Annotated in this window: 57 protein-coding genes (2 of these 57 cut by a window edge); 6 read left to right on the forward strand and 51 right to left on the reverse strand. The window is 35.2% G+C overall.

The features are described from left to right. The 6 genes from AMET_RS12975 to surE all read right to left on the reverse strand — a co-directional run. Window positions 1-555, reverse strand: partial view of a MurR/RpiR family transcriptional regulator gene (locus AMET_RS12975; RefSeq protein ID WP_012063757.1) — the 5' portion only. The gene continues 312 nt to the left of window position 1, outside the view; only the first 555 of its 867 coding nucleotides appear in the window; it begins with the start codon at window positions 553-555; the stop codon falls past the left edge of the window. Between the two features lie 19 nt (window positions 556-574). Next, window positions 575-1,114 (reverse strand): 2-oxoacid:acceptor oxidoreductase family protein, encoded by a 540-nt coding sequence (locus AMET_RS12980; RefSeq protein WP_012063758.1) that lies wholly within the window; start codon window positions 1,112-1,114, stop codon window positions 575-577. A gap of 1 nt (window position 1,115) precedes the next feature. Continuing rightward, the gene (locus AMET_RS12985; protein ID WP_012063759.1) at window positions 1,116-1,937 is read right to left on the reverse strand and encodes a 2-oxoacid:ferredoxin oxidoreductase subunit beta; all 822 of its coding nucleotides are present in this window, start codon (window positions 1,935-1,937) and stop codon (window positions 1,116-1,118) included. Continuing rightward, window positions 1,937-3,073, reverse strand: a complete 1,137-nt coding sequence (locus AMET_RS12990; protein ID WP_012063760.1) for a 2-oxoacid:acceptor oxidoreductase subunit alpha — start codon at window positions 3,071-3,073, stop codon at window positions 1,937-1,939. Before AMET_RS12990 ends, AMET_RS12985 begins: the two co-directional genes overlap by 1 nt. A 4-nt stretch (window positions 3,074-3,077) precedes the next feature. Continuing rightward, on the reverse strand, window positions 3,078-3,284 hold the full coding sequence (locus AMET_RS12995) for a 4Fe-4S binding protein (RefSeq protein WP_012063761.1): 207 nt from the start codon (window positions 3,282-3,284) through the stop codon (window positions 3,078-3,080). Window positions 3,285-3,459: 175 nt separating this feature from the next. Further along, complete coding sequence (surE, locus tag AMET_RS13000; protein ID WP_012063762.1) at window positions 3,460-4,224, reverse strand: 5'/3'-nucleotidase SurE; 765 nt, start codon at window positions 4,222-4,224, stop codon at window positions 3,460-3,462. A gap of 117 nt (window positions 4,225-4,341) precedes the next feature. Between surE and AMET_RS13005 the strand changes: the two genes are divergently transcribed. Next, window positions 4,342-4,983, forward strand: coding sequence for a hypothetical protein (locus AMET_RS13005; RefSeq protein ID WP_041720789.1), 642 nt, complete (start codon window positions 4,342-4,344; stop codon window positions 4,981-4,983). An 87-nt stretch (window positions 4,984-5,070) separates the two neighbouring features. Here the strand turns inward: AMET_RS13005 and AMET_RS13010 are convergent, their stop codons facing one another. From AMET_RS13010 to AMET_RS13050, 9 genes are all read right to left on the reverse strand, one after another. After that, complete coding sequence (locus AMET_RS13010) at window positions 5,071-6,468, reverse strand: oxaloacetate decarboxylase subunit alpha (protein WP_012063764.1); 1,398 nt, start codon at window positions 6,466-6,468, stop codon at window positions 5,071-5,073. A gap of 181 nt (window positions 6,469-6,649) precedes the next feature. Beyond that, the gene (locus tag AMET_RS13015) at window positions 6,650-7,123 is read right to left on the reverse strand and encodes a GNAT family N-acetyltransferase (RefSeq protein WP_012063765.1); all 474 of its coding nucleotides are present in this window, start codon (window positions 7,121-7,123) and stop codon (window positions 6,650-6,652) included. An 84-nt stretch (window positions 7,124-7,207) separates the two neighbouring features. After that, window positions 7,208-7,912 carry a pseudouridine synthase gene (locus tag AMET_RS13020; protein WP_012063766.1) on the reverse strand — a complete coding sequence of 235 codons (705 nt, stop codon included), beginning with the start codon at window positions 7,910-7,912 and terminating at the stop codon, window positions 7,208-7,210. 40 nt (window positions 7,913-7,952) lie between these two features. Next, on the reverse strand, window positions 7,953-9,233 hold the full coding sequence (locus tag AMET_RS13025; protein WP_012063767.1) for an FAD-dependent oxidoreductase: 1,281 nt from the start codon (window positions 9,231-9,233) through the stop codon (window positions 7,953-7,955). Window positions 9,234-9,250: 17 nt separating this feature from the next. Beyond that, window positions 9,251-10,180: a sulfide/dihydroorotate dehydrogenase-like FAD/NAD-binding protein gene (locus AMET_RS13030; RefSeq protein WP_012063768.1), complete on the reverse strand. Its 930-nt coding sequence runs from the start codon at window positions 10,178-10,180 to the stop codon at window positions 9,251-9,253. Between the two features lie 260 nt (window positions 10,181-10,440). Next, window positions 10,441-11,574, reverse strand: a complete 1,134-nt coding sequence (locus AMET_RS13035; protein WP_012063769.1) for a D-alanyl-D-alanine carboxypeptidase family protein — start codon at window positions 11,572-11,574, stop codon at window positions 10,441-10,443. 266 nt (window positions 11,575-11,840) lie between these two features. Further along, on the reverse strand, window positions 11,841-12,242 hold the full coding sequence (locus tag AMET_RS13040) for a hypothetical protein (RefSeq protein WP_041720791.1): 402 nt from the start codon (window positions 12,240-12,242) through the stop codon (window positions 11,841-11,843). Window positions 12,243-12,351: 109 nt separating this feature from the next. Then, entirely contained in the window at window positions 12,352-12,801 is a 450-nt protein-coding gene (ytfJ, locus tag AMET_RS13045) for a GerW family sporulation protein (RefSeq protein WP_012063771.1), read from the reverse strand. Next, window positions 12,794-13,429 (reverse strand): DUF2953 domain-containing protein, encoded by a 636-nt coding sequence (locus AMET_RS13050; RefSeq protein WP_012063772.1) that lies wholly within the window; start codon window positions 13,427-13,429, stop codon window positions 12,794-12,796. The genes ytfJ and AMET_RS13050 overlap by 8 nt, the downstream gene beginning before the upstream one ends. Before the next feature lie 280 nt (window positions 13,430-13,709). Here AMET_RS13050 and AMET_RS13055 point away from each other — a divergent pair, with 280 nt between their 5' ends. The 5 genes from AMET_RS13055 to AMET_RS13075 all read left to right on the forward strand — a co-directional run bounded on the left by AMET_RS13055 (window position 13,710) and on the right by AMET_RS13075 (window position 18,792). Continuing rightward, window positions 13,710-14,249 (forward strand): helix-turn-helix domain-containing protein, encoded by a 540-nt coding sequence (locus tag AMET_RS13055; protein ID WP_012063773.1) that lies wholly within the window; start codon window positions 13,710-13,712, stop codon window positions 14,247-14,249. 17 nt (window positions 14,250-14,266) lie between these two features. After that, on the forward strand, window positions 14,267-14,680 hold the full coding sequence (gene speD, locus AMET_RS13060) for an adenosylmethionine decarboxylase (RefSeq protein WP_012063774.1): 414 nt from the start codon (window positions 14,267-14,269) through the stop codon (window positions 14,678-14,680). Between the two features lie 224 nt (window positions 14,681-14,904). After that, window positions 14,905-15,759 carry a polyamine aminopropyltransferase gene (gene speE, locus AMET_RS13065; RefSeq protein WP_012063775.1) on the forward strand — a complete coding sequence of 285 codons (855 nt, stop codon included), beginning with the start codon at window positions 14,905-14,907 and terminating at the stop codon, window positions 15,757-15,759. Next, window positions 15,746-16,594, forward strand: a complete 849-nt coding sequence (gene speB, locus AMET_RS13070) for an agmatinase (RefSeq protein WP_012063776.1) — start codon at window positions 15,746-15,748, stop codon at window positions 16,592-16,594. The genes speE and speB overlap by 14 nt, the downstream gene beginning before the upstream one ends. 338 nt (window positions 16,595-16,932) lie before the next feature. Further along, a complete protein-coding gene (locus AMET_RS13075) occupies window positions 16,933-18,792 on the forward strand; it encodes an IS1634 family transposase (RefSeq protein WP_041720441.1) in 1,860 nt (619 codons plus the stop codon). Between the two features lie 89 nt (window positions 18,793-18,881). Here the strand turns inward: AMET_RS13075 and purB are convergent, their stop codons facing one another. The 36 genes from purB to pyrH form a co-directional block, all read right to left on the reverse strand. Further along, window positions 18,882-20,315, reverse strand: coding sequence for an adenylosuccinate lyase (gene purB / locus AMET_RS13080; protein ID WP_012063777.1), 1,434 nt, complete (start codon window positions 20,313-20,315; stop codon window positions 18,882-18,884). Window positions 20,316-20,400: 85 nt separating this feature from the next. Beyond that, the gene (locus AMET_RS13085) at window positions 20,401-21,594 is read right to left on the reverse strand and encodes a pyridoxal phosphate-dependent aminotransferase (RefSeq protein WP_012063778.1); all 1,194 of its coding nucleotides are present in this window, start codon (window positions 21,592-21,594) and stop codon (window positions 20,401-20,403) included. 141 nt (window positions 21,595-21,735) lie between these two features. Continuing rightward, the gene (locus AMET_RS13090) at window positions 21,736-22,113 is read right to left on the reverse strand and encodes a PadR family transcriptional regulator (protein ID WP_012063779.1); all 378 of its coding nucleotides are present in this window, start codon (window positions 22,111-22,113) and stop codon (window positions 21,736-21,738) included. Between the two features lie 6 nt (window positions 22,114-22,119). Further along, window positions 22,120-22,950, reverse strand: coding sequence for a PHP domain-containing protein (locus tag AMET_RS13095; protein WP_012063780.1), 831 nt, complete (start codon window positions 22,948-22,950; stop codon window positions 22,120-22,122). Between the two features lie 220 nt (window positions 22,951-23,170). After that, on the reverse strand, window positions 23,171-23,431 hold the full coding sequence (locus AMET_RS13100; protein ID WP_012063781.1) for a stage V sporulation protein S: 261 nt from the start codon (window positions 23,429-23,431) through the stop codon (window positions 23,171-23,173). A gap of 232 nt (window positions 23,432-23,663) precedes the next feature. After that, a complete protein-coding gene (rny, locus tag AMET_RS13105) occupies window positions 23,664-25,202 on the reverse strand; it encodes a ribonuclease Y (protein ID WP_041720793.1) in 1,539 nt (512 codons plus the stop codon). 194 nt (window positions 25,203-25,396) lie between these two features. Continuing rightward, window positions 25,397-26,440 carry a recombinase RecA gene (gene recA / locus AMET_RS13110; protein ID WP_012063783.1) on the reverse strand — a complete coding sequence of 348 codons (1,044 nt, stop codon included), beginning with the start codon at window positions 26,438-26,440 and terminating at the stop codon, window positions 25,397-25,399. 200 nt (window positions 26,441-26,640) lie between these two features. After that, entirely contained in the window at window positions 26,641-27,177 is a 537-nt protein-coding gene (gene pgsA, locus AMET_RS13115) for a CDP-diacylglycerol--glycerol-3-phosphate 3-phosphatidyltransferase (RefSeq protein ID WP_012063784.1), read from the reverse strand. Then, entirely contained in the window at window positions 27,161-28,501 is a 1,341-nt protein-coding gene (rimO, locus tag AMET_RS13120; RefSeq protein ID WP_012063785.1) for a 30S ribosomal protein S12 methylthiotransferase RimO, read from the reverse strand. The genes pgsA and rimO overlap by 17 nt, the downstream gene beginning before the upstream one ends. A gap of 2 nt (window positions 28,502-28,503) precedes the next feature. Next, window positions 28,504-29,592, reverse strand: a complete 1,089-nt coding sequence (mnmH, locus tag AMET_RS13125; protein WP_012063786.1) for a tRNA 2-selenouridine(34) synthase MnmH — start codon at window positions 29,590-29,592, stop codon at window positions 28,504-28,506. A gap of 9 nt (window positions 29,593-29,601) precedes the next feature. Then, window positions 29,602-31,932, reverse strand: coding sequence for an FtsK/SpoIIIE family DNA translocase (locus tag AMET_RS13130; protein ID WP_012063787.1), 2,331 nt, complete (start codon window positions 31,930-31,932; stop codon window positions 29,602-29,604). Window positions 31,933-32,221: 289 nt separating this feature from the next. Continuing rightward, window positions 32,222-32,986 (reverse strand): ClpP family protease, encoded by a 765-nt coding sequence (locus AMET_RS13135; RefSeq protein ID WP_012063788.1) that lies wholly within the window; start codon window positions 32,984-32,986, stop codon window positions 32,222-32,224. A gap of 253 nt (window positions 32,987-33,239) precedes the next feature. Continuing rightward, complete coding sequence (locus tag AMET_RS13140) at window positions 33,240-33,500, reverse strand: YlmC/YmxH family sporulation protein (protein WP_012063789.1); 261 nt, start codon at window positions 33,498-33,500, stop codon at window positions 33,240-33,242. A gap of 220 nt (window positions 33,501-33,720) precedes the next feature. Further along, a complete protein-coding gene (locus tag AMET_RS13145; RefSeq protein ID WP_012063790.1) occupies window positions 33,721-34,941 on the reverse strand; it encodes a M16 family metallopeptidase in 1,221 nt (406 codons plus the stop codon). Between the two features lie 62 nt (window positions 34,942-35,003). Next, the gene (locus AMET_RS13150) at window positions 35,004-35,738 is read right to left on the reverse strand and encodes a polysaccharide deacetylase family protein (RefSeq protein ID WP_012063791.1); all 735 of its coding nucleotides are present in this window, start codon (window positions 35,736-35,738) and stop codon (window positions 35,004-35,006) included. Window positions 35,739-35,846: 108 nt separating this feature from the next. Beyond that, a complete protein-coding gene (locus AMET_RS13155) occupies window positions 35,847-37,961 on the reverse strand; it encodes a polyribonucleotide nucleotidyltransferase (RefSeq protein ID WP_012063792.1) in 2,115 nt (704 codons plus the stop codon). A 232-nt stretch (window positions 37,962-38,193) separates the two neighbouring features. Beyond that, window positions 38,194-38,457 carry a 30S ribosomal protein S15 gene (gene rpsO / locus AMET_RS13160; protein ID WP_012063793.1) on the reverse strand — a complete coding sequence of 88 codons (264 nt, stop codon included), beginning with the start codon at window positions 38,455-38,457 and terminating at the stop codon, window positions 38,194-38,196. A 104-nt stretch (window positions 38,458-38,561) separates the two neighbouring features. After that, the gene (locus AMET_RS13165; RefSeq protein WP_012063794.1) at window positions 38,562-39,485 is read right to left on the reverse strand and encodes a bifunctional riboflavin kinase/FAD synthetase; all 924 of its coding nucleotides are present in this window, start codon (window positions 39,483-39,485) and stop codon (window positions 38,562-38,564) included. A gap of 13 nt (window positions 39,486-39,498) precedes the next feature. Continuing rightward, on the reverse strand, window positions 39,499-40,389 hold the full coding sequence (gene truB, locus AMET_RS13170; RefSeq protein WP_012063795.1) for a tRNA pseudouridine(55) synthase TruB: 891 nt from the start codon (window positions 40,387-40,389) through the stop codon (window positions 39,499-39,501). A 4-nt stretch (window positions 40,390-40,393) separates the two neighbouring features. After that, window positions 40,394-41,401: a DHH family phosphoesterase gene (locus AMET_RS13175; RefSeq protein ID WP_083760995.1), complete on the reverse strand. Its 1,008-nt coding sequence runs from the start codon at window positions 41,399-41,401 to the stop codon at window positions 40,394-40,396. Next, window positions 41,346-41,762, reverse strand: coding sequence for a 30S ribosome-binding factor RbfA (gene rbfA, locus AMET_RS13180; protein WP_012063797.1), 417 nt, complete (start codon window positions 41,760-41,762; stop codon window positions 41,346-41,348). The genes AMET_RS13175 and rbfA overlap by 56 nt, the downstream gene beginning before the upstream one ends. Window positions 41,763-41,772: 10 nt before the next feature. Continuing rightward, complete coding sequence (gene infB, locus AMET_RS13185) at window positions 41,773-43,893, reverse strand: translation initiation factor IF-2 (protein ID WP_012063798.1); 2,121 nt, start codon at window positions 43,891-43,893, stop codon at window positions 41,773-41,775. A gap of 38 nt (window positions 43,894-43,931) precedes the next feature. Further along, complete coding sequence (locus AMET_RS13190; RefSeq protein WP_012063799.1) at window positions 43,932-44,243, reverse strand: L7Ae/L30e/S12e/Gadd45 family ribosomal protein; 312 nt, start codon at window positions 44,241-44,243, stop codon at window positions 43,932-43,934. Then, on the reverse strand, window positions 44,227-44,505 hold the full coding sequence (rnpM, locus tag AMET_RS13195; RefSeq protein ID WP_012063800.1) for an RNase P modulator RnpM: 279 nt from the start codon (window positions 44,503-44,505) through the stop codon (window positions 44,227-44,229). The genes AMET_RS13190 and rnpM overlap by 17 nt, the downstream gene beginning before the upstream one ends. A 10-nt stretch (window positions 44,506-44,515) precedes the next feature. Further along, window positions 44,516-45,556, reverse strand: coding sequence for a transcription termination factor NusA (gene nusA, locus AMET_RS13200; protein WP_012063801.1), 1,041 nt, complete (start codon window positions 45,554-45,556; stop codon window positions 44,516-44,518). A 16-nt stretch (window positions 45,557-45,572) separates the two neighbouring features. Beyond that, window positions 45,573-46,031 (reverse strand): ribosome maturation factor RimP, encoded by a 459-nt coding sequence (gene rimP / locus AMET_RS13205; protein ID WP_012063802.1) that lies wholly within the window; start codon window positions 46,029-46,031, stop codon window positions 45,573-45,575. Window positions 46,032-46,219: 188 nt separating this feature from the next. Then, window positions 46,220-50,518 (reverse strand): PolC-type DNA polymerase III, encoded by a 4,299-nt coding sequence (locus AMET_RS13210; protein ID WP_012063803.1) that lies wholly within the window; start codon window positions 50,516-50,518, stop codon window positions 46,220-46,222. Window positions 50,519-50,530: 12 nt separating this feature from the next. Continuing rightward, window positions 50,531-51,157 carry a glycosyltransferase family 2 protein gene (locus AMET_RS13215; protein ID WP_012063804.1) on the reverse strand — a complete coding sequence of 209 codons (627 nt, stop codon included), beginning with the start codon at window positions 51,155-51,157 and terminating at the stop codon, window positions 50,531-50,533. Window positions 51,158-51,174: 17 nt separating this feature from the next. Beyond that, on the reverse strand, window positions 51,175-52,227 hold the full coding sequence (ispG, locus tag AMET_RS13220) for a flavodoxin-dependent (E)-4-hydroxy-3-methylbut-2-enyl-diphosphate synthase (protein ID WP_041720800.1): 1,053 nt from the start codon (window positions 52,225-52,227) through the stop codon (window positions 51,175-51,177). Between the two features lie 139 nt (window positions 52,228-52,366). Next, window positions 52,367-53,371, reverse strand: a complete 1,005-nt coding sequence (gene rseP / locus AMET_RS13225; protein WP_041720802.1) for an RIP metalloprotease RseP — start codon at window positions 53,369-53,371, stop codon at window positions 52,367-52,369. Window positions 53,372-53,385: 14 nt separating this feature from the next. After that, window positions 53,386-54,534: a 1-deoxy-D-xylulose-5-phosphate reductoisomerase gene (locus AMET_RS13230; protein WP_012063807.1), complete on the reverse strand. Its 1,149-nt coding sequence runs from the start codon at window positions 54,532-54,534 to the stop codon at window positions 53,386-53,388. Window positions 54,535-54,692: 158 nt separating this feature from the next. Further along, window positions 54,693-55,475 carry a phosphatidate cytidylyltransferase gene (locus AMET_RS13235; RefSeq protein ID WP_012063808.1) on the reverse strand — a complete coding sequence of 261 codons (783 nt, stop codon included), beginning with the start codon at window positions 55,473-55,475 and terminating at the stop codon, window positions 54,693-54,695. 12 nt (window positions 55,476-55,487) lie between these two features. Beyond that, a complete protein-coding gene (locus AMET_RS13240) occupies window positions 55,488-56,234 on the reverse strand; it encodes an isoprenyl transferase (protein ID WP_012063809.1) in 747 nt (248 codons plus the stop codon). 53 nt (window positions 56,235-56,287) lie between these two features. Beyond that, window positions 56,288-56,476, reverse strand: coding sequence for a hypothetical protein (locus tag AMET_RS13245; RefSeq protein ID WP_012063810.1), 189 nt, complete (start codon window positions 56,474-56,476; stop codon window positions 56,288-56,290). A gap of 2 nt (window positions 56,477-56,478) precedes the next feature. Continuing rightward, window positions 56,479-57,036, reverse strand: a complete 558-nt coding sequence (gene frr, locus AMET_RS13250; RefSeq protein WP_012063811.1) for a ribosome recycling factor — start codon at window positions 57,034-57,036, stop codon at window positions 56,479-56,481. 150 nt (window positions 57,037-57,186) lie between these two features. Next, window positions 57,187-57,671 carry the 3' portion of a UMP kinase gene (gene pyrH, locus AMET_RS13255; protein ID WP_012063812.1) on the reverse strand. The gene runs 226 nt beyond the window's last position, so the window shows 485 of its 711 coding nt (coding positions 227-711); its start codon lies beyond the right edge, outside the window; its stop codon occupies window positions 57,187-57,189.

Below are 57,671 nucleotides of genomic sequence, written 5' to 3' on the forward strand. Positions count from 1 at the left end.
GTCTTTGTCAGACACCCTTAGCATTTGTTCAAAGAGATCACTGATCCCATAGCTAATAATTTTCACATTATCTAAAACTAGATTCAAATAAAAGCCTAAGTATTCAGCCAGTGCAGTTGAACTTCTCAATCCGATTATGTAAATTTTATCGGCTTTAAAGATAAGATCAATTACTTCTAGAAATACTTCATGGTCAATGCTGTCTAATGTTGAACGGATGTTATCCATATCAGATTTCAAAACTTTTTTAAGGGCTTCTATCTCATCAGGGTACTCTCGAGCCATTTCTACTCTTTGTACCGTTGTTAATTTGGTCTTAATGATCTCCTGTAAACCCCTTTGCAATTGCGGATATCCCTCGAAATCCATTGCATTGGCAAATCTGACCACAGTAGACTCACTGACACCAACTTTGTCCCCTAATTTTGAGGCAGTCATGAAAGCTGCCTTGTCATAATTGTCAATTATATATTGAGCTATCAGTTTTTGCCCTTTACTTAATTTCGAAAACCGCTTTTGTATTTCCATAATAAGATTTCGGTTGTCTTCAACCATGTGTCATCATCCTAATTAATTATTTGTTTTTTACTAATTCATATCCTTCTAGTAGTGCTTTTTTATTTAACTCCTCAGTTCCTCTAGGAACACGATGTAGTACTGCCTTCTCTAAAGAATCTTTCGTGACGATATCTGTTAACTGCTGAATGACACCGAGGGCTACGATGTTTCCCACCATGGGTTTGTTTATTTTTATATTAGCTGTATCCAATATAGGTACACGAACGACATTAGTAGGAAGTACTAAATCGTCTGTACATATGGTACTATCAATAATGAGCATACCATCAGGATGAAGACCACCTATGTACTTTTTGCAAGCCTGCTTAGTAAGTACAAGTAGTAAATCTGCTTGTTCAACCTTTGGATAATCAATTTCATCTTCACTGATAATTACTTCTGCTTTGCTTGCACCACCTCTAGCTTCTGGACCATATGACTGAGACTGAATCGCATTTTTATTATCCATAATAGCGGCTTCAGCCAAAATAATGCCAGCTAGTATTAATCCTTGACCCCCTGCACCACCAAGACGTATTTCAAATCTGCTATCCATATTATCTCCCCTTTTGAAGTTTCTCGATAATTTTTAAATATTCAGCAGCATACTCTGGTTCTGTTGTGTTTTTCAGTATACCTGTCAATATCTTATCTTTTTTCTTTTCAGGAGGTACTTTATCCACGACCTTCACATCAATAGTCGCATCCTTTAAAGCATTCAACATTTCAAAAGCTGAACCCTTATTATTTTTTCGTCCATAATAGGTGGGACAGGTACTAATGGCATCAACCAGTGAAAATCCAGTATGGTCAATGGCCTGCTCAATAAGCTTACTTAGCTGGATTGCATGATAAGCAGTCCCTCTTCCTACGAAAGTAGCGCCAGCTGCATCTACAAGTTTGCATATATCAAAGGGCTGGTCGATATTACCAAAGGGGGCAGTTGTACCAAATTCATTTGTTGGTGTTGTAGGGGAATACTGACCACCTGTCATCCCATAAATATTATTATTAAAAACAATCGTTGTAATGTCAATATTTCTTCTACTTGCATGAATGAGGTGATTTCCCCCAATAGCTGTACAATCACCGTCTCCTGTTATTACAATTACCTTTAGGTCTGGATTAGCTAGTTTGACTCCTGTGGCAAAGGCTAAGGCCCTGCCATGTAGCGTATGTAGTGTATTATAGTCCATATAGCCAGGAGCACGAGATGAGCAGCCGATACCAGAAACAAGACAGATTTTATCCTTATCCAATTTAAGATTATCAATGGCTTGAGCTAAGGCTCTCATAATAATACCATGACCACAACCAGGACACCATATATGAGGTAATCGCTGTAGTCTAAAATGACTATTAACTAACTGACTTCCCATTATAGTACCTCCTTAATTTTTGTCAAAATTTCATCGGGAGTGATGGCTTCACCATTTACTTTTCCAAGACTAAATACCTGACTTTGTCCAGCTATAACTCTTTCAACCGCTAAAACATATTGACCTAAGTTGAGTTCTGGAACGATAAACTTAATGTTACGTTTTGCTAATTGACGAATTTGCTTTTCTGGGAATGGCCAAATCGTCAGTGCTTTAAATAAACCTACTTTCAAACCTAATTTTCTAGCCTCTTTCATGGCACTGCGGGCAGAGCGAGCAGTTGCACCATAGGCCAAAAGCACAATTTCAGCATCTTCTATCTGCTCTTCTTCATACAGTACAATGTCATCTATGTTATTGGTGATTTTATTCATAATTCGTCTCAGTAGTTTATCAGAAATGTCAGGATCACTGGTGGGGAATCCAAAATCATCATGCATTAAACCAGTTACATGAAAGTGGAACCCATCTCCAAATGCTGCCATTTTAGGTACAAGTTCCGAACCCTCTATTTGGTAAGGCTTGTAATTTGGGTCATCTTTGTGGGGTTTAGTGCGATCAATGATTTCAATTTGATCTAAATCTGGGATTTCAATCTTTTCTCTCATATGGCCAACAATTTCATCTAACATTAAAAAAACTGGAGTCCTATATTTTTCTGCAAAATTAAATGCCTTGATTGTTAGATCATAGGTTTCTCTAACGGAGGACGGAGACAATGCAATCACAGGATGATCACCATGGGTTCCCCACTTTGCCTGCATGATATCTCCCTGTGAAGGAGCAGTAGGCAATCCAGTACTAGGACCATATCTTTGTACATTGACAACAACACATGGGATTTCTGCCAGTGCTGCGTAACCTATACTTTCCTGCTTTAATGAAAAACCAGGACCACTGGTGGCAGTCATTGACTTCAAACCAGCTAATGAACCTCCAATTGTAGCTGCCATACCAGCAATTTCATCTTCCATCTGAATAAACTTTCCTCCCACTTGAGGGAGCTTTTGTGAACAAAGCTCAGCAATCTCTGTTGATGGTGTAATCGGATACCCAGCATAAAACTTTAAGCCTGCTACCAATGCACCTTCAACACAGGCTTCATTTCCCTGCATCAATTTCACTCTCTTATACATATAATTAACCCTCCAAGTAAATGGCATAGTCTGGACATCTTAGTTCGCATTGTCCGCATTTTATACATAAATCTTTGTTTTTGATACTCACTTTGTCATGTTCTAATTCCAAGACATTTTTAGGGCAGAATCCAACACATATATTACAACCTTTACACCATTCTGGAATAATGTGTAACTCTTTATCATTCTTCTGGTTACTCACCGTCATAGCCACCCCCCTTTTATCATCGATTGATAAAAATATAGCTAAGTAAATCATATCAGATTTATGGGAATTTTGCAATTTATATTTCATTAAATTCTGTATATTTTAGTTAAATGCAAGTTTAGTTTCATTTATTTGCATTTAAGCCACAATATAAAAAGTACTCCCAGTTTCAGGACTACTTTTCAAGGTTAAGATTTTTTAGTTTTTTGAATGACTTAAAGTGTGTCAAATCAAAGTGAATAGGGGTAATTGAGATGTAATTATCATTAATTGCCTGGACATCACTTTCATGATCTTGTGCTAATTCCATTGCTTTACCTGAAATCCAGTAATAGGCGTTTCCCCGAGGATCCAATCTTTCAATAAAAGCATTTTCATATTTTCTTATCCCTAAGTTTGTGACCTTAACACCTTTAATTTCACTATAAGCTATGGTAGGGTAATTTACATTAATGATTGTATCACTTAGTTCCTCAATATGAAGTGTGTTACTCAGTAACTTGCAAATAAATTCAGCAGCATGATTGTACTGATCAATTTTAGAGGTTGCCATTGAAACGGCAATTGAAGGTAAATCTAAAATAGCAGCCTCTACTGCAGCTGATACCGTGCCTGAATAAAGTACATCGGTTCCTAGGTTAGGGCCATTATTAATTCCAGATACAACGACAGTTGGCTTTCTATCTTTTAATAAAACCTCAATGGCAATTTTAATACAATCCGCTGGAGTACCATTAACTGAATAGGCTTCAATTGAGGTGTCGAAAAAGCGCACACCCGCCATCCTCAAAGGATGGTGCATGGTAATACCGTGGCCAACAGCACTTCTTTCTGTATTGGGTGCCACAACAATTACCTCGCCTACATCCTGCAATGATTTTGCAAGGACATAAATACCTTCTGCAAAGATTCCATCATCATTTGTTACTAAAATACGCATTATATTCCTCCTTCCATGATGATAATCATAATAGTTTTATCAAGACTAGTAAATAATAAAATGAAAAACAAGATAATCATTAAGCCAGAAACAATAATAAACATAAGAGGTGATAATTTGATTCAAATAGATGATGCAGGTAGTGGAAGTCTTTTAGGAGGTACCCTTATAGGAATAGTCAGGGTTGAAACAAATGAATATGCCCATGAAATCATCCCACTGGAGTACTACAGAGGAACAAACTTTGAAAACAAAGTGTATATTCAATATGTTTTGACAATCATTAAAAGGTTATTCAAAAGCTTACATGTCAGTAAAGAAGAAGAAATTCATATGTGTAGAGGCTATATGTTTGATCAAGCAAAGGTGTGGCTCAAGGAAGAACAATATCATTTTATAAGCACTAAGATACAAGATCCTCTTCAAAGTATTATTGAAAAAGAATTCGAAAAATATACAATTTCACTTGGATTACCTCTAAACATGATTACCTATACAAAATATCCATTTCACTTTCATCGAATACTAAAATGGATTTATGCAGATTATCAGATTAGAAGTCTTCTTTGTAAAACAGGTTGGAAGAGTTGGAAAAAATATGGTAACTTAGAAATTTCAATTGATCGAGAAAAAATAAAAAACAATCATTTAATATGCCTAAAATGTCATGAAATCATTTTAAAAGACTCATTTGCAGCTGTGAAAAAATATCACAGCACTAGGCTTAATAAGGTGTTTCTTCATCAAGACTGTATTTAAATAGCTCCTAGATGAATTGTCTAGGAGCTATTATCAAATATTTTATCCTAAATGTATGACTACGCTTCTACTGAAATAAGTCTCTCTTTAAATGGGATGTGTTTTTTCCTCTTCATTATAGAGGGTTGATTCGATTTTGTACTTTTCAGCCCATCTTGTTTTAAAATAGCTCATTGCTACTTGTGGAAATAAAGCGTAGGATAAAACATCTTCATCTTGCTCTAGGTATTCCTTCATTTCATTTTTTAGTTTTTCTAATTGAGGTTCGATTAAGTCCGCTGGACGACATGTGATAATACTGTCCTTACCAACAATTTTTTCTATGATTTTCTCGTCTATAGGCACAGCTGGTTGACCATATAGCCCTTTAACATAATCTTTTATTTCCTTTGGTACCATCTTATATCTTTCGCCAGTAAGCACATTGAACAATGCTTGTGTTCCAACCATTTGACTCATTGGCGTAACAAGAGGAGGAAAACCTAGTTCTTCTCTTACTTTAGGAACCTCGGCTAAGACCTCTTCATATTTATCTTCTTTATTTTGTAGTTTAAGCTGTGAAATTAAGTTAGATAACATACCTCCAGGTACCTGATAGATGAGGGTATTGGCATCTACTCCAAGAACCTTAGGATCTAGTATTCCTTCTTTTAAGTATTTATCTCGGATAGGCTTAAAGTAATCAGCTACTTCACTTAATACCTTTAAGTCTAAGCCGGTATCATATTCTGTCCCTTGCAAAGCTGCCACCAAAGGTTCAGTAGGCGGCTGTGAGGTGCCCATGGCCAAGGGTGAAATTGCAGTATCGATTACATCCACTCCAGCTTCAATTGCCTTTAGATAGGTCATAGAGGCCATACCACTGGTATAGTGTGTGTGTATTTGTATTGGTACTTTTACTGCTTTCTTTAATTCTCGGACAAGTTCATATGCAACATAAGGAGTTAAAATACCAGACATGTCTTTAATACAGATTGAGTTGGCTCCCATGCTCTCCATTTTCTTAGCCGTTTTAACGTAATAAGGGATATTATGTACAGGACTAATGGTATAAGAGATGGCGCATTGGGCATGTCCACCTTCTTTATTTGTGACCCTTAAAGCAGTTTCAAGGTTTCTGACATCATTTAAAGCATCAAATATACGGATGATATCAATTCCATTGCCAATAGACTTTTTAACAAATTCAGTGACGACATCATCGGCATAATGCTTGTATCCAAGAATATTTTGTCCTCTTAACAGCATTTGAAACTTAGTGTTCTTAACACGACTCTTTAACTTTCTAAGTCTTTCCCATGGATCCTCATTTAAAAATCTTAGGGATGAATCAAAGGTTGCTCCTCCCCACATTTCTAAAGAATGGTAGCCTACTTTGTCGAGCAGTTCAATAACAGGTAACATTTCCTCTGTATTCATTCTCGTAGCGAATAAGGACTGATGCGCATCTCTCAGTACTGTTTCGGTAATTTTTAATTTAGTCATCCTTAACCCTCCTCATTATTTATAGGTCATTGTGTCTTGGTATGGTAAACAATCTTTGGTACAGGCATATGTTTCTATTAAAACATCAAAACTCCTCTAACTATTCTTCTCAATCAAAATGACAATCGGGGGGGGTGGCTCATGGGATTACCTTCCCCGTAATGTATTGAAGAATTGATTGCTATATATTACTACCATGAGACTTACATTTCTTTTGGAAAAATTTAGGAATGCAAATAAGCAAATCACGGTGATAATCATTCGTATGATGATAGGATTTTACAAATTCAGGTATATGCTCTATTGCTTCCAACATCTGAAGTCCTACATGCTTATAAAATGCATGATAGACTTGATGATGATTGATAAGTGCCCATTCAACACCCTGTTGATTAGCCAGGTTCAAGGTAGATCTTAATAGTCCATCCCCTAAACCATGTCCTCTTTCAATTGGCATAATAAATAGTTCATTGATATGTAGTATTGTGCTTTGAATTTCAAATGCAGCATAACCCAATATATGCTCACTATCCATTACAATCATGTACCGACAATGATCTATCGATTGATTAATGTCCATGTTGTGATGATGCTGTAGAAAATGACTCAGGAGCACTTTTTCCTTGTTATTTGATACTTCTTTTATCGTGATCATTTAATTACCTCACTTGTAAAGGATTCTATCCTTATTATATCTTTTTTATTAGAGAAATACAAAGGAAAGCCATCCTTTAATTTCCTATAATTCCTTTAGGTAGGTTATTTCTTTTTGAGTTAGATGTCTCCATTTTCCAATTTCTAAATCTCCTAATTGAAGATCTCCCATACTTTCTCGATTTAATTCAACAACTGGATGACCAATGGCATCACACATTTTTCTTACCTGTCTATTTTTACCTTCTCGCAACGTAATTTTTACGATTACTTCATGAGGAAGTATTTTAATAATACTAATTTTAGCCGGAGCGGTCACATAATCTTCGATTTCTAAACCTTTTTCAAATAAAGATAATTTTGAAGAGGAAGGCTTCCCTTTAACCTTAGCAATATATACCTTGCTCACTTTAAATTTAGGATGAGTCAGTTTAAAGGTTAGATTACCATCATTTGTTAAAAGTAAGAAACCAGAGGTATGATAATCTAACCTGCCAACTGGAAAAATCCGCTCTGAAACCCCTACCAGGTCAGTTACTGTTTTGCGGTCAAACTGATCCGAAACTGTGGTGACAAATCCTGTGGGCTTATTTAATAAGATATAAATCATCTCTTCAGTAGGTTTGATTAGTTTCCCTCTAACCTTAACATGATCTTCCACAACATCTAATTTGAATCCCATTTCTGTTACAACTTTATCATTCACAGTTACAAGACCCTGCTGAATTAATGTTTCACTTTTTCTTCTAGATGCCACACCGCAGTTTGCTATATATTTTTGAAGTCTCAAATCATTCACCTCATCTTTTGATTTGTAAATCGTATACTATTTATTTTAACCGTTCATTGTAAATATTCAACAGATTTAATCGATTTATTTTAATTTTCAGGGTTTCTATCTCTGTGATATACAAATTATTTTTTTTCATTCTCTTAAAGTAGTCCCCACCTGCAAATGTAAATCGTTCTTGCAGTCCTGATTCAGTTAATATTCTTTCATTGGCATAGGCAATCAGATCACCACTGGCAAGATTTATTGGTAGCTCCAGAAGAGGCATGCCCAAAGCAACTCTAACACTATTATGACCTGCTAGGGAGCCTGTAACAATGGCTTCCGTATGACCTACGAATAAGCCTGACTTTTCACCAGCGCATAATAAATTTTGTAATGAAGCCACCTTCATTGTATTATTTCTAGGGGCAATAGACAAGTAACGAATAGAATTGCCGATACCTCCAGAATAAGGATCTTCAAATTTGGCATTTTCAAATCCTTTTATACTTCTTAGTTTTTCTAATGGGTAAAAAGGTGCCATTAATTTTGCATGGCCTGTGTCTAATAATATGATGTTTTCTGCATACTCATTTAGTGCATACTGTTGACACACTTTCATCTTAAGTTTTTCATGATTAACCTGATTTTTAGGTACTGGTATAATCGCCACGCCCTTTTCATTTAGTATTGTACGTAATTCTTCTGAAAGAGAGTTTTTATTCAATTTACAAGATCCACTGAATGCACCATAGGAGCCATCTGCCCTCTGACCAAGGATGTCATTTACACCGGCTTTTTGACTTAAACTTACCCTAGGACCAAATGAGGGACAACGTAGCACACACATGGCACAACCGTTACCATATTTAGTACAGTTCCCCATTGGACCTGTTGAACCGGTGGTTTCTATAAAAACATCCCCTTCTATGGTTTCTCCATCAAATGTTTTGACTTTTATAATCTTGCTACCATCCTTAATGACATCGACGATTCTATGTTGTAGATATAAATGGATCCCTAGATTCAGGAGTAATTTTCGTACTTTGGGTTCGATTATGGTGACATCATACAAACTAGCATGACGATGTCCAGGAAATTCAATATTCCGATGTCTAGAGGTAGCGTCTGTGATAGTAAACAACTCATCATTTCCTAATAAAATAGTTTCCTCCGCCGCTGTGAATCTACCATTATTTCGCATAATACCGCCAACATTACCTAATCCAAGTAATAAATCTGTTCTCTCATAAAGGTGGACATCTCCACCAGCTTTTTTAGCCGTAATAGCAGCTGCGCAGCCTGCCCAACCGCCCCCTACAATTACTATTTTAGACACAAAAATACCCCCTTCTATTAATGATGAACAAGTTGACTTTTACAAGTTTTAATAGCGTTTCCTGCTATATCATAAATTGTACATGCGCCACATATTCCTTCGCCACAGCACATATGATGATTATTTGTTGTAACCAGATTAATGTTATGGAAATTACTTACCTCTAAGATTTGCTTTTGTAGGTAGTCTGATCCGCCTATAAAACTCAGTTGATACTCATGTTTTGCTATAGCCTGTTGTATGACTGATTTTCCCTGTTCACTATATAAATCTACTGTAGAAATAAGATTAGCATCGGTATAATGTGATATGAAATCATGTTTTATAGAACCCGTGTCTAGGATGACATCCACTGTATTGTTGTGTTGCCGTAAATGTTGAATTAGTAAAACGGCAGGAGCCTGGGCAATACCTCTTGCAACAATAAGACAACGTCCTCCTGCCAAACTTTTTAAGTGTTGTATTCCTATAATTCCATTCCAATAAGGAGCCTTGATTAATAATGATTCAGAATCATCCTTTAAACTCTTTGTTTTGACCCCATGTATCTCAATGGCAATGTCGATCAAACCACTAGCGGACTCAACATTCATAATAGAGATAGGTATGTCGAAATACTGATCTTTACTTTTGTTTCGTACAAAAATGTAAGCACCTGGTTGTTTAAGATGCCGTATTAAATAATCATTTACTTTTAACTTAAAAACCTTAAGATTAGGTGTGATATCGACTCTTGAAACGATTGCAACTTCATGTGGAATACGAGTACTCTTGCGTTGTTCATTTAGAAATTTGAATTCTTGATAAATACAAACCCCTCTCCAATTACAATCACAATAATTTTTGTTTTGTAGATGAGTGCAAGTAATACAATCGTTACTCTCCGCTAAATAACAAGGACAGTAATCACTGCCAGCATCAATGCATTCCCAATACTTCACTGTCATTATACCGCTCCCCTTCTATTTTTAACTAAGGCATCCCTAAGAAAACAACTGGACAGAATCATGATCAATTTTACTCTATACTTCATTGAAATCTTCCCTCTTGACTCCCACCAATATCCTCATCCTTTTAGTCTCGTTAATTTCCATGCCTTAATTAAAAAGTAGTATAGTATTAAGATATTGCAATAAGCTTATTTTGTTACAATTTTATATTTAAACCAAATAAAAAAGTGGTATCTCTACCACTTTCAATCAACCTATTAATTTAACCTGAAGAGTCTAAAAAATTTATCTTTAAAGGTGAGTAATTCTATGTCCTCTTTAATGATAATATCTGTTGTATAAATGAGTTCCCCCTTAAGATAGGTCGAAAGCTTTCCGACTACAGTTCCAGTAATGAGGGGAGCCTGTAGGGTCTCTGGGACATCTAATACTTTTATGAGTTTTTCTTCATCCCCATCTCTTAAAGGGATGATGGCTGTGGTAGCTGGATATAGATTAATGGAATCCTTTAGTCCATGGATAACTTGTTTGCTAATTAATTTTTCTTCTTGTTCTAGAATCTTAAAAGGACTGTAAGTTTCAAAACCATACTCAAGTAATGTTCGAGTTGTGTTAAAATCATCCGAATCATTGAGTGTTACTGCAATGAATTGCATATTATTGTTTGTAGCAGAGGCCACGAGGCATCTACCTGATCTACGGGTATATCCTGTTTTCACACCATCTGCACTTTCATAGGACTTTAAAAGTTTGTTTTTGTTAGCAAAATCTTTGTGCCCTTCACGCTCTGCTTGCCAAAATTCAGTTTTAACAACTTCTTTAAATGTTACATTTTTAAGGGCAGCTCTTGTAATCAAGGACAGATCATAGGCCGTTGTATAATGGTCATCATGATGTAGTCCATGGGGATTCATAAAATTCGTATTATTTGCTCCTATTTCCTTTGCACGTTGATTCATGAGTGTGGCAAAATCTTCAATGGAACCACTAATCTCGTATGCAATTGCTTCGGCAGCATCATTTCCAGATCTTAACATTAACCCATAGATTAAATCTATTGATTTGACCCTTTCATTGCTCTCTAGATAGATGGAAGAACCTTCTACGCCAACTGCTTTAGGATTAACAGAAATTAATTTATCAAGAGGAAGGTTTTCCACAGCTAGTAATCCTGTCAAGATTTTCGTAGTACTAGCCATTGGCATTTTTTCATGAAAATTTTGACCCGCTAAAACCCTTCCTGTCTCAACATCCATTAAAATAGCAGCATGACTACTGGGAAAGTGCGGAGCTTGGTTTTTTGCACTTAAGCCATAAGAAATGAGTTGGTTATTATATAGAAGAGAGAACAAAGATAGAATCAGAATTAAATCAATTATTCTTTTTTTCATTATATTATCACCTCAGTTCATATGATAACCAATCAATGATCTTATTATCATTAAGAATAGGTTATCTATAGGAATATTTACTAATGAGTCAATTTAATGGACATAGTTGACCCTATAAAATTATTATTCTCATGTCTTACAAAATCATACAAGACAAATGTATGAAATTTTCATTACACTTTATATTCATAAAAGCTTCATTATAAAATAAAAAAATGAGCCATAAAACTGAGCTCATTTTTAATATTTAGTAGTTATCGTATTCTTTAGTATTCATGTAATATATCGCATCCGAACTCCTTAGCCAGTTTTTCTGCTTCAATTATATCTTCTGGTCCCCATATTGACCAACTACCTTTTACTGATCCATTAACATAAATTTCAACTTTATCCTTTTTAATTATCATAATTTTATCATTTTTCTTTTTCATTTGTAGTATTTGATTATTGACTGCCTCTACTGGATCAACATCTAGTACCTTCATTGCTATAAATAAGCAAGACATTGCATCTTGTAGCTCATATTTTGCCTTATCGATCTCACCTTTCATCAAGGCCTTCAAAGATTCTGCCACCTCTTCATTCAAATGACTCATTGCGGTTTTGGGATCATCAGTGCTATATCGTCTATTATTCCATATCATTTCAACTGCTTCTCTTAAATCCATTTCTGTGCCCCCTTCAGTCATACTTTATCACTTTACATTATACTCTTTTATTCACCTACTTTCAAATCATAGAAGTAATCCACATAAAAAGGACGTTAGATAACGTCCTTTATTCATAGGTAATAACTTCATTCTCTGATTGTTGTGGAGGCTTTCCTTTTTTACTAAACATTGATTGAATGTTATTAATTACCTGAGGTGCAGTATTAATTAGATTATCGATCATATTTGCATTTTGGTCTACCGACATCAATTTCATTAGTCCATTGCCTACTACCATAAAGGCTACGGGTTGAACCGAAACCCCAGCTCCCGCTCCTCCTGCAAAGGGGAATTTATCTTTAGTAGATTTTTCTTCTCCATCTTCACTTTTATTCTTTTGTTCGTTAATATATTCGCCTCCTCCAGAGGCAAATCCAAAGGAAACCTTGGATATTGGAATTATCACTGTTCCGTCAGGGGTTTCAACAGGATCCCCTACAATTGTATTGACATCTACCATTTCTTTAATGCTTTCCATCGTGGTTTTCATCAGTGCTTCGATTGGATGTTCATTCATTTTTTCCACCATCCTTTATTTTTACTATTAATGACTTTATTCCTGCAATAATAATATGACCTAATTTCAATCTTAATATACAGCTAAAAGTAGTTTTAAATGTTTTGATATTGAAATTAGGAACAACATTTGTTTCTAGTGAGTGTAAGACCAAGTGATTTTTGATTATACTGATCAAATTTCCTTTCAGCGTCCATCCTAATCCAGTATAGATGGCTGTAACGGCTGCATCGCCTAAACCTAACTCTGTACTCCAAGACAATCTATCAATAATGAGTTTCTCTTTTATATACTCAAGTATTCTTTTGTACTTTCTTGTTAGATCCAGTGAAATCTCTATGATTCTTCTGATTTCTTCCATATTGAACTCCTTATGTTTTTCACCTAAAAAACTTTCACTAGTTCCTATTTCAGATTCAACATTTAATTCTAAAGAAGGTGCATGATTCTCATTATTTTTTATATTAATTATAGGAATATCTGTTTTATATTGGATTAACCCACGCAATGCATAAATTTTAAAAATAAACTCATCATCCTTGTCTTCTTTTATAAAAATAAATATCATTTTGATTTTAGAGTTTAATATAAGTAAAAAAATAATTGAAAAAAGAATAAAAATTCTCATAAATTGAACTCACCTCTATGTAGTTTATATTACTATTTTTTCCACTTTTACAGATGCTAGACATCATGATTAAAATTAATCATGACCACATAAAACACCTAGTTTTCAACACTTAGTTAAAATCCCAGACTTTTAAAAAGAAATTTCAAAAAATCTATTGACTTTTTTACAAAATCCTTTATATTTAATATAGGTAAACAAAAAGTTTACCTCTAGGAAGTATAGTTAATACTATATTGAGAGAGAATTCTAGTATAATTCATGTCAGTGAGGTGATACATTGGATATCGGGGAAAAAATTAGAAGATTACGTATATTAAATGAATTAACTCAAGATGAATTAGCCCAACGTTGTGATTTGACAAAAGGATTCATCTCAAAAATAGAACGAAATATCACTTCTCCATCTATTGCCACATTGATGGATATTCTTGAAGCTTTAGGAATTGATGTAAACAAATTTTTCAATGAAGATGTACAGGATAAAATTGTTTATACGAAGGAAGATATTTATGAATCACAAAATGAAGAATTACAACACGAAGTCTCATGGCTCATTCCTAATGCACAGAGAAATGCAATGGAACCAATTTTAATTGAAATTCTACCTCAAGGAAGTAGCAATATTGAGGAACCGCATAAAGGTGAAGAATTTGGGTATGTACTAAAGGGAATAGTTACCCTCTACCTAGGTAAAGTCAAAGTCAAAGTTAAGAAAGGCGAGAGTTTCTATTTTAAATCAAATCAGGTACACTACATTGAGAATTCAACAAATAAACCTGCAACGATACTTTGGGTTGCAAGCCCACCGTCATTTTAGAGAGGAGTTTGATAAATATGAAAGTAGAACAATTAGGAAGACACATTTTAGCAGAATTTTATAACTGTGACTCAGATATTTTAAATGATCATAAATTGATTGAAAAATATATGACAGAAGCCGCTGAAGTTGCTAATGCAACTGTTGTCACAAGCAACTTCCACATGTTTAATCCATGGGGAGTAAGTGGTGTTGTGGTGATTCAAGAATCTCATTTAACCATTCATACATGGCCTGAGTATGGGTATGCCTCTATTGATTTATTCACTTGTGGCGATGAAGTAAACCCTTGGTTATCTTTTGAATACTTAAAAGAAAAATTAAAAGCAGAAAAAACTGAAACCGAAGAAGTTTCAAGAGGACTTGTTGATCGTATTCGAAAGCACTCTAATAACAAGCACCAAGATATTAAATTTAAAGTCTCAGTATAATTAAAACTAGCATTTTTATATTAGAATAATAAAAAACTAGAGGTTTTGTATAATTTAGCTTGAAATTCTAAAAATATCAAGAGACTCACTACTCTCTTGATATTTTACTGCTTTAACGAGATAGTATATAAAAAAACTAAGTATTGAGACTAGATTATAAGCGTATGGTATGGCATTCAATAAATTACGAGATACCTATTCAATTCACAAAGGAGGCAGTTTTGATGGAACTTTGGTATACTGAAGAACAAACTCAGCACGTAAGATTATCTTTTAAGGTGAAGGAACATTTGTTTTCTGAACAAAGTGAATTTCAAAAAGTAGATGTATTAGATACCTATGAGTTCGGAAAATTAATGACATTAGATGGATTAGTGATGGTAACTGAAAAGGATGAGTTCATTTACCATGACATGATTGTACATGTTCCTATGGCGGTGAACCCTAATATTAAAAACGTTTTGATCATTGGTGGTGGAGATGGTGGTACAGCTAGGGAGTTAATGCGCTATCAAAGCATTAAACATGTTGACATGGTTGAAATCGACAAAATGGTCTGTGATGTTGCCCGAGATTACTTTCCCACGATATCATCTGAGTTAGAGAATCCACGTGTTTCACTTTACTATGAAGATGGTGTCGCCTTTATCAAAGATAAAGAAAATAAATATGACCTCATCATTATTGATTCTACTGATCCCGTTGGTCCTGGAGAAGGTTTATTCTCTCAAGAATTCTACACCAACTGTTTTAAGGCTTTAACAGAACAAGGAATCTTGGTTAATCAAAATGAAAGCCCAGTTTATGAGCAATTTGCCCGAGAAGCCATTCGAGCAAATAGTAAACTGAAAAAGATTTTTCCTATCGTAGAAGTCTATCAAGCACAGATCCCTACGTACCCATCGGGTTATTGGTTATTCGGTTTTGCTTCTAAGTCATTACACCCAGTGAAGGACTTGAAAAGTAGTGTTTGGAATCAACTAAATCTCAATACTAAATATTATAATACGCAGTTACATGTAGGGGCTTTTGCCTTACCTAGCTATGTTAAGGAGCAGATTGAAAATGGAAATGTTTAATCAATATCAATTTATTGGTTGTACTGAGACATTAGAAGAGGCTAAGATCGTCTTCTTTGGAGCCCCTTATGATGGCACAAGTTCATTTAGACCTGGATCAAGGTTTGCTGCTAGTCGGATAAGAATCGATTCTTATGGCTTAGAAACCTATAGTCCCTACCTAGAAAAAGATTTAGAGCAGTATCTAATTCATGACGCAGGTGATATAGAACTGGGATTTGGTAATCGCGATGTTGCTCTCAAGGAGATTAATGAGTTTGTTAAAGAGGTAGTTGCATCAAATAAAAAACCATTGATGATTGGTGGAGAGCATTTGGTGACACTTCCTGCAATACAAGCGGTTCATGAAAAGTATCAAGATTTAATTGTACTACACTTCGATGCACATGCAGATTTAAGAGCACATTACTTAGGTGAAAAATTATCTCATGCTACTGTAATGGGAAGGGTGTGGGACTTTTTAGGAGATGAGAGAATTTATCAGTTTGGAATTCGTTCTGGTACCCAAGAAGAGTTTAAATGGTCTGCAGAAGGACATACTTTCATGAATAAATTTGGTTATGAGTCCTTGGATGAGATTATTGATCAAGTGAAAAACAAACCTGTTTATGTAACAATTGATTTAGATGTGCTAGACCCCTCAATTTTTCCAGGGACAGGGACACCAGAGCCTGGAGGTATTTCTTTTACTGATATGATGCGAATTATCAAAAAACTGTCCATTTTGAATATCGTGGGTGCTGATATTGTTGAGCTTGCACCTGACTATGACCCTACTGGGGTATCCACTGCTGTTGCATCAAAGGTCATTAGAGAAATGCTACTTATCTTATAAAAATGAAGCAAAAAAGAACTTCTATTTGATCAAATAGAAGTTCTTTTTTTTTAATACAGGTTAATTTTAAATTATACTTGAAGGTCCACTTTACCACCGATACTAGATTTGTTCTGATCTAAGATAGGTTGAATAAACTCCGTAAGGAAGTCCTTTACTTGTTCTGGTGCCCTTCCAACAAAATCCTGACTTCAGAACATAAATTCAGAACAAATGATGAGTAAATGTTTAAATTTGAACATTTCTCATTATTTTTTTGTTTATTTACGCCCACGACTTGTCGTGGTGAATAATATGATGTATAATGTAGTTAGAGGGATTTTATGGAGGGATTGTGCATGTATATTAGTAAATCTAAAAGACCAAATGGTAAGTATTTCATATCAATTGCTAAGGGGATTAGAGATCCTGAAACTAAGAAATCAAAAAAAATTCAGATTAAAGGTTTTGGTACTCATGATTTGGATTCTAAATCAGGTAAGAAAGCTCTTGTGCAAGCTGAAGCTGAGCTAAAAGAAATGATTAGACTAGATGAAGCTTCTCGAGGATTTGAAAACTTTGAAGATTTTATTGTATCCATGTCAAAAGATAAGCTTTCTCTTAAGCATAAAAATATTGGCTATCTACCATACTTAGAAATCTTTAACCAATTGAAATTACAAAGTTTCTTTTCTAAGATGGTCAAAGACTCTAAACTTGATTATTCTTTTAGCGATATGATGTTCTATCAAGTACTTGGTAGATTATTCAATCCTTCTAGTAAGCTTGAAGTAGCTACTAGAAAGGATGATTTCCTGTATGATTTTAATTTTGTAAATAACGATAATATTTATTCCTCTTTGGATGTTTTTTCTGGATTTAATAAACATAAATCTAAAGCGTTACAAGATGGCATTCAAGTCATAAACGATATGGAGATTCTCTTAGATACCGTTGATTCAGAGGCTAAAAAAATATTAGAAACTAACATAAACAATACCTCTCACGAATTAGAAGAACTAATAACGTCTTATGATAGTAATTTTGAAATGAATGAAAACAAACTTTTCAAACATCTCAATAAACATATGGAAAAGATTGTTCCAGAAAGAAATATATCTTTAGCCTTTTATGACTGCACAACCTATTACTTTGAGTCTTTTGATGAAGACGGTTTTAGAGAAAGAGGCATGAGTAAGGATAATAAAAGAAATGAAACACAAGTGGTTATGGGTTTATTAATAGACACAAATGGCATCCCTATTTCCTATAGGCTTTTCAAAGGCAACAAACATGAATTACATACCATGAAAGAGGTCATTGACGATATATTAAATAATTACACCATAAAAGAAATTATTATCGTTGCTGACAGAGGCTTAAATTCAAGGGCTAACTTAGAAATGATCCGTGGCAAAGGGCTTAACTACATTGTAGGTTCTAAGGGCAGTGCAGTGCCTAAAGATCTAAAAGAGAAGAAATTCAATTCATCTTGGAACATCACTTCTAAAGCCGAGGCTAAATATAAAAGCGGCTATATCACCAGTAAAAGAAAAGTGAGTCACAATGATGAAACCTATGATGAATTAATCATAAAAAAATATTCAGATGTCTACAAAGAACGGGAGATGTTTAAACAAGATAAAATGCTTGAAAGAGCGAAAAAAAATATAAAAGATTTTACAATTAATTCAACAACTAAATCTAAAAGCAAGTATTACAAAGCTGTTGATAATCCTAAAGAGAAAATAAACATTGAGATCGATGAAGAAAAAATTAAACAAGAACAAGAGAATTTCGGATATTTTTACATCGTTACCAATAAAGTAGAGATGAATCCAGCAGATATAATGGTGGCTTATAAATCCCTGTATAAAATTGAAGAGTCCTTCAGAATATTAAAAACAAATTTAAAAGCAAGACCTGTGTATCACTTTAAAGAACGAAGAATCCGGTCACATTTTTTAATTTGTTATTTGGCCTTAGTCATCCAGAGAGTATTAGAGTATAAATTAGAAGAGAAAAACGTTGAAATATCTACCCATGAAATAATCAATGGTCTAGAAGGGTTTGTTATAGATGAGATTGATTACAAAGTAGACAAATTATATATGATCTCAGACAAATTATTTAAGAGCAAAATAAACCAAGACATATTTAAAATTGAAAAGAATGTTCTACTGAGTAATGAAATCTCCAATATAATTAAAAAGATGTAGTGAGTGCAAAACAAAAATAAAAAGTACTGAAACCTCTGTAAACAGATGGCTTCAGCACTTTTTATTATGAATGATGTTCCGAAGTCAGGTTATACTTGAAGGTCCACTTTACCACCGATACTAGATTTGTTCTGATCTAAGATAGGTTGAATAAACTCCGTAAGGAAGTCCTTTACTTGTTCTGGTGCCCTTCCAACAAAATTTCTTGCATCTAATAGTTTCTCTAAATCTTCTTGCTTTAAGTTAAACTCATCATCAGATAAAATCCGCTGAATTAAATCATTTTTATTACCATGAATTTTAACTTGCTTTGCGGCTTCCATTGAGTGTACTCGAATCTTTTCATGTAACTCTTGTCTATCTCCTCCACGTCTCACTGCTTCCATTAAAATATTTTCAGTAGCCATAAAAGGCAGTTCACTTTCAACTCGTTGTTTAATGACTTGCTTATAGACCACTAATCCATCGCATATATTGGTTGTAATGTCTAAAATGGCATCTGTGGCTAAAAAGGACTCAGGAATCGTAATTCGCTTATTAGCAGAATCATCTAGTGTACGTTCGAACCATTGAGTAGAAGCCGTCATAGCCGCATTCTGTGATGCTGCGATGACATAACGAGATAGGGAGGCAACACGCTCACTTCTCATTGGATTTCTTTTATAGGCCATTGCTGAAGACCCTATTTGATTCTTTTCAAAGGGTTCCTCAATCTCCTTAAGATTTTGAAGTAAACGGATATCATTGGTCATTTTATGTAAGCTTTGGGCAATGCCACTTAATACAGATAACACCTCAAAATCAAGCTTTCTAGAATAGGTTTGTCCTGTAACTGCGTAAGTATCATTAAAGCCCATCTTTTCAGCCACTTTCTTGTCCAAGGATTTCACCTTTTCATGATCCCCATCTAACAGATGTAAAAAGCTTGCCTGTGTACCTGTTGTCCCCTTAGCACCTCTCAACTTCATTCTTCCTATCTGAAATTCAAGGTTCTCAAAGTCCATTAATAGATCATGGAGCCATAGGGTTGCTCTTTTACCTACTGTTGTAAGCTGTGCAGGTTGAAAATGAGTAAAACCCAATGTGGGTAAATCATGATAGTCTTGGCTAAAGACTGCTAATTTATGAAATAGGTTGATTATTTTTTTTCTAAGTAATTTTAAAGCTTCTGTCATCACAATGACATCTGTATTGTCACCAACAAAAGCACTGGTTGCGCCTAAATGAATAATTCCCTTTGCCTGGGGACATTGCTCTCCAAAAGCGTATACATGAGACATGACATCATGTCTTGTTTCTTTCTCTCTTTTTTTGGCAACATCATAGTTGATGGTAGTCATATGTCGTTTCATTTCTTGAATTTGTTGGTCTGTAATATTAACTCCCAACTCTTGTTGTGATTCTGCCAATGCAATCCATAATTTTCTCCACGTGGTAAATTTGTAATCTGCAGAAAACAAATAAGAGATTTCTTTACTTGCATATCTTTCAATTAAAGGATTTTGATATAGTGATGTATCCAAATTAATACTCCCCTTCTTAAATAATCTTTTATGTAGAAATAAGATATGAGAACACCTCATATCTTATTTGCTTCCAATTATATACTTATTCATTTAGAAATTTATCAATACGATTTAAGCCTTCAGTTATGTTTTCCATAGAATTAGCGTAGGATAGTCGAACTAAGTGGTCTACACCAAAGGCAATACCAGGCACCACTGCAACATGTGTCCGATCCAATAATACTTCAGCAAAGTCCATTGAACCATTGATTATTTTTCCATCAACTACTTTTCCAATCAATTGAGAAATGTTCATCATAATGTAAAAAGCACCGTTTGGCGCAATACATGACAAATTTTGTATCTCATTGACTCGATTAATCATATACTTTCTTCTTTCATCAAAGGCTAATCGCATGGTTTCAATAGAAGACTGATCCCTTTCAAGAGCTTCAATACTAGCATACTGGGCAACTGTATTAGGATTTGAGGTGGCATGACTTTGAATGTTTGACATTATCTTTGCGATTTCTGAATTAGAGGCGGTATAACCAATTCTCCACCCAGTCATTGCATATCCCTTTGACATTCCGTTTATGACAATGGTAAGGTCTTTAATTTCACTATTTAAACTGGCAATACTTACATGCTTCTCATTTCCGTAGATAAGTTTCTCATATATTTCGTCTGAAACCACAAGAATATTATGGTCAACTGCAATCTTTGCTATCTGCTCTAATTCTTTTTTTGAATAAACTGCCCCTGTAGGGTTTGATGGACTGTTCAATATAATTGCCTTAGTTTTAGAAGAGATAGCAGCCAGGAAATCTTCGGGCTTCATCTTAAAATCATTTTCTTCAGGACAGTCTATATAGACTGGAATTGCATCGGCCATTTTAACATGTTCAGGATAACTAACCCAATAGGGCACAGGAATAATAACTTCATCTCCAGGATTGCAGACAGCTTGAAAAATATTATACACAGAATGCTTGGCTCCATTGGAGACAATAATGTGTTGAGGAAGGTACTCCAATTCATTGTCACTGGCTAATTTATTGCAAATGGATTGTCTTAATTGCAGCATACCAGGTGCTGGTGTATAGCCAATACTCTTTTCTTCTATTGCCTTAATGGCAGCTTGTTTTATGTAATCTGGAGTTTGAAAATCTGGTTCTCCTACTCCAAAACTAATGACGTTCATCCCTTCGGCTTTCATTTGCTTAGCCTTACTATCAATTGCTAATGTGATTGATGAAGAAACTGATAGACCTTTTTTAGAAAGTTCAACTTTCATTCGAACACCCCCGTGGTTATTTTATCTAATTAATACATTCTATTAATCAAGGAAATCATACTCACTTTTCATCAAATTTCCCTACCATTTATTCTAACAAACTTTGTGATATATTTCTACAAATATCTTTTATGGTACGACTTACCTTTGATAAATATCCTGCATTATGTACTGAATCAGCTTTAACGAGTCCTCAAGAGAGGCTTTGTATGTTCGTTTAATGACTTTGTAGTGTTCAATTCCTTCGTCTGTAATTCGATAGTAGCGGATTGATCTTTTATCCGGTTCTTCCCACCAACCACTTATGTAATCATTGCTTTCTAAGTCACGTAAGAGTGGGTAAATCATCCCTGGACTAGGCACCCAAACATGAGAAAGACGCACTTTTATTTCATCAATAATTTCGTTTCCGTAGAAGCTTCGTTCATTCAACAAGTGAAGTATATAAAGCTTAACAAACTGTGTTGTGCTTAATTTGGAAGGAAATTGTCTTGAACGCTCTCCTTTATATTGAGACATAAGTCTTTACCCCCTTTTAGATAGTAATCGTTTAGCATTCTCCAAAGGAACCTTTACACTACCTAAGTCTCCATGCATTCCTATGTTACTTGAAGCACAATGGAAATCCGAGCCACCTGTTATACCTAGATTATGTTTTTGAGCCATATCTAAAAATTGAGAAACATGCTCAGTGGTATGGTCAGAGTGATAGACTTCAATTCCGGCAATATTGCTTTCTAAGATGTCATGAAGTATATGAAGGTCTTTGAGTAATCCAGGGTGTGCAATAACCGCTTGTCCCCCTGCTCTATTAATGATATCAACCGCTTCAAAGGGTGTCAACTTATATCGTGACACATATGCAGGACAACCCTGATTCAAATATTTTTCAAATGCTATGGAAACTGAAGGAATATATTTTTTTTCAACTAATAAATTTGCTATATGAGGGCGTCCAATGACGCCTGAAGTTGATATCCTCTCTAGTACCTCTTCGTAGGATATGATGAAACCCAATTTTTGAAGTTTACTAATTATTTTACCAGCGCGCTCAGTCCGTGCATCCTGAAGTTTTTGAAGGATATTAAATAATTGAGGTGATTCTACATTTATATCATAGCCAAGTATATGAACTTCTTCATTATGATGGACTGTACTGAGTTCTATACCAGGGATAAAATAGAAATCATGATATTTTCTACTTTGCAACTGAGCTTCTTCTAAACCATTGATGGAATCATGATCTGTGATAGCGATTCCATTTAAGCCTTTAGCCACTGCATAATCAATTAGTTGACTTGGTGATAAATTCCCATCAGAAGCTGTTGTATGGGTATGCATATCGATATATTTCATCGGGTAACTCCCCCTTTTGGTATTCTAAATAGATGATTAAAGATGATATACGTAATTTACATTTTTTATCATTGGAACGGGCTAATAGCATGATTCCTGAATGTAACCATAACATGTATATTACTTGTTAAAAGGCAAAGTTGTTCATCTCCAATAAATATATAATAGTACATACAAAAAGTCTGCTCAAGCAGACTTTTTTATATACATTGTTTTTATGTTATCTAGGTTCAACTATGAATTTAATGGCAGTTCTTTCTTCACCATCTATTTCTATATCAGTGAAAGCGGGTATACAAATCAAATCTAATCCACTGGGCGCTACAAATCCTCTTGCTATTGCAACTGCTTTTACGGATTGGTTGATTGCGCCAGCACCGATGGCTTGAATTTCAGCAGTTCCACGTTCTCTTAAAACACCGGCTAATGCTCCTGCTACAGAATTTGGGTTTGATTTTGCTGATACTCTTAGTACTTCCATGATTTTAATGCCCCCTTAGTAAATTGTTTGATATAATAAATAAATTTTACTATATAACATTCTACCTATCATTGAAAAAACCTGCATACTTTATTAAGTTTTCTACTATTTCTTTTAGTAAAATTACATTATTTAGGTAAAGGATAATATCTGTAAGTTTTATTACTGATTATATTGAGTAGATGTGATGAAAAATAGTTGCTAAATAAAAAAAACTGCCTAGGCAGTTTTTTTATTTAGCATATTCAATAGCTCTGGTTTCCCGAATCACATTCACTTTAATTTGTCCTGGATATTCAAGATCAGCTTCTATTTTTTTAGTAATCTCTCTTGCAAACATGTAAATTTCATCATCATTATATACTTCAGGTTTAACAATGATTCTTATTTCACGTCCAGCTTGTATTGCAAAAGACTTTTCAACACCATCATAATTATTAGCAATATCTTCTAGTTTTTCGAGTCTTTTAATATATGACTCTAATGTTTCACGTCGTGCACCTGGACGGGCAGCAGAAATAGCATCTGCAGCAGTGACTAAGATCGCTTCAATGGTTTCAGGTTCAAAGTCTCCATGATGAGTAGACATCGCATGAATCACATCTTTAGTTTCTTTATATTTTCTTAATAGTTCCATACCAATCTCAATATGGGTACCTTCCACTTCGTGGTCAACAGCTTTTCCAATATCATGAAGTAGTCCAGCTCTTTTAGCAAGCTTAGGGTCTGCCCCTAATTCAGTAGCCATTAGTCCAGCTAAATGTGAGACCTCAATAGCATGCTTTAATACATTTTGTCCATAACTTGTCCGGTATTTCAAACGACCAAGTAATCTTATTAGTTCGGGATGTAACCCGTGAACGCCAGTATCAAACGTCGCTTGTTCGCCTTCTTCTTTGAGAATGTTTTCTACCTCTTTTTTTGCTTTTTCAACCATTTCTTCAATTCTTGCAGGATGAATTCGACCATCTGCAATCAACTTTTCTAATGCGATTCGCGCCACTTCACGTCTGATCGGATCAAATCCTGATAAAATAACTGCTTCCGGTGTATCATCAATGATTAAGTCAATCCCTGTTAACGTCTCAAGGGTACGAATATTTCTACCTTCTCTTCCTATAATACGACCTTTCATCTCATCATTAGGAAGTTGTACTACAGTGACAGTTGTTTCAGCAACATGGTCAGCAGCACATTTTTGGATGGCAAGGGTAATAATTTCTCTGGCTTTTTTGTCAGCATCATCTTTAGCCTTAGTTTCAATATCCTTTACCATCATGGCAGCCTCATATTTAACTTCTTTCTCAACATCACTTAATAGAAGTTCTCTTGCTTGTTGAGAAGTTAAACCTGAAAGTTCCTCAAGCTTTTGAACTTCTTTGTTATACAATAGTTTAATTTCTTCTTCTTTTGTCTCTAAATCCCTTAACTTGCGTGATAGTCTATCATCTTTTTGTTCTAAAGTTTCAGATTTTTTATCTAAACTTTCTTCTTTTTGCATTAATCGTCTTTCTACACGTTGTAGTTCATTACGCCTCTCTCTACTTTCTCGTTCAAACTCATTGCGAAGCTTGTGAATCTCTTCCTTTGCTTCTAACAGTACTTCTTTTTTCGTCGTTTCTGCATTTTTATCTGCGTCATCTTTAATTTTTTTTGCCAATTCTTCAGCACTGTTAATTTTTCCCTCCGCAATATTCTTGCGAATAAAATAGCCGATAAGGCATCCTACTACAGCTGCAGCTAGAAATAAAATAGCATCTAAGATATTAATACGTGGACACCTCCTTTATTAAGTTTTCAAGTAAATTTTACACACGTTTTTTAATTTCTTTTTTTACATTTCCTTTATTTAGATACACCATGAATTGACTTTATTTTATATCTTTTTCTATTTTGTGTCAAGTTGGATTCTTACCTATGGGAAATGTAAAAAAGAACTTCATTATCATAATGAAGTTCCTTTGATTATACTTCTTTTTCAGCTACCTCTTTTTGTGGGGATTGGACAACCACAGGTCTACTCACCAGTGGAAGATTATGATGTTCTCTAATTTTATTTTCAACCTCTAAAAATATATCGGGGTTTTCCTTTAAGAACTGTTTGGAATTTTCACGACCTTGGCCTAGTCTGTGATCTCCATAGCTATACCATGCACCAGCTTTTTTGATTATTTCTAAGTTACTTGCCACATCTAAGACATCACCTGTCTTGGAAATACCTTCACCATACATAATATCAAATTCTGCTTGTTTAAAAGGAGGTGCAATTTTATTTTTAACAACTTTAACTCTGGTTCTATTTCCAATGATATCATTTCCCTGTTTAATAACGTCGATCCTTCTAACATCTAGTCGAACTGAAGCGTAGAACTTTAATGCACGTCCCCCCGTTGTGGTTTCTGGATTTCCAAACATGACACCAATTTTCTCTCTTAGTTGGTTAATGAATATTGCGGTTGTATTTGATTTGTTGATGGATCCAGATAGCTTTCTTAAAGCTTGGGACATTAATCTTGCTTGTAATCCCATATGAGAATCGCCCATCTCACCTTCAATCTCTGCCTTAGGTACGAGAGCAGCAACGGAATCAACAACGATAACATCAATAGCACCACTTCGTACTAATGCTTCAGCTATTTCTAGAGCTTGTTCACCAGTATCGGGCTGAGAAACAATTAAGTTTTCTGTATCTACTCCTAGTTTTCTAGCATATATGGGGTCAAGGGCATGCTCAGCATCAATAAAAGCAGCTGATCCCCCATTTTTTTGTGCCTCTGCGATAATATGAAGTGAAACAGTTGTTTTACCTGAGGACTCAGGACCATAGATTTCCACAACTCTTCCCCGTGGGACCCCTCCTATTCCAATGGCAACATCTAGATCAATAGAGCCAGTAGAAATACATTCTAAGCTTAATTTAGAGTCTTCTCCTAATTTCATAATTGAGCCTTTTCCAAATTGCTTTTCGATTTGGCTAATAGCTACATCAAGCGCTTTTTTTTTCTCCATAATACTCCAGACCTTGGTCTGGATCACCTACCTTTCGTGTTTTAGAACAAATGTTCTTTTGTTGATTATATAACACATTTCCTGTAGGGTCAAATGATATTTCATGTTTTATTTGGAAATGATTAATATATAAATTCCGCTACTATGTAGTGGGAATCCAATCACCCCTCAATGAAACTTAATTTTATAGATTCTCATGACTAATGCTTTAAAACATGCTTATTAATTCTTAGATAATCAATGCCTGAAATAATCGTAAAAATAACAGCTACCCAAAGCATGATGACATCAAATGGAAAGTTAATGTAGTGAAAAGGAAAATTATCTAGTAAAATAAAAATAATTGCAAGTATTTGTGTAATGGTTTTGGCTTTTCCCCACCAGCTAGCAGAAATAACAATCCCTTCAGCTGCTGCCACAGCCCTAAGTACACTGATTGTAAATTCTCGAGAAATGATCACCACCACAATCCAAGCGGATAATCTACCCATTTGCACTAAGGAAATTAATGCAGCCGAAACTAGAAGTTTGTCAGCTAAAGGATCCATAAACTTTCCAAAAGTAGTGATTTGATTTTTTTTCCTAGCGATATAGCCATCTAAAGTATCTGTAATGGCTGCAATGATGAAAATACCCGCCGCAATGGTGACACCATAGGGGACCCTACTTAGTAAAAACATCATAAATAATGGTATCAAGAAAATTCTTAGTATCGTTAACTTATTTGCTAGATTCATGAATACCCTCTCCCATCAAATCATACTCTAAAGCATTCTCAATTTTCACCTTGACAATTTGCCCAACACAAAGAGGCACAGTAGACTTAACATAAACAATACCGTCAATCTCAGGAGCATCTCCTTGACTTCTACCAAGATATTCTGTTTTTTCAGCAATTTCTTCTTCTATTAACACTTCAATCGATTGACCAATATACAGTCTGTTTTTATTTAAAGAAATTCTTTGTTGAAGTTCCATTAGTATTTTCTGTCTTGATTCTTTAAGTTCACTAGGAACTTGTTCAGCTAGTTGAGCTGCAGGAGTACCTTCTTCCTGAGAGTAAGTGAAAACACCTAGTCGATCAAACTTTATATCTTCAATAAAAGCCTTCAATTCATTGAAATCCTCTTCAGATTCTCCAGGAAAACCTACGATAATTGATGTTCGAATTACTATATTAGGCACATTTTTCTTAAGTTTTTCGATTAAAGAAACAATTTCTTCTTTTGAAGTTCTTCTATTCATCAATTTTAATATCTTTGTACTGCAATGCTGTATAGGGATATCAATATATTTACATACTTTATCATTGTTTTTAATTGTGGCAATTAACTCGTCAGTGATCATCTCTGGGTAACAATACAATATTCGAATCCATTGAATCCCTTCAACTTCAGATAATTTATCTAACAAAGCACTTAACCTATACTCATCATATAAATCAATCCCGTACCGAGTTGTATCTTGAGCAATTAATATTATTTCCTTCACACCATTGTTCGCTAAAGTCTGGGCTTCCTGAATAATATTCTCCATTTTTCTACTTCTGTATTTTCCTCTTAGTTTGGGAATAATACAATAGGTACAGTAATTATCGCATCCATCAGAAATTTTAATGTATGCACTGTGAGATGCCGTGGTTTGAATTCGTGGAAGTGTTTCATCGTATGGTCTGTTAATGTCTCCAATTTCAACAATCCGTTGCCCTTTCATTGTTTGGTGAATAACCTTCACAATTTCATGGTAACCACCAGTCCCAACAATGGCATCTACCTCAGGGAGTTCTTCTAGTAGATCTTTTTGATATCGCTCACCTAAACATCCAGCGACAATTAATAATTTAAGTTTATCTTTCTTCAATTGGCCTAATTCAATAATTTTATTGATAGACTCTTCCTTTGCCGCTTCGATAAAGCCACATGTATTCACGATAATAACGTCTGCTTTCACTTCATTGTTTGTGAGCTTATACCCATATTGATTGAGTATACCTAACATGACTTCTGCATCGATTAGATTTTTAGAGCATCCTAATGATTCAACATAAACTGATAAAGGCATTCTTAGATCTTCCCTTCTAATTGAGAGTAATAACTTACGATTTCATCTATTGCATCATTGATATCTTCAAATGAAATTTTTATATTTGATTCAAGGTGATCAATCGATTTATTATATAATGGATCATAATAGTTAGTGATCAACTCTTTTGTTACTTTTTCATATTCTCCATTGTCAATTAACTTCAAGCATTCATTTGTTTTTTGTGTTCCAAAACGCTTTTCCAGCTTTGAAATTGCCTCTTTTAATATATCTTTGTGTTCAGTAGAGTCATATGAAGCATAGGCATTAACTAGACGATTTATCCTACCCTCCATTGAAGTTTCTAATAAAATATGTTTTCCATCTAATATTCTATTATATAGGTTTTTTGGAATATGTACAGCACCTATACGAGAGCTTTCACTCTCTACTATGATATTTTTGGAGTTAAGCATTAAAAATCGATGGTAAAGCTCACTTTCAAACTGTTTTTGAGGCACCTTATTATATTGGTAATTAACATTACCAAAAACCGAACCACTGTTTTGAGCTAGGTCTTCAAGGTCTAGTGTCGCAATTCCTTTCTCTTCTAATGCTTCTATCATTTCCGTCTTACCGACTCCTGTGAGTCCATGGAGAACGACAAATGAGTAGTCCATGGGTAGATTATCAAAGAAATTCATGACTTCCTTTCGATAGCTTTTATACCCACCAATTAACTGCTGTGTTTTAATACCTAGTTCAGTTAGTAAATTCACAACAGAAGCACTTCTTAGTCCGCCCCGCCAACAGAAAATAATGACATTGCTATATTGGTGACTCAGTTTAAGTACTTCTTTATAAATATCAACTAGTTTATAAGAAATAAACTCTAGGCCCTTTACTTTAGCTTCCTCAGGACTTTGTTGCTTATAGATGGTTCCGACTACTATTCTTTCATTATTATCAAGTAGCGGGATGTTAATAGCCCCAGGAATCGTCCCTTCGGCAAACTCTTTGGGAGAACGCACATCAATAAAAACTGCATTTTTAATTGTTAGTGCCGAATTAATATCAATTTTATTTATCACTTTTTCACCTTCTATGTCATCATTTATTGTTTTGTTCATGAGAATAGGTTACACCTCTTGTTTCCCTTTTTCTTGTTCCTCTAAAAATGTATGGTCTACTAAAACTTGTCTTGGTTTACTTCCTTCATGGGGACCGACTAAACCTTTGTTTTCCATTTCGTCAATTAATCGTGCAGCACGATTATAACCGATTCTGAGTTTTCGCTGGAGCATAGAAATAGAAGCCTGCTCATGAGCAATTACAATTTTCAATGCCTCATTCAGTAAATCATCTGAGTCATCAAGGCTATCAATGAGATTTTGATCTACTTTATCAATAATGTCTTCCTCATAATTTGGTTGCTCTACCTGCTCTTTAATACTAGAGACAACTCGTTCCACCTCCTTTTCAGAAACAAATGCACCTTGTACTCGTAGTGGTTTGTTTGCACCGGACGGGTAAAATAACATGTCACCCTTACCTAATAATTTTTCTGCTCCACCCATGTCTAATATCGTCCTAGAGTCTATCTGTGATGCTACCGAAAAGGCAATACGGGAAGGAATGTTTGCTTTAATGACACCAGTAATGACATCAACCGATGGTCTTTGGGTTGCAATAATCAGATGAAGACCAGCTGCCCTAGCCATTTGGGCGAGTCTACAAATGGCATCCTCCACATCATTAGCTGCAACCATCATTAAATCTGCTAATTCATCAATAATAATAACGATAAAGGGCAATTGGCCATCAGAGATTTTTTCATTATATCCATTAATGTCTCGAGCTCCATGCTCTGCAAATAATTTATAGCGCCTTGTCATTTCCTGTACGGCCCAGTTTAGAGCACTAGTGGCTTTTTTAGGATCTGTTACCACTGGGATTAACAAGTGAGGAATGCCATTATACTGATTTAATTCCACAACCTTTGGGTCAATCATCAGTAGTCTGACCTTATCTGGAGTGGCATTATACAGGATACTTAAAATCAGCGTATTGATACAGACACTCTTTCCCGAACCAGTAGCACCTGCAATGAGTAGATGGGGCATCTTTGTAATGTCTGTGATGATAGGATTTCCAGAAATCCCTTTCCCTAAAGCAAAGGGGATATCCAACTCTGTTTTCTCATATTCCTCACTATCTAAAACCTCTCTTAGTGTAACGATAGATTTATCATCATTTGGAATTTCAATACCAATAGCTGCCTTGCCTGGAATAGGAGCTTCAATTCGAATAGATGCTGCTGCTAGATTTAATGCAATATCATCACTCAGGTTAACGATCTTACTAACCTTAACGCCAATCTTAGGTTGTAATTCATATCTTGTAATAGAAGGACCTTTGCTAACTTGAATGACACTTGCCTCAACCCCAAAATTTTTCAACGTTTCTTCTAGTATCTTTGCTTTAGAAAGAATTTTTTTTCTGTCACTCTTACTTTGCTCATGCTCAACTTGATTTAATAGTTTTAACTGTGGAAGTGTGTAATCATCCAATTTAGGAGAGAGCATATGTTCCACTGGAATTTCCGGGACTTCTAAATTAGCGCTATTTTGTGACGGCTGAGGCCTTTGTTTTTGTCCAGACTCAGGGTTATTATGATCTTTAGAAAGTGTCACTTCTTTCCCATCGGAATCAAAACCACTTTCTTTTGAAGTAAAATCTAATATTCTAATTTTTTCTTCAATCGTGTTATTTTCACTTGTCACTGCCACATCTTGAAGGGCTGTACTTTCACCATTAATAGGACTCTTGACCAAATCCTTTTGCTTATCTGGTATGAAAATAAAATTGATAATGGCATTCTTCATGTATTCATAGCACTTGACTACTGCACTTTTTAAGTTAACTAAAAAGTCTAATAAGGATATCTTAGTATAAATAATGACGCAAATAAGTAATAAAGTGAAAATAAAAATATATGTACCAATGCTTCCTAAAAAGCTAACTAAAAATAATGTGATGGTAGTACCTACCAAACCACCGGCATTCCCTTGAATCCCCTGTGCAAAACTTTGGACGATCACTTCATTGACGGTGTTTCCCATTATATCGAATATTAGTTCTATATCCTGCAGTGATTTGAGAACTAAAATAGAAAAAAGGATTAAGCTATAAAAAAGCAGTTGTTTCTTGTGTGCCCAATTAGATTTATTGATAAAAATCATAATTCCACTAAAAATAATAATATATGGCAACAGAAATGCTACATTAGAAAACAAACCCATCAGCAACACCTTAATCCAATGGCCTATTTTACCAGCAGCATTACTATACATGCCTACTAGTAAAATTAATCCTGTAGCGGTTGTTACAATACCATACACCTCATGATTCAGGTGTGCTTTCAAAGATTGTATTGAATTGTCATTCTTTTTTTTTGTCTTTCTACCCACGATAGTCACCTCAATTTTAAATGGTTAAATTATCTTTCTCTACGATTATATCATTTTTATAAATATTCTAACTCATAAATAGTTAAATCTTTATTTTTTTAATATAAATCGTTCAATTATCATACTTAATTTTAGTAAACATTAATTAAAGCGCAGTTTCGCTGCGCTTTAATTAATGATTGTTTTCTATATTATTGTACAACATATTTTGAAAACCTACAAATTAAAGATCAAAATGATACTTAAATCAAAAATCATATAGAGTGAATATTTTGATATGCTATTTAATTTAATTGATTTGATTAGCATGTTGTTTCTGGTAACTAATTAATTCTCTCAGTTTTGCCATAGCGCGGTCAAGTCCACCTACTTCATCGATCAATTTATGCTTTACTGCATCTTCACCTATTAATATAGTCCCCACATCATTGGCTAATTCATCTGTTGTATTCATTAATTCAATGAATATATCTTTATCTACATTTGAGTTATTAACGACAAAATCTATGATTCGATCCTGCATCTTTGAAAAATATTGAAAAGTTTGAGGAACGCCAATCACTAAACCAGTCATGCGAATTGGGTGTATTGTCATGGTTGCAGAGGGAGCAATAAATGAATAATCTCCAGCTGTAGCCAAAGGAACACCTATACTATGCCCTCCACCTAAAACCAATGTGACTGTTGGTTTTGATAATGTATTAATTAATTCTGATAGAGCCAATCCAGCTTCAACATCTCCACCTGCAGTATTGAGTATTACCAGCATACCTTCTACGTTTGGATTTTGTTCTACCGTCATTAGTTGGGGAATGACATGTTCATATTTAGTTGATTTATTCTGTGGTGGTGCAACCATATGTCCTTCAATATGTCCTATAATAGTGAGCACGTGAATACTTTGATCCATTTGTGGGATATTTGGAGTTCCAAGAGCTTGAATATTACTTAAATTTTTATTTTCTATTGGGTTAGCAATTTCATCTGTTGTGTTCATTTGTCCTTTGTTAAAAGATAAATTCATGTATTCTCCTTTATTATTGTTATTTATCATTTCTCCACCTCAATTAGTTATTATTATAATCATTTTAATCTGTTATTAGTTTTGCCTTTTTATTCGCATATATTCAGATAGTTTGTCCAGCCTCAAAAAGACTTCATAATTAATTCTCATATATTTTAAAATTTATCATTCACTTCAGTAGAGAAATTAATGTATTAGTTGAAAAAGCTAACATTACGTCTAGGAAATGAATATGGCTACATTTCATTGGAAATAGATACTGCCTTTGAAATGTAGCCCAGTTTTATATATATTTTCTTTTGTCATTATCCTCTAGTTCAATGATGATCATATCATGTCCAATTTTTTTTACTGCCGACCATGGGATTTCTAATAATGTGTCATTAGATAAAAATTTGAATAATCCCTTTTGCTCTGGTATTAATAATGCTGATATTTTGCCATTCTTTTCACTAATTAATAAGTCTGACTCTGCAATAATACCCAAACGACTGCCATCACATAAATTTACTATTTCTTTGCCTCCTAATAGACTAAATCTCATGAGATCCCCACTTTCTTTTCGTTTTTACTATATATATTAAAAAAGAAAGAATATATGACTCAATAGAATTTGTTTTAATTTCCTTCTAACTCATGGTGTACTTTAATTGTTTAACTATCGTTTATTCTAAATTTCAAATTTTAATAAAATATACTTATCAGTTATGATAACATTTATTATGATACTATGGTCAAAATAATAAGACCCTTAGGTCTTATTATTATTTTCTTACGGTTGCACTGCAAATATTATTTGTTCCGATACTATCTTCAATCACTTGTAATACATTCTTTATTTCAATTCTATTAATTCGATCAACCACTTCCTTGGGGCTATATATTTTCCCTAATAACAATTCTGATTTCCCCATAGAGCTCATTCGCCCACTTGTACTCTCAAGACCTAATATATAGTTTCCCTTCAGCTGCTCTTTAGACTTACGAAATTCTGTTTCCGTTAGACCCTTCTCACGTAGGTTGCTCAACTCCTGTGATATCAGTTCAGATACAACCGAGTACTGCTGTGGATTCATTCCTGCATAAATTGCTAAGAATCCACTGTCTGTATAGATGGACGGGTAAGAATAAATAGAATACGCTAGTCCCTTCTCTTCACGTATGTTTTGAAATAAACGTGAACTCATACTTCCTCCTAGTATATTGTTAAAGACTAAAAGTGGGTACAAATTTTTACTATCTAAAGAAGTTCCTTGGAAGCCTAAACACAGATGTACTTGTTCAATTTCTTTCTTCTTTACCTTTTCTTCAAAATTAAGCTTTATTTCACTAGCTTGCTTGGAACGATGAGGTTGACTTTCCCAATTAGCAAATCTTTTTTCAATGGCTTGAAGCAAACTTTTTTCTTCAAAATTTCCCGCTATGGCTATCACTGTATTATCAGGGGTATAGTAATTTTCCATATAGTCTTTCATTGATTTTTTATCAATGTTTTCTAATGTTTTTTGAGTCCCTAATATCGGTAGCCCTAATGTGTTGCCACTATAAATAGTTTGAGATAATAAATCGTGTGCTAAATCCTCAGGAGAATCTTCATACATACTGATCTCCTCAATAATGACACTACGTTCCTTATCAATCTCAAGAGAATCGAGCTTTGATTTAAAAAACATATCTGCTAGTACATCTAGTACTAATTCATAGTGTTCATCTAGTACCTTAGCATAGTAGCAAGTACACTCCTTGCTGGTGAAAGCATTAATTTGTCCCCCAATACCATCGATCTCCTCTGCAATGTCTTTAGCAGATCTATTTTCTGTTCCCTTGAAGAGCATATGTTCGATAAAGTGTGACACACCATTATTTGATTCATCTTCATTTCTAGATCCCGCTTTTATCCACAGGCCTATGGATATTGATTTGACATGAGGTATATGCTCCGTCACAATCCTTAGCCCATTGTCTAAAGTATATTTTTTGTACATAATTTCCTCCTAAGTCGATTTTGTCATATTGACTATCGTTTACCTACTCTAAATTACAAATCTTATTTTGTTAATACATCGGTTACTCTACCGACATTCAAGCCTTTCTCTGCCATTTTTTCAATTAGATTTGGCAGTGCCTTAGCTGTTTCAGGCATGGGATGCATTAAAATGATAGCGCCCCCATGATCATCTCTCTCCACTACTCTTCTTATAATGACATCCTTAGTACTATCCTTTCTCCAATCAATTGTGTCGATAGTCCATAGAATTGTCTGATACCCTAGGGCTTCAGCTGCTTTCAATGTATTTTCATTAAATGCGCCGGAAGGTGGGGCAAACAAGGTTGGTTTTACATTTGTATACTTCATAATCACTTCTTCGGAATCTTGAATTTGTCTTTTGTTCTCTTGTAAAGATAATTTACTATAATCTGAGTGGTGGTATCCATGGCTCCCAATTTCATGACCCGCTTTAATTATTTCTTGAAATTCACTAGGAAAAGACTTAGCCCATCTTCCCGTTACAAAGAAAGTGATTTTCACATCTTTTTCTTCTAATACCCTAAGCATTTCAGGAATCACTTCATTTCCCCAGTCAACATTACATGCAAAAGCGATATGATCACTGGCTTGATCTCCTTTATCAATTGGTTGTGGGATCATTTCCTCATACATATTCATGACAGCCCTGTCATCAGTACGATTATATAAAATCGTTCCTACGGCAATCACTAAAGCAATCAAAACAACCGCGATAATGAGTTTAAGCATATTCTTATTAATAATAATTAACATATTATCAACCCCCTAAACAAAATGCAAGCTTGATAATATATTATTCTCAAATTATATAGTTATTCAAACTCTTTTCCTTCTTATAAAAAAAACATAAACCTACAGGGTTTATGCTTTCTCTTCTTTAGTATTTTCTGCTTTTGATTCTTTAGGTAATAACGCTTTTCTGGAAAGGTTTATTTTACCTTGCTGATCAATTTCCATTACTTTAACTTCAATCTCTTGGCCGACTTCAAGGACATCTTCTACCTTATTAACCCTCTCATGGGCAATATTAGATACATGAAGTAATCCTTCTTTGCCTGGTAATATTTCTAAGAATGCGCCAAAGTTCATTATTTTGATTACTTTACCAGTATAGTTCTGACCTACTTCGGGGTCCTTAATAATGTTCTCGATTATGATAATCGCTTTTTCTACAGCTTCTTGGGATTCAGCTGCAATGAATATTGTGCCATCATTATCAATATCTATTTTAACACCAGTTTCATCAATAATTCGATTAATGGTCTTTCCACCTGATCCAATTACATCCCTAATTTTATCAGGATGGATTTTCATTTTCAGTACCCTAGGTGCAAATGGTGAAAGTTCTGGTCTTGGTTTATCAATGGCTTTTTTCATCTTATCTAAAATATGCAATCTTCCAACTCTAGCTTGTTCTAAAGCATCTTTTAGAATATCTTTATGAATTCCTTTTATTTTAATATCCATTTGAATGGCAGTAATACCTTTATCAGTACCCGCAACTTTGAAGTCCATGTCCCCTAAAGCGTCTTCCATTCCTTGAATATCTGATAAGATCGCAATCTTATCGTTTTCTTTTACAAGTCCCATAGCGATTCCAGCAACCATATCCTTGATTGGTACTCCTGCATCTAACAGGGCCAATGTACTACCGCAAACACTTGCTTGTGAGCTGGAACCATTAGAACTCAGTACCTCTGAAACTAGACGGATCGCATAGGGAAAGTCGTCTTGAGATGGAACCATTGGCAGTAAAGCTCTCTCTGCTAAGGCGCCATGTCCGATTTCTCGTCTTCCTGGACCACGTAAGAATTTGGCCTCTCCAACACTATAGGGAGGGAAGTTATAATGATGCATATAACGTTTAGATTCTTCCTCTCCTAAACCATCTAAAATTTGAACCTCACCTAATGCACCCAGTGTGGCCACAGTTAATACTTGTGTCTGCCCCCGGGTAAATAATCCAGTTCCATGAGTACGCGGTAAAATACCTACTTCAGAGGTAATAGGACGGATTTCATCTAAGGCTCTTTCATCCGGCCTCACCTTATCATGTGTAATCATATATCTAAACTGTTCTTTTATAATACTATTGATTACCTCGACGATACTTTTCAATTCATTTTCATATTGCTTACTGAAATGTACTAGTATTTCCTTCTTCACATTATCAAGTCTTTCATTTCTTTCCATTTTGTCAAAAGTTTTCATCGCTGTCACTATTTTGTCTTTAGCAAAGACTCTTACTTCCATGTCTAATGTTTCATCAATTGCGAATAGTTGTACTTCTTGTTTAGGCTTTCCTACCTCAGCTACAATTTCTTCGATGAATGCCACAATTGTTTTGATTTCTTCATGGGCAAACATGAGTGCATCCAGCATCTGATCTTCAGTGACTTCATTTGCTCCAGATTCGATCATCATAATTGCATCCTTTGTTCCTGATACCACTAAATCTATGTCACTTATTGCTCGCTGATCACTTGTTGGATTAAGAACAAATTCGCCATTTACTAAGCCAACATTAACAGATCCTGTTGGACCACCGAAAGGAATATCGGAAATTGATAAGGCGATAGATGATCCAATCATTGCTACAATATCAGGTGCATAATCCTTGTCTACTGACATAACGGTGGCGATAACTTGAACCTCATTCCGATAGCCCTTTGGGAACAACGGTCGAATGGGTCTGTCAATTAATCTTGAGGTCAAAACTGCTTTTTCACTTGGTCTGGCTTCTCTCTTAATAAACCCTCCAGGTATTTTTCCAACTGCATATAACTTTTCTTCATAGTCAACGCTTAAAGGGAAAAAATCAATTCCTTCTCGAGGTGATTTTGATGCAGTGGCATTAACTAATACTGTTGTATCTCCATATCGAACCATACATGAGCCGCTAGCTTGTTCAGCATACTTGCCAATCTCAACATGTAGTGTTTTTCCTGCTAATTCTGTTTGAAATTGCTTTATCATTTAGCTCCTCCTTTCTTTTTTAGGGACTATTGTTGCTATAATAGATAGTAACCTCTGTTTTATATTATTTCCATTTAAAGAAAAAAAACCACAAATGAGCAAAATAAAAAGCCCTAATGGCTTATGTGAGGTTTCTATGATCATTATGCTAAACGCTTTGATAACATAAACATATGTAATTCCCTTTATTTAAGAATAGAGCGGGAAACCCGCTCTTCTTATTTTCCCAATCTTATTTTCTTAATCCTAATCTTGCTATCACTTCTCGATATCGCTCAATTTGATTGTCTTTAAGATAGTTTAACAAGTTTCTTCTCTGTCCAACCATTTTCAAAAGACCTCTTCTAGAATGATGATCTTTTTTATGCGTTTTTAAGTGGTCATTCAAATGATTGATTCTGTCAGTTAATAGTGCAATTTGAACTTCAGGAGAACCTGTGTCATTTTCATGAGTCTTAAACGTATCAATGATGCTTTTCTTTTCAGTTCTTTCCATGGTTTCACCTCCTCTTATTAAATCCCCTGATCCTAAGTAACTGTCGGTGACTCAAATTACCGAGGATAGGTTCTCTATAACATTCTATATATTATCATATCTACTTACTTATGTAAATATATTTTTGAAGTCTCAATGTCTAACTTCATTTGATTCGTTAAATCCTCTGTTTTCTCAAACTTAATTTGATCTCTCACGTATTTAACAAAGCGCACTTCGATTTCTTTGCCATAAATAGACCCCACATAATCAATAATGAAAGTTTCAATAGAAATGCTATTTTTGCCAAAGGTAGGATTGGTACCAACACATGTGGCTCCCTTATAAACAGACCCATCTATTTCTACTAAAGTGGCGTATACACCTTCCTTAGGTACTAAATGACTTGGATGCACTAATAAATTAGCCGTTGGATACCCCAAATGAATTCCGCGCCCTTTACCGTGGATCACCTCACTGATAATTGAATATTCTCTTCCTAAAAACTTCGTTGCTTCATTCATCTTACCATCGGCGATAAACTCACGAATATTAGAGCTACTGATTTTTTCATCATCTAATGTGACTGGGTTTATTTCAATAACTTGAAACCCATGGAGATGGCCAAGCCTCTTAAGCAGTGTCACATCACCTTGGGCCTTATATCCAAAACGGTAATCGAATCCCACAACTGCAATTTTGCAATTTAATTTTTTAATTAAGATCTCTTCAACAAAGGCTTCTGGACTTAATGACATGATTTCTTTGTTAAATTCATCTAAAAAAAGTGTGTCGAGTCCTAATGATTGAAAAACCTTTTTTTTCATTGATAGGTTTGAAATCTGAGGAGGCATTTCTCTCCCACTAATCACCGTTGCGGGGTGATTAATGAATGTATAAACTGTGGCTTCTAAGCTTTGTTCCTTACACTCTTTAATGAGCGTATTAATGAGCCTTTGATGCCCCAAGTGTATGCCATCAAAGTTCCCTAACGCAATCCCTCTTTCTATATTTTGATCAACTTCATTATATTTCATAATTATCTTCATGATTAGCTCTCCTTTAAATAAACAACCTAGAGAATTTAATATATTGTTCTTGTTCTTGATTTTCTTGAACTTTAGCGATTCCTATAAATCGTTTTTCCAAGTAAACCCGTACTTCTGTATCTGCTGCAAGAGCTTGGCTCATTTTTAAGTACTGGAAAGCAATTTTGTTACCATTTAAAGCTTTTTTTTCGGCCTCTTGTTTCACAATCACCTTTGGTAGATGTTGTAATGGAACGTCCACATCCAACAAAATTGACTCAATATTAATTGCATCCTTAAATTCTTCTATTGAAATTGAATTCTCTAATTTAAAATCCCCTGTTTGAATTCTTAATAAAAAGGACATCATGCCACCACACCCTAATTTATCTCCTATATCCTTACATAGTGTTCGAATATAAGTCCCTTTAGAGCATAATACATCAAATATAACTTTATTTTGATCGATTTTAATAATGTTAATGGAGTCTATTTGAACCCTTCTGGGCTTTCTTTCAATTTCAATCCCTTGTCTGGCTAACTCATAGAGCTTTTTACCCTTGACCTTTAGGGCGCTATACATTGGCGGAATCTGTTCATGGATTCCTTCAAAACTCATCACTGCTTCTTCAATTTGCTCCTTAGAAAAGGATACCGAAGTCTCCCTTAGTATGGCTCCATACTTATCCTCTGTGTCTGTTTCAACCCCTAGGGTACACTCTGCCCTGTACATCTTAGTACTGTTGAGTAGATAGTTTGATACTTTAGTGGCTTGTCCTAGGCAAATGGGAAGTACACCCGCTGCATTTGGATCTAAGGTTCCGGTATGTCCCACTTTCTTCATTTGCGCTTTTTTACGAACAACCGAAACCACATCATGGGAAGTCATACCAGGAGGCTTTAATATGTTAATAATACCATCCACCAGCCTACCTCCTTATTTCTATTTCTAATTGTTTTTGAACCATTTTTTTAGCTTGCTCAATTTCATGAAAAATGGTGGCACCAGATGCCTTTATATGACCACCACCACCAAATTTTTGTGCAAGTTGATTGACATCAAAATCGCATTTTGATCTAAAACTAACCTTTGTCACTTCAGAATCAACTTCTTTTAAGACCACTGCCACTTCGATGCCCTCAATGTCCCTGATTATGCTGGAAACATAATCAATATCATCAATAGATACATTAAATTTCTGTAGTAATTCTAGGGTGATTGAAAAGATTGCAACCTTTCCACCACATAAACTCTCGAATTGGCTCAAAACGTAGCCCTGAAACTTAGCACTACCTAAAGATTTATTTTGATAAAGGTGGTAGGATACTAGCTGACTTTGAGCATCATATTCCTTTAACCTGCCTGCAATGTAATGTGTTTGAGCAGAAGTATTATCATACAAAAAATTCCCAGTATCTCCAACAATGCCAGCATATAGACAGGTGGCAATGTCTGGTGTAATTGTTATATTATTATCTATCAATAGTTCATAGATTATTTCACTGGTAGAGGATGCATGAGGATTTACACTGTTTATATCTCCAAAAAAACCATTACTAACATGATGGTCAATATTGATTATCTGATGACTTTTATCTAAAATACCTTGACTCTCACCAAGTCTTTTTTCATCTGCACAATCTAATACAAAGCAAATATCATATTGTGTAGACTCCGTTAAATGATAATTGGTGGCCGTATTAATAAATGGTAAAAATGACAAAGCATTAGGTATATGATCACACACACAAATCGTGATGGATTGACAATTTTTTTGTAAAGCTAAGCCTAGGGCCATTATCGACCCTAAGCTATCAGCATCTGGATTCACATGAGAAATGACAGCCAGTTTTTTATTTGTGATATCCAAATCCCAAAGATTAATCTTCAAGTTTTTCATCACTATCTCTCTTTTCATCGCTGTTTTTTTTCTCATCCATATCTTTTTGAGTTACTTTACTAATCACATCATACATATAGACGCCTCGCTCAATTGATTCATCCAATTTAAAGATGAGTTCTGGAGTAAATCGTGCTGTGATTTGTCTTCCAACTTCTTTTCTTATAAATCCACTTGATTTTTTCAAGCCTTCAATTGTTTCTTCTTTTTCTTGCTGATCTCCTAACACACTAATATAGATTGTTGCGAATCTTAAATCTCTTGTTACATTCACTTCAATAATACTAGTCATCTTTGCTATTCTTGGATCTCTCAGGTCATTTCTAATCATATGACTAATGATTTTTTTTATTTCCTCGGCTAATCTATTTACTCTAGGATATGCCAAAGCACTCATCCTTTCTTAACTATCTTTTGATTTCTTCCATTGTATAGGCTTCAATAATGTCGCCTTCTTTGACATCATTAAATTTATCAATCCCGATACCACACTCATATCCAGTATTGACTTCCTTTACATCATCCTTGAAACGTCTTAAGGATCCTATAGCGCCCTCATGCACAACAATGCCATCGCGTACTAAGCGGATACTAGCACTTCTTAGTATTTTTCCTTCTGTGATGTAAGAACCTGCAACAACACCAGCACCAGGTACTTTAAATGCTGCCCTTACCTCTGCTTTTCCTAAGTCTACTTCTTTAAACTCAGGATCAAGCATTCCCACCATGGCTGCTTCAATATCTTCAATGGCATTATAGATAATTCTATAAGTACGGATATCAACCTTTTCTTTCTTACTGATGGCTGTAGCAGTTGAAGTTGGTCTTACGTTAAATCCTGTAATAATCGCATTTGATGCCGCAGCCAGCATTACGTCCGATTCCGTGATGGCACCTACACCACCATGAATTGTCCGCAACGATACTTTATCATTTGATAGCTTTTCTAAAGACTGCTTTACTGCTTGAACCGACCCTTGAACATCTGCTTTAACAATTATATTTAACTCTTTAATTTCTCCCTGTTGCATTTGATTATATAGATCATCTAATGAGACTCGTTGGGTGATTTTTTGTTGGGCTACCTTAGCTTTATGTGCTCTTTTTTCAGCAGTATTTCTAGCCATTTTGTCGTCAGCTACCACGACTAATTGGTTACCAGCTTCAGGAACATCAGAAAGTCCTGTTATTTCAACAGCAGTTGAAGGTGTCGCTTCTCTTAGTTTTTCACCTACATGGTTTGTCATGGCTCTAATTCTACCATAGGTTGATCCAACAACAACAGAATCTCCAACATGTAATGTACCATTTTGAATGAGGACAGTTGCAACAGTACCTTTTCCTTTATCTAGCTTCGCTTCTATCACAACGCCAATCGCCTGACGATTAGGATTCGCCTTAAATTCTTCTACTTCAGAAACTAATAAAATCATTTCTAGCAATTCATTAATATTGGTTCCTTCTATGGCTGAAACTGGCACAGCAATCACATCTCCACCCCAGGCTTCAATTAATATTCCGTGGTCAGAGAGTTCTTGTTTAACACGGTCTTGATTGGCACCAGGTTTATCAATTTTATTGATTGCCACAATGATTGGTACTTCTGCAGCCTTAGCATGATTAATCGCTTCTATTGTTTGAGGCATCACACCGTCATCAGCAGCAACAACTAAAATAGCAATATCCGTCACTTTAGCACCTCGAGCACGCATGGATGTAAAGGCTTCGTGGCCAGGGGTATCTAAGAATACAATTTTCTTATCATTGATTTGTATTTCTGATGCACCAATATGCTGGGTGATTCCACCAGCTTCTTTAGCAGTTACCTTGGTTTTTCGAATTGCATCTAAAAGTGATGTTTTCCCATGGTCTACATGGCCCATTACAGTTACAACAGGTGGACGTGACATCAGATCCTTTTCATCATCCTCTGGAATAATTAAATCATCAACTACATCACTATCATCCATAACTCCCGCTTGTTTAAGTTCAACGCCATATTCTGAAGCAACCATAGCCGCAGTATCAAAATCAATCTCCTGATTGATTGTCACCATCATTCCTAACCCAATCAATTTTGTAATAACTTCCGTGGGTGTTTTGTCTAACATATGAGTTAAGTCCTTTAATATAATACTTTCACCTATTTCTAGGATTTGTTCATCTGTGTTTTCTTCAATTAATCCTTTTTCGTCTTTCATAGTAGGCCCCTTTTTCTTGTTTTTTTGTTTCTTCTTCGACTTTTTATTTTTCTTTGGATTCTCTTCACTTGGTGCATTTTCAATTTTATTAGGTTTGTCAATTTTATCAAGTTTGTCATCTGTATTCACTTTAGATTCTTGATTACTATCTGAGTTTACTTCTTTATTATCCTCCGTGAATAGCTCAATTAGTAGGTTTGCATCATCATCATTCAAGGTACTCATATGGTTTCCGACTTCAATAGATAAGTCTTTGAGCTTTATGATTAACTCCTTGCTGCTAACCCCTAATTCTTTTGCCAATTGATATACTCTTACTTTTGACAAATAAATCACCCCCCTAAGTTTCTGCTCTAGGAGCGGCATCATAAAGAATTTTCATCAATATACTCCATTAATCTCGATGCAAATTTTTTATCTTTGATTCCAACTACAGCTCTAGAGCTTTTCCCAATACAATTTCCCAGTATTTCCTTTGTCCCTACTGTTCGTATCGGCACTTGATAATATGTACATTTATCATTGAATAATTTTGTTGTATTGTCTGACGAATCCTTCGCCAGCAGAATTAAATATACTTTACCTTTTTTTAGTTCTTTCTTACAGTTTTCTTCTCCAGAAATCAGACTTCCAGATTTCATTCCTAATCCCAACAAATTTTTAGTTCTTTCTTCCACGACTTTCAATCTCCTTAACTAGTCCTTCATATATTTCTTCCGAAACATCACATCGAAAAGCTCTATTGAGTCCTTTTGTTTTTTTAAGCTTAGCGAAGCATTCTTTATCATCGCATACATAAGCCCCTCTGCCTGGTTCTTTACCTTTTATATCTATTTTAACATCATTGTCTTGGTTTTTTACAACGCGAACGAGTTCTTTTTTAGATTTCATCTCATTACATCCAAGACACTTTCTTAAAGGGATCTTCTTTGTTTTCATATAACCACCTCTAATCAGTCTTTACTTGACTTTCACTTTTAATATCAATCTTCCATCCAGTCAGCTTAGCAGCAAGTCTGGCATTTTGTCCTTCTTTTCCAATTGCCAAAGAGAGTTGGTAATCTGGCACAATCACTCTAGCTGTTTTGTCCTCCGGGTTCACTCGAGCGTTTAAAACTTTAGCAGGGCTCAAAGAATTTGAAATGAATTCCTTAGGTTCCTCACTATACTTAATAATGTCAATTTTTTCACCCTTTAGCTCATCTACTATCATTTGTACCCTTGAACCTTTAGGTCCTACACAGGCCCCTACAGGATCGACATTTTCATCAATAGAAAATACAGCGATTTTAGTACGAGAACCAGCTTCTCTAGAAATACTTTTAACTTCTACAACGCCATCATGAATTTCAGGCACTTCTAATTCAAACAAGCGTTTGACTAAGCCCGGATGTGTTCTCGATACATGAATTTGTGGTCCTTTTGTTGTATTCTTGACTTCAACAATATATGTTTTGATTCGATCGGCATGGTTGTATACTTCATTAGGAATTTGCTCATTGGGACCTAATATGGCTTCTGTTTTGCCTAGATTAATATATACATTTCCTTTTGCCACTCTTGAAACTGTTCCAGTGATGATTTCCGATTCTCGATTAATAAATTCTTCATATACAATACCGCGTTCAGCTTCTCTAATTCGCTGAACCACAACTTGCTTTGCAGTTTGAGCGGCGATACGTCCAAAATTTCTAGGTGTCACTTGTTTTTCAACAATATCATCCAATGCATAATTCGGATCTATTTCTTTTGCTTCATCTATGTTAATTTCCAGCAAGTCATCTTCTACAACTTCAACTACTTTTTTTTGAGAGTACACATGGACATCTCCAGTGTCTCTTAACATCTCCACCCTCACATTGACAGCAGATCCAAAATTCCTTTTATAACTCGATATTAATGCGGCTTCCAAAGCATCGAATAGTACATCTCTAGAGATACCCTTGTCTTTTTCTATTTGCTCTAAAGCCTCAATAAACTCCAAACTCATCCCTTATATACCTCCCCTAAAATTTAATGGCTAATTTAGTAATAGCGACTTTTTCTCTGGGCATCTCTACCTCTTCAGTCTCTGATATCTTGATCACAATTTTATCATCTATTAAACCAACCAATTCACCTTCAATTGTTTTTTGTCCGTCTATTGCTTCATATAGTTTTAATTCAATCATTTCACCTTTGAATTTCAAAAAATCCACTTCTCTTTTTAGTGGTCTATCTAAGCCCGGTGATGAGACTTCTAAAAAATAGTTTTCAACGATTGGATCAGCTTCGTCTAATTTTTTGCTCAATCCCTCACTTACTTTTTGACAATCATCTAAAGTAATTCCCCCTGGTTTATCTATGTATACTCTCAAGTATTTATGTGGTCCTTCTTTTTTAAACTCAATATCCACTAGCTCAAATTGTTCTGCTTCTACAATTGGAGTTATCAAATCTTCAGTTATGCTTTCTATTTTATTCATACCCACTAGCGTACCTCCTATATTTAATTTTTATAATTTAGTGATATTTCTATTTTTTATCAATTTTTCTATAATTATTCTATATATGTATAAAATATAATAGGAAAGAGTGGGAAATTGCCCACTCTTGTCATTTTTATCCTATATTATTACTTATTAGTATAGCATAAATGTATACTGCTTGCAAGTCAAAAGAGGGAAAGTTGGTTTGTATCAGGGAGGTCTGCAATGCATCCATGATTTGTTAATGCCTCAATTACAGTTTTTGTCACCTTAGCTCTCTCTCTCAAATCTTCCTTAGATAAAAATTCGCCAGCTTCTCTAACCTTAGCAATATTCCTAGCTGCATTTTGACCGACACCCTGTAAAGCTCTTAAAGGAGGAAGGAGTTTACCATCTATAATCGTAAACTTATCAGGATCAGATTTGTACACATCAACCGATAACAATTCTATATTACGACAATATAGCTCAAGGGCTACCTCTAAAACCGTTAAAAAGTTCTTATCTTTGGCAGTTAGGTCGTTCCCCATCAGTTCAAGTTCATCGATTTTACTTTTTACCACTGCCTTCCCTTTACCGATGAGATGTGCATCAAAATCCTCCGCCTTTGTTGTGAAATAGGTAGCATAGAATGCCTGGGGATAATGAACTTTGCAATAAGCAATCCTAAATGACATCATCACGTAGGCAGCAGCATGTGCCTTTGGAAACATGTATTTTATTTTTTTACAAGAATCAATATACCACTCTGGCACATTATTTTCTTTCATGAGTTGCTCTTCTTCTGGTTTAAGTCCTTTTCCTTTCCGGACATTTTCCATTATTTTAAATGCACTTTTAGGGGGAAGTCCCTTAAGCATTAGATAATTCATAATATCATCTCGGGTAGAAATCACATCTTTTAATTCTGCAATATTATTTCGAACCAAGTCCTGTGCATTATTCAGCCACACATCGGTACCATGGGACAATCCACTAATTCTAACTAATTCACCAAAAGTACTGGGTTTTGTATCCAATAGCATTTGACGAACGAATTTGGTTCCAAATTCAGGGATCCCTAAGGTGCCAACCTCACAGCCAAGTTCCTTCGGATCAATTCCCAAGTTTTTTGTCGTCGTAAATAAGCTAATTGTTTTCTCATCATCAAGGGGGATTTCCTGTGCATTAATGCCTGTAAGATCCTCAAGCATTTTAATGATAGTTGGTACATCATGCCCTAGGATATCCAATTTTAGAAGTCTACCACTAATTGAATGATAATCAAAATGCATTGTAATGACACCTGAAGTTGAGTCATTTGCAGGATATTGAATGGGAGAAAACTCATGGACATCCAAATTTGCAGGTACAATCATAACCCCTCCTGGATGTTGTCCAGAAGTTCGCTTCACACCGGTACATCCCATGGTTAAACGATTTACTTCTGCACTGGTATAATACAGCTCTCTCTCCTCTAAATATTTCTTGACAAACCCATAGGCAGTTTTGTCCGCTATGGTACCTATTGTTCCCGCTCGATAAACCTTGCCTTTACCAAATAATTCCTCCGTATAATGATGGGCTTCACTTTGGTATTCTCCAGCAAAGTTTAAGTCAATATCAGGCTCTTTATCTCCTTCAAATCCAAGAAAGACTTCAAACGGTATTTCATGTCCATCTTTAATTAATTGACCGTGGCACTCAGGACACTTTTTATCTGGTAAGTCAGCACCAGAGCCATAGGAACCATCTGTAATAAATTCAGAGTACCGGCATTCTGGACAAACATAATGGGGAGCTAAAGGATTAACTTCTGTAATATCACTCATGGTCGCTGCAAAGGAGGATCCTACCGATCCCCTTGAACCGACTAAATAGCCATCCCTTAAGGATTTAGTCACAAGTTTTTGTGCGATAATATACATCACTGCATAACCGTTACTAATAATTGAATTTAACTCCTTATCTAATCTTGTTTTAACGATTTCAGGTATAGGATTTCCGTATATTCGCTCTGCTTTTTCATAACACATTCTTCTCAATTCTTCGTCTGAGCCTTCAATCTCCGGCGGAAAAGTACCATCAGGGATTGGTATTAATTTTTCAATCTCTTCATTTAGTTTCCTAGGGTTATTCACAACTACATCTTTGGCTGTCTTTGAGCCTAAATAACGAAATTCGTCTAGCATTTCATCCGTTGTTTTAAGATACAAAGGCGCCTGATTATCAGCATCAGTAAATCCTTGACCAGCCATGAGTATTTTCCTAAAGACTTCATCATTTGGGTCTAAGAAATGTACATCTCCGGTTGCAATAACAGGAAGGTTGATCTTGTTTCCTAATGCAACAATTTTTTTATTGATATTTTGTAGCTCTTCTGTGGTGTTTACCATTCCTTTTTCCAACAAAAATTGATTGTTAGAAATAGGCTGAATTTCTAAGTAATCATAGTAGCTTGCAGTTTTTTCAATATCAGATTCTGGTTTATTGCCAAGGATTGACTTATAGAGCTCTCCCGCTTCACAGGCTGTTCCGATTAGCAATCCTTCTCTGTACTTTGTTAATATACTTTTAGGTACCCTGGGTTTCTTGTAGAAGTACTCTAAATGTGACTCGGAAATAATCTGGTAAAGATTTTTTAATCCCTTTTGATTTTTTGCGTATATCATAATATGATATGTATCTAATTTTTTATAATCTACATCCTTGACTAGTTTTGTATTAACCTCTTCTAAGGTGTAAACCTCTTTTTGCTTTAGCAGTTCAATAAATTTGACAAATATTTCAGCCGTAGCCTGTGCATCATCTACAGCCCTATGATGATTTTCTAAGGATACATTCAACTCCTTTGCTATACTATTAAGTCTATGTCTTTTCAACTGTGGTAGCAAAATCCGTGATAGCTTCAACGTATCTATCACTTGATTCTCAATGGTTCTTTCAATACGATTTGCATTTTCTCTAATAAATCCCATATCAAAATCGGAATTATGCGCCACCACAGGGCTACTCCCTATAAATGCAAGAAAGCCAGGTAGAATGACATCAATTGTTTGCTTATCAACCACCATATCATCTGTAATTCCAGTGAGTTCAACTATTTTAGATGGTATTTTCATTTCTGGGTTTACCAAGGCTGAGAATTTGTCAATGACCTGACTATCCTTAATTTTAACAGCACCAATTTCTGTGATCCTATCGTTTCGATTTGATAGGCCTGTTGTTTCAATATCAAAGACAATGTATTCATCATCTAATGAATATAAAGTGGCATTAGGGATGATTTTTGCTTCATCATTAATCAAATAGCCTTCCATACCATAGATCACTTTGATTCCATGTTTTTTTCCTGCATCCATGGCTTCAGGAAAAGCTTGCACCACGCCATGATCAGTAATTGCGATAGCCTCATGTCCCCAGTCAGCTGCTCTTTTTACAAGTTCTGAAGTACTGCTAACTCCGTCCATTGAAGACATTTTTGTATGCATGTGAAATTCGATTCGTTTTTCAGGGGCATTATCCCAACGTCCCTTTTCTTGCGGCATATTAACCACATCACTTGCCATTAACACATTTTCCCTCATGAATTTATCAAAGGTCATATCTCCCTTAACTCTAATGTATTGGCCCTTGTGGAATAATTCCTCTAAATCTTTGACTTGCTTCTTACGTTCAAAAATCTTAACTGTAATGGAATTACTATAATCCGTTATCTGCAAGCTCAGCAGTTTTTTGCCCCCCTTGAGCTCTCTACACTCAAGATTAAAAACTTCTCCTTCAACAATTACTGTGCCTAATTCATTTTTCAAATCAGTCAATTTAATGATCTCTCCAGAAAACTTTCTACCAATTAGAATACTGTCATCATCTACTACGGTCACACGCTTACCTTTATTACTTGTAACCATTTCTGAATTTTGAGATGCCTTATTGATCTCCTGAACAAATTGCATACTCTCTTTTTCTTTTTGACTCTCATAGTCATCCACATGAAAGGCTGATTTCTCATCTAACTCTAAAACACACTTGATATTAAGTCCAAACCAATTTTTTAAGTGATCTTCTATTTGAATATGCACATTTCGTTCCTTTGCTTTTTTTAAAGTAAAAGAATCAGAAACTGTAATCCGTAAATCTCCATCCTTTAGGATATACGAAGTTTCATTTAATGTCCCCTTTATAGACGGAATCATGTTTTTTAAGAAGTATATAATATTATTCCAATCTTGTGCAATAAATTCTTGTGCAGTTTGAGGATTGCCTGTATACTTATATTCAATTTTGATGGGGTTGGGGATCTTCAAAGCTTCTTCGACTTCCCTTAAGATATGATCTAATTCTTCTGAATTAATGATTTCATGAGATTTAAGTCCTAAGATAAGCTTTCGACTTTTCTTATAAAACTTTAAATCCTGAACTTGAAAATCACCATTTAATTTATCACAATTGATGTTCAACCTCGTTAAAAAATCATGCAAGCTCATTTCTTTTGTAGCGTACATATACTCCTCCCCCTAATGAATCCAATACCTAATGATATCTTTATACATCTTTACTCTCCAATGTAATCCACCACATAAACCTAGTTTTTCCTCCTTTGTTACGTGGCTCATCTCTTTTAATAACACTTTTTTAGTCATTAGCTTTTTATTTTTTATTAATCGTGACATGGCAACCTCAATATTATACCTATCCATATCGAGTCTCTCAATCTCACCAATCAGTTCTCTTTTAAAGCCTCGTTGACCCGATAGGTTTGGCGCAATTTTTTGTGCCAAGTCTGTAATCCATCTTCCTGACTCAAAAATACCAATCGTCATATCAATATCATCTTTTTGAAGAGGCAGGATTAAGTCTGCTATATGACTAGATTTCAAACCAATCAAATCAGCATCCAATAAAAGTATGATTCCGCTGGTATTCTGGCGCAATCCCTGCTTTATTGCCTCAGCTTTACCCATATTTTTAGGCATTTCAACTAAACTCACATTATATTGGCGTGCAACCTCTGCAGTTTTGTCTGTAGACCCATCGTTAACAACAATCACTTCTCTAACCAATGAAGTATTGCAAATAGGCTCAAGGACACCCTTTATCCTTCTTTCTTCATTGTAAGCAGGAACAATAACGGTTGCCTTCATGATTATCACCCGACTTTTTACATTTTTTCTATCTCATATAATAATGTAGCTAAGATTTCATTTTCAGGAACCTTCTTGATAACCTTTCCTTTTTTAAATAGTAGTGCTGAATCAATTCCTCCTGCAATGCCAATATCAGCATCCTTTGCTTCCCCTGGACCATTTACAGCACAGCCCATAATAGCCACTTTGATTGGTTTCTTCAATTGACCTATTTTACGTTCCACTTCATCAGCTAATTTAATCAGATTAATGTTACATCTGCCACAGGTAGGACAAGAAATAATTGTCACTTCACCTTGTTTTAATCCTAAGGATTTCAATATTTGTTTTCCTACATAGACCTCTTCTACTGGATCTCCAGTTAGTGAAACTCTTATTGTATCGCCGATGCCCATTAATAATAAAGAACCTATACCAATAGCCGATTTAATGGTTCCAGTTTTAACAGTTCCAGCTTCTGTAATACCTAGATGCAGAGGATAATGTACCTTTTTAGAAATCAGCTGATAAGCTGCCACTGTCAGTTGTACATCACTGGCCTTCAATGAAATCACAATGTCATCAAAATCCATATCTTCTAATATACGTACATGTCCCATTGCACTTTCAACAAGAGCTTCAGGGGTTGCATGCCCATACTTCTCTAATAGCTGCTTTTCAAGTGACCCCCCATTGACTCCAATACGTATTGGTATTCTATTCTTTTTTGCTTGATTTACAACTTTGCGTACCCGTTCTTCATCCCCGATATTACCAGGGTTTAACCTTAAACCATCGATCCCTTGTTTAATTGATTCAAGTGCCAAACGATAATCAAAGTGAATGTCTGCTACAATTGGAATTGTCGTTTGTTTTTTGATGTCATATATATTTTTAGCCGATTCCATTGTTGGAACTGCAATCCGTACAATATCACAACCGGCTTCCTCAAGCCTAAGAATTTCAGCAACAGCTGAGCTTATATTCCTTGGATCCGAGGTAATCATTGATTGAACGCTTACCTGATGATTACCCCCAACCATTACATTTCCACACTGTATCTCTTTGGTTTTCCTTCTCAAATTCATCACCTCTGGTTTATAGATACACGTTATGTGTCTTTATCGCTTTTTTATCTTCAGGGTACCAATCCCCATTCGACTACCACGTGTTTCTTCTTTCTGTAAAGAGCTTTCTGCCAAAATTTCACATCAGTGAAGTCTTACTTTATCTTGTGAAAATGGTGACGATATCCTGATAAGTTATGAATACCATTAATAGCATTAGTAAACCAAATCCCACTAAGTGAATCATACCCTCTTTCTCAGGGGCGATGGGTTTTCCTCTTAAAAATTCCACAATTAAAAAGAGTATTCGACTGCCGTCAAGTGCTGGAATGGGTAATAAATTCATCAAGCCTAAGTTGATACTAATCAAACTGGCAAGAAAAAGAACATCAACCCATCCAGTTCTTGTTGCTTGACCCACCAGGCTGATAATTCCCACTGGTCCCATAATCTCTGTAGAGGTCGCTTCTCTTCCTACAATGTTTCGTAAGAACAATACAATCTCTCTTATAATCATAAATGTTTGATCGAAGCTATTACGGATTGAAGCAGTAAAAGAAGCTCTCATTTCTGGCACGATCCCAATCATAATTTGTTGAGTCTCCGGTTCAATATTGGGGGTAATTGTTTTTTGAATCTCTTGATCATTACGTAGCAAAGTCATTTGCATGGTTCTGCCTTCAGAGACAGATATCTCTTGAACAATTTCACTCCAGCTAGTGATATGACTTCCATCAATTTCAACAATTGAATCTCCTGGTTGAATGCCAACAGCTTCTGCAGGAGATTCTACCATCACCTGTTCTATGGTCGTTGTGGGTGCACCAATGGTGTAGAATATAATAAAAAACAAGAAAATCGCCAAAATAAAATTCATCAACGGCCCTGCAAATAATACTGCAATTCGTTGGACTACAGTTTTATTATTAAAACTTCTCTCATCAGATGAAGCTTCATCTTCACCCTCCATTCGTACATATCCTCCTAATGGTAACAGCCTCAGGGAATATTTTGTTTCACCTTTGGTAAATTGCAAAAATTTAGGCCCCATACCAATTGCAAATTCATGCACTTTAATCCCCACAAGTTTTGCGACACCAAAGTGTCCTAACTCATGAAAGAAAATTAAAAGTCCGAATACGATAATCGCAACTACTGCAGTCATAATAAGTACACCTCCTATTTGATTTGACTCTGGATCCACCGCCGTACCCATTGATCTATTTCTAGTAATTCTTCTACTGTCTTATACTCAAGTACCCGATGGGCTGACATTGCTTTTTCAATGTATTTTGGAATATCATAAAACCCAATTTCTCCATTTAAATAGTAGCTCACCAAAACTTCATTAGCTCCATTCAAAACACAGGGCATTGTTCCTCCCGCTACTAGTGCCTCATAAGCCAATGATAAGCATGGAAATCGCTCTAAGTCTGGTTCCATAAATGTCAAAGATGTCACTTCTTTAAAATCAAGTCTTGGTATATTTCCTCTTATTCGATCAGGATATGATAGTGCATATTGAATGGGTAGCTTCATATCTGGCACCCCAAGCTGAGCAATGATGGAATGATCTCTTAATTCTATCATTGAATGAATAATACTTTGTGGATGAACAACTACTTCTATTTTATCCAAGTCTACACCAAATAACCACCTTGCCTCAATCACTTCTAATCCTTTATTCATTAAGGTAGCAGAGTCAATTGATATTTTTTTCCCCATGCTCCAATTAGGATGCTTTAATGCATCTTTAGCAGTAGCATGACGAATTGCATCCTTCGTCCAGTCCTTAAAGGGGCCTCCTGATGCAGTTAAAATTATTTTAGATAAGTGACTTGTTTGTTCACCATTAAGTGCTTGGAAAATCGCTGAGTGTTCACTATCAACAGGAATAATTCGCACACCCATTTTTGCAGCAGCTTTCATCACCAAATCTCCTGCCACAACTAAGGTTTCCTTATTTGCCAGAGCGATGTCTTTCCCCGCCTCAATCGCCTTAAGGGTTGGTAGTAATCCTATACTGCCAACCACCGAAGTCAAAACAATATCAGTATCGTCATCAGCTGCGATTTCTAACAATCCATCCATTCCCCAAAGTATTTTCGTCTTGGTAGTGATACGTTTAGCTAGTATTTCGGCCTTCTCTTTATCAAATACCACTACTTTTTTAGGCTTCAGTATATGAATTTGTTCCTCAAGCTCATCTATACTTTTCATCACAGCAAGACTAGTCACTTGAAATTTTTCTGGATGTTCTTTTATAACTTCAATCGTCTGTCTGCCAATTGAGCCTGTTGAACCCATAATGCAAATTCTTTTATGCAATGTTTCCACCTCTTTCAACAATAAGTGATTTCATTATTTATCATATCATAAGTTTCGATTATTTTGTTTACTCATAGCAACCCTTTTAGATTGATTTTATTCATCTGATGTAAAATAAGCATTACCATTAGGTATGCTTATTTGTAGTGAATCTTTCATCAATTAATAAATAAAATCAAAAAGTAATAGACAACTGGTGCAGTGAAAATAATGCTATCAAATCGATCTAAGACGCCACCATGGCCTGGCATAATATTGCCAAAATCTTTTATCCCTATATACCTTTTAATTTTAGAAGCAGTCAAATCACCAATTTGTGAAAAAATGCTACCAATAAATCCAAGTATAATGATGGGGATGAGGGCTTCAGGAATAAAAAAGTATGCAAAAATGCCGCTGGTAATCATACTACCTAATATTCCTCCAATGGCACCTTCTATCGTCTTCTTTGGACTAATCAAAGGACAGAGCTTGGTTTTTCCAAATAAATAACCACTAAAATAAGCAAAGGTATCAGTACCCCAAGCAGTTAAGAATATCAACCATATAATCACATTATTTTCTTGGTTATGGGTTAAAATAATATGCCCTAAAAATCCAACTACATAAATCATTCCATAAAGGGTTATGATACTATCTATAAAGTTATATTTTATGTTGAGAACTCCTATTACACTTAAAGTTAAAATACTTAAGACTATGATAGGTAGAAAAAAGCTTCCATTACTTGATAAATAGAAATCTGTTAATAGTAAAAAGGAAGATATGTATCCTATCCACTTAATAGGTTGTATTTGCTTTTTTTCTAGTGCGATGTAAAATTCCTTTAGTCCAATAAGGGAAATGATAAGTACTCCTAAATAGATAAAAATCCCACCTTGTACAACAATGAATAGTAGAAGTGGAATCCCGATCAACGCACTAATAATTCTTGTTAACATGAGGATGCCTCCTTAAATGCCACCAAATCTTCTTTCTCTATTTTGAAAGTCATTGATTGCTTGTAATAAATTCTCTCCTTTAAAGTCAGGCCAGTAGGTCTCAGTAAAGTAAAACTCCGAATAAGCTAATTGCCATAGAAGAAAATTGCTTAAGCGATGTTCCCCACTTGTTCTAATGAGTAGATCAGGATCTGGAATATTACTTGTATCAAGATGTTTCTCAATCATATCGTAGCTGATCTGCTCTAGACTAATTTCATTGGCTAATAACTGACTTGCTATGCTTTTAACAGCACGAGTCATTTCATCGCGACTACCATAATTCAATGCAATATTAACAGATAAGCCTTTATTTTCATTTGTCATCTTAACTGCCTTACCAATTTCTATTCTTACTTCACTAGGGAGACTTTCTATATCCCCAATGGTTGTTATTTTAACATGATTTTCATGCAATTCCCTTACTTCTTTACGTAAATATTCTATTAATAATTTCATTAATAATGACACTTCTTCAGGGGGTCTATTCCAATTTTCTGTTGAAAAAGCATAGAGTGTTAGGTACTCCACACCTACATTAGAAGCAGTTCTAATCACATCTCTCAGAGCTTCAACCCCAGCCCTATGACCAAATGCTCTTGGCATTTTTCGCTTCTTAGCCCACCTACCATTTCCATCCATAATGATCGCTATATGCTTTGGTATGTCATTAGATTTCACTTGCTCATACAAAGCATTGCTAAAAAGCTCTTTTTTCATATACTTCATCCCCTACTATTGTTTTACTATTTTTAAACCCCCGATTCGGGGGCCTAAAAGTAAGATATCACAAGCTTTACTTTTCCATCTTGTAAATTTTGCTGCTGAATCACCCTGGGTTCACCATTCTCATTTACATTCTTTCCCTTGCTTTCTATGATTAATACATTATCAGTTGGTATATCTAATAAAATTAGGGCTTCTTCTAAAGGATAGCCAATGACATTAGAAAGAGTATTCAATATTATACCTCCAGTATTTCCAATTCTTTTTTGACTAACATTTCATCGACCTGTTTGTTAAACTTATCAGTGATTTTCTGAACTTCTTCTTGTGCTTGCTTTAAGTCATCCTCAGTTAATTCACTGTCTTTTTCCATTTTCTTTAACTGCTCATTGGCATCTCGACGTCCATTTCGCAATGCAACTCTACCTTCTTCTGCTACTCTTTTTACTACCTTAGTCAACTCTTTTCTTCGCTCTTCTGTTAGTTGTGGAATGTTTAATCGAATTATTTTTCCATCATTTGAGGGATTCAGCCCTAAATCTGACATCATCAATGCTTTCTCGATACCATTAATAACCGATGGGTCATAGGGTTGAATAATCAGTAGTCTTGGCTCTGGTGCGCTCACAGAAGCTACCTGTTTTAAAGGTGTGATTGATCCATAGTAATCCACAGTAATTCGGTCTAGCATTGAGGGGTTTGCTTTACCTGCACGAATACTATTAAAGTCATCTTTTAATACCCCTAATGTTTTTGTCATTTTCTCTTCTAGCCTTTTATGTACTTCTAATTGCATGATATCTCCTCCTTTTTATATAAAAGATATGTGTATATAACTTTATTAAGTATAAAAGATATGTGGATATCGCTTTATTGAGTACCCTGCGTCTTTAAAAGCAAATGACTTATTCATTAGTCATTCGTTTCTGTGTACTCTATAGACTCCTTAACTATATATATGTGTTCCGATTTTTTCACCTAGTATTACTTTTTTTATGTTTTGGGATTGCTTTAGACCAAATACTTTAATTGGAATCTTATTATCCATACATAAGGAGGTAGCGGTGGAATCCATGACTTTTAATCCTTGCTGCAAAACATCCAAATAGGTTAATTCTTGTAATTTTTGTGCATTGGGATTGATGTTTGGATCTGAATCATATACACCATCCACGTTTTTTGCTAATAAAATGACTTCTGCCTCAATTTCTGCGGCTCTCAATGCAGCAGTTGTGTCAGTTGAGAAATATGGATTTCCCGTTCCAGCAGCGAAGATCACAACTCTGTTTTTTTCTAGATGCCTAACAGCCCTTCTACGAATATAGGGTTCAGCTATTTGACGCATCTCAATTGCCGTTTGTACTCTTGTCAAGATTTCTATGTTCTCAAGAGCATCTTGAAGCGCCAATGCATTAATCACAGTTGCCATCA

Origin of the sequence: Alkaliphilus metalliredigens QYMF (genome assembly GCF_000016985.1) — a bacterium.
GTDB lineage: Bacteria > Bacillota > Clostridia > Peptostreptococcales > Natronincolaceae > Alkaliphilus_A > Alkaliphilus_A metalliredigens.

What these genes read in the sequence shown, in the direction of transcription:
- frr (WP_012063811.1), bottom strand. Translation starts at nt 57,036, where the DNA reads ATGCAATTAGAAGTACATAAAAGGCTAGAAGAGAAAATGACAAAAACA.
- AMET_RS13030 (WP_012063768.1), bottom strand. Translation starts at nt 10,180, where the DNA reads ATGACAGTGAAGTATTGGGAATGCATTGATGCTGGCAGTGATTACTGT.
- AMET_RS12995 (WP_012063761.1), bottom strand. Translation starts at nt 3,284, where the DNA reads ATGACGGTGAGTAACCAGAAGAATGATAAAGAGTTACACATTATTCCA.
- mnmH (WP_012063786.1), bottom strand. Translation starts at nt 29,592, where the DNA reads ATGAACAAAACAATAAATGATGACATAGAAGGTGAAAAAGTGATAAAT.
- AMET_RS13175 (WP_083760995.1), bottom strand. Translation starts at nt 41,401, where the DNA reads ATGAGAAAAAAAACAGCGATGAAAAGAGAGATAGTGATGAAAAACTTG.
- rimO (WP_012063785.1), bottom strand. Translation starts at nt 28,501, where the DNA reads ATGCCTTTATCAGTTTATGTTGAATCATTAGGATGCTCTAAAAATCTA.
- AMET_RS12985 (WP_012063759.1), bottom strand. Translation starts at nt 1,937, where the DNA reads ATGGGAAGTCAGTTAGTTAATAGTCATTTTAGACTACAGCGATTACCT.
- AMET_RS13155 (WP_012063792.1), bottom strand. Translation starts at nt 37,961, where the DNA reads ATGATAAAGCAATTTCAAACAGAATTAGCAGGAAAAACACTACATGTT.
- AMET_RS13165 (WP_012063794.1), bottom strand. Translation starts at nt 39,485, where the DNA reads ATGAAGATAATTATGAAATATAATGAAGTTGATCAAAATATAGAAAGA.
- AMET_RS13040 (WP_041720791.1), bottom strand. Translation starts at nt 12,242, where the DNA reads ATGGATTTAAGAGAAGCAGTTGAAATGATATGGAATAATAGACGATAT.
- speB (WP_012063776.1), top strand. Translation starts at nt 15,746, where the DNA reads ATGGAAATGTTTAATCAATATCAATTTATTGGTTGTACTGAGACATTA.
- AMET_RS13210 (WP_012063803.1), bottom strand. Translation starts at nt 50,518, where the DNA reads ATGTACGCTACAAAAGAAATGAGCTTGCATGATTTTTTAACGAGGTTG.
- AMET_RS13140 (WP_012063789.1), bottom strand. Translation starts at nt 33,500, where the DNA reads ATGAGATTTAGTCTATTAGGAGGCAAAGAAATAGTAAATTTATGTGAT.
- AMET_RS13010 (WP_012063764.1), bottom strand. Translation starts at nt 6,468, where the DNA reads ATGACTAAATTAAAAATTACCGAAACAGTACTGAGAGATGCGCATCAG.
- rimP (WP_012063802.1), bottom strand. Translation starts at nt 46,031, where the DNA reads ATGAATAAAATAGAAAGCATAACTGAAGATTTGATAACTCCAATTGTA.
- ispG (WP_041720800.1), bottom strand. Translation starts at nt 52,227, where the DNA reads ATGAATTTGAGAAGGAAAACCAAAGAGATACAGTGTGGAAATGTAATG.
- AMET_RS13135 (WP_012063788.1), bottom strand. Translation starts at nt 32,986, where the DNA reads ATGATAAATAACAATAATAAAGGAGAATACATGAATTTATCTTTTAAC.
- AMET_RS13050 (WP_012063772.1), bottom strand. Translation starts at nt 13,429, where the DNA reads ATGAGAATTTTTATTCTTTTTTCAATTATTTTTTTACTTATATTAAAC.
- AMET_RS13090 (WP_012063779.1), bottom strand. Translation starts at nt 22,113, where the DNA reads ATGTCTCAATATAAAGGAGAGCGTTCAAGACAATTTCCTTCCAAATTA.
- AMET_RS13075 (WP_041720441.1), top strand. Translation starts at nt 16,933, where the DNA reads ATGTATATTAGTAAATCTAAAAGACCAAATGGTAAGTATTTCATATCA.
- ytfJ (WP_012063771.1), bottom strand. Translation starts at nt 12,801, where the DNA reads ATGAATGAACATCCAATCGAAGCACTGATGAAAACCACGATGGAAAGC.
- AMET_RS13085 (WP_012063778.1), bottom strand. Translation starts at nt 21,594, where the DNA reads ATGAAAGTTGAACTTTCTAAAAAAGGTCTATCAGTTTCTTCATCAATC.
- AMET_RS12980 (WP_012063758.1), bottom strand. Translation starts at nt 1,114, where the DNA reads ATGGATAGCAGATTTGAAATACGTCTTGGTGGTGCAGGGGGTCAAGGA.
- AMET_RS13100 (WP_012063781.1), bottom strand. Translation starts at nt 23,431, where the DNA reads ATGGAAGTACTAAGAGTATCAGCAAAATCAAACCCAAATTCTGTAGCA.
- rpsO (WP_012063793.1), bottom strand. Translation starts at nt 38,457, where the DNA reads ATGGAAAGAACTGAAAAGAAAAGCATCATTGATACGTTTAAGACTCAT.
- AMET_RS13240 (WP_012063809.1), bottom strand. Translation starts at nt 56,234, where the DNA reads ATGAAAAAAGAGCTTTTTAGCAATGCTTTGTATGAGCAAGTGAAATCT.
- speD (WP_012063774.1), top strand. Translation starts at nt 14,267, where the DNA reads ATGAAAGTAGAACAATTAGGAAGACACATTTTAGCAGAATTTTATAAC.
- AMET_RS13015 (WP_012063765.1), bottom strand. Translation starts at nt 7,123, where the DNA reads ATGATCACGATAAAAGAAGTATCAAATAACAAGGAAAAAGTGCTCCTG.
- AMET_RS12990 (WP_012063760.1), bottom strand. Translation starts at nt 3,073, where the DNA reads ATGTATAAGAGAGTGAAATTGATGCAGGGAAATGAAGCCTGTGTTGAA.
- recA (WP_012063783.1), bottom strand. Translation starts at nt 26,440, where the DNA reads ATGGAGAAAAAAAAAGCGCTTGATGTAGCTATTAGCCAAATCGAAAAG.
- AMET_RS13145 (WP_012063790.1), bottom strand. Translation starts at nt 34,941, where the DNA reads ATGTACAAAAAATATACTTTAGACAATGGGCTAAGGATTGTGACGGAG.
- surE (WP_012063762.1), bottom strand. Translation starts at nt 4,224, where the DNA reads ATGCGTATTTTAGTAACAAATGATGATGGAATCTTTGCAGAAGGTATT.
- AMET_RS13035 (WP_012063769.1), bottom strand. Translation starts at nt 11,574, where the DNA reads ATGAAAAAAAGAATAATTGATTTAATTCTGATTCTATCTTTGTTCTCT.
- AMET_RS13235 (WP_012063808.1), bottom strand. Translation starts at nt 55,475, where the DNA reads ATGTTAACAAGAATTATTAGTGCGTTGATCGGGATTCCACTTCTACTA.
- nusA (WP_012063801.1), bottom strand. Translation starts at nt 45,556, where the DNA reads ATGAGTTTGGAGTTTATTGAGGCTTTAGAGCAAATAGAAAAAGACAAG.
- AMET_RS13095 (WP_012063780.1), bottom strand. Translation starts at nt 22,950, where the DNA reads ATGAAATATATCGATATGCATACCCATACAACAGCTTCTGATGGGAAT.
- AMET_RS13215 (WP_012063804.1), bottom strand. Translation starts at nt 51,157, where the DNA reads ATGAAGGCAACCGTTATTGTTCCTGCTTACAATGAAGAAAGAAGGATA.
- rseP (WP_041720802.1), bottom strand. Translation starts at nt 53,371, where the DNA reads ATGACTGCAGTAGTTGCGATTATCGTATTCGGACTTTTAATTTTCTTT.
- rbfA (WP_012063797.1), bottom strand. Translation starts at nt 41,762, where the DNA reads ATGAGTGCTTTGGCATATCCTAGAGTAAATAGATTAGCCGAGGAAATA.
- speE (WP_012063775.1), top strand. Translation starts at nt 14,905, where the DNA reads ATGGAACTTTGGTATACTGAAGAACAAACTCAGCACGTAAGATTATCT.
- pgsA (WP_012063784.1), bottom strand. Translation starts at nt 27,177, where the DNA reads ATGAATCTAGCAAATAAGTTAACGATACTAAGAATTTTCTTGATACCA.
- AMET_RS13150 (WP_012063791.1), bottom strand. Translation starts at nt 35,738, where the DNA reads ATGTTAATTATTATTAATAAGAATATGCTTAAACTCATTATCGCGGTT.
- rnpM (WP_012063800.1), bottom strand. Translation starts at nt 44,505, where the DNA reads ATGAAAACAAAGAAGATCCCTTTAAGAAAGTGTCTTGGATGTAATGAG.